The sequence below is a fragment of the Vibrio floridensis genome (assembly GCF_021852965.1).
Lineage (GTDB): Bacteria > Pseudomonadota > Gammaproteobacteria > Enterobacterales > Vibrionaceae > Vibrio > Vibrio floridensis.
The window spans coordinates 1-57,671 of record NZ_JAKGCY010000013.1 but is presented as its reverse complement, the minus strand read 5'-3'; the positions used below and the strand labels follow the sequence as shown (position 1 = coordinate 57,671).

At 46.3% G+C, this 57,671-nt stretch carries 46 protein-coding genes and 1 riboswitch (1 of these 47 running past the window's edge); of the genes, 21 read left to right on the top strand and 25 right to left on the bottom strand.

What is annotated here, in order from left to right; genetic code table 11:
* From LZU85_RS16750 to LZU85_RS16710, 9 genes are all read right to left on the bottom strand, one after another.
* On the bottom strand, positions 1 to 1,371 hold the 5' portion of the coding sequence (locus LZU85_RS16750) for an MSHA fimbrial ATPase MshE (protein ID WP_176298968.1). The gene continues 354 nt to the left of window position 1, outside the view; 1,371 of the gene's 1,725 nt are visible here — the first part of the coding sequence; the start codon lies at positions 1,369 to 1,371; its stop codon lies off the left edge, out of view.
* Positions 1,368 to 2,504: a tetratricopeptide repeat protein gene (locus LZU85_RS16745; RefSeq protein ID WP_237287849.1), complete on the bottom strand. Its 1,137-nt coding sequence runs from the start codon at positions 2,502 to 2,504 to the stop codon at positions 1,368 to 1,370. Before LZU85_RS16745 ends, LZU85_RS16750 begins: the two co-directional genes overlap by 4 nt.
* The gene (locus LZU85_RS16740) at positions 2,501 to 3,346 is read right to left on the bottom strand and encodes an ExeA family protein (RefSeq protein ID WP_176298966.1); all 846 of its coding nucleotides are present in this window, start codon (positions 3,344 to 3,346) and stop codon (positions 2,501 to 2,503) included. The genes LZU85_RS16745 and LZU85_RS16740 overlap by 4 nt, the downstream gene beginning before the upstream one ends.
* A 10-nt stretch (positions 3,347 to 3,356) precedes the next feature.
* Complete coding sequence (mshL, locus tag LZU85_RS16735) at positions 3,357 to 4,997, bottom strand: pilus (MSHA type) biogenesis protein MshL (RefSeq protein WP_176298965.1); 1,641 nt, start codon at positions 4,995 to 4,997, stop codon at positions 3,357 to 3,359.
* A gap of 15 nt (positions 4,998 to 5,012) precedes the next feature.
* Positions 5,013 to 5,333: an MSHA biogenesis protein MshK gene (locus LZU85_RS16730; protein ID WP_176298964.1), complete on the bottom strand. Its 321-nt coding sequence runs from the start codon at positions 5,331 to 5,333 to the stop codon at positions 5,013 to 5,015.
* Positions 5,326 to 5,976 carry a type II secretion system protein GspM gene (gene gspM / locus LZU85_RS16725; RefSeq protein ID WP_176298963.1) on the bottom strand — a complete coding sequence of 217 codons (651 nt, stop codon included), beginning with the start codon at positions 5,974 to 5,976 and terminating at the stop codon, positions 5,326 to 5,328. The genes LZU85_RS16730 and gspM overlap by 8 nt, the downstream gene beginning before the upstream one ends.
* Positions 5,973 to 7,415 carry an MSHA biogenesis protein MshI gene (locus tag LZU85_RS16720; protein WP_176298962.1) on the bottom strand — a complete coding sequence of 481 codons (1,443 nt, stop codon included), beginning with the start codon at positions 7,413 to 7,415 and terminating at the stop codon, positions 5,973 to 5,975. Before LZU85_RS16720 ends, gspM begins: the two co-directional genes overlap by 4 nt.
* A 12-nt stretch (positions 7,416 to 7,427) precedes the next feature.
* Positions 7,428 to 9,422, bottom strand: coding sequence for an RNase E specificity factor CsrD (csrD, locus tag LZU85_RS16715; protein ID WP_176298961.1), 1,995 nt, complete (start codon positions 9,420 to 9,422; stop codon positions 7,428 to 7,430).
* Between the two features lie 149 nt (positions 9,423 to 9,571).
* On the bottom strand, positions 9,572 to 10,111 hold the full coding sequence (locus LZU85_RS16710; protein WP_237287848.1) for a single-stranded DNA-binding protein: 540 nt from the start codon (positions 10,109 to 10,111) through the stop codon (positions 9,572 to 9,574).
* Positions 10,112 to 10,399: 288 nt separating this feature from the next.
* On the opposite strand from LZU85_RS16710, the gene LZU85_RS16705 reads away from it, so the two are divergent.
* The 4 genes from LZU85_RS16705 (at position 10,400) to LZU85_RS16690 (ending at position 16,897) form a co-directional block, all read left to right on the top strand.
* Positions 10,400 to 11,047 carry a response regulator transcription factor gene (locus LZU85_RS16705; protein ID WP_237287847.1) on the top strand — a complete coding sequence of 216 codons (648 nt, stop codon included), beginning with the start codon at positions 10,400 to 10,402 and terminating at the stop codon, positions 11,045 to 11,047.
* A 180-nt stretch (positions 11,048 to 11,227) separates the two neighbouring features.
* Entirely contained in the window at positions 11,228 to 12,100 is an 873-nt protein-coding gene (gene galU / locus LZU85_RS16700) for a UTP--glucose-1-phosphate uridylyltransferase GalU (protein ID WP_237287846.1), read from the top strand.
* A 144-nt stretch (positions 12,101 to 12,244) separates the two neighbouring features.
* Positions 12,245 to 15,067, top strand: a complete 2,823-nt coding sequence (gene uvrA / locus LZU85_RS16695) for an excinuclease ABC subunit UvrA (RefSeq protein WP_237287845.1) — start codon at positions 12,245 to 12,247, stop codon at positions 15,065 to 15,067.
* Positions 15,068 to 15,133: 66 nt separating this feature from the next.
* Positions 15,134 to 16,897: a PglL family O-oligosaccharyltransferase gene (locus LZU85_RS16690; protein WP_237287844.1), complete on the top strand. Its 1,764-nt coding sequence runs from the start codon at positions 15,134 to 15,136 to the stop codon at positions 16,895 to 16,897.
* Between the two features lie 64 nt (positions 16,898 to 16,961).
* Here LZU85_RS16690 and LZU85_RS16685 read toward each other — a convergent pair whose 3' ends face one another.
* Positions 16,962 to 18,083: a pyridoxal-phosphate-dependent aminotransferase family protein gene (locus LZU85_RS16685; RefSeq protein WP_237287843.1), complete on the bottom strand. Its 1,122-nt coding sequence runs from the start codon at positions 18,081 to 18,083 to the stop codon at positions 16,962 to 16,964.
* Positions 18,084 to 18,298: 215 nt separating this feature from the next.
* Positions 18,299 to 18,477: riboswitch (Lysine riboswitch) on the top strand.
* Between the two features lie 120 nt (positions 18,478 to 18,597).
* On the opposite strand from LZU85_RS16685, the gene lysC reads away from it, so the two are divergent.
* Positions 18,598 to 19,947: a lysine-sensitive aspartokinase 3 gene (gene lysC / locus LZU85_RS16680; protein WP_237287842.1), complete on the top strand. Its 1,350-nt coding sequence runs from the start codon at positions 18,598 to 18,600 to the stop codon at positions 19,945 to 19,947.
* A gap of 112 nt (positions 19,948 to 20,059) precedes the next feature.
* Here lysC and LZU85_RS16675 read toward each other — a convergent pair whose 3' ends face one another.
* The 7 genes from LZU85_RS16675 to dusA form a co-directional block, all read right to left on the bottom strand.
* Positions 20,060 to 20,836, bottom strand: a complete 777-nt coding sequence (locus LZU85_RS16675; protein WP_237287841.1) for a phosphoadenylyl-sulfate reductase — start codon at positions 20,834 to 20,836, stop codon at positions 20,060 to 20,062.
* Complete coding sequence (gene cysI, locus LZU85_RS16670; RefSeq protein WP_237287840.1) at positions 20,829 to 22,565, bottom strand: assimilatory sulfite reductase (NADPH) hemoprotein subunit; 1,737 nt, start codon at positions 22,563 to 22,565, stop codon at positions 20,829 to 20,831. The genes LZU85_RS16675 and cysI overlap by 8 nt, the downstream gene beginning before the upstream one ends.
* Entirely contained in the window at positions 22,565 to 24,436 is a 1,872-nt protein-coding gene (locus tag LZU85_RS16665; RefSeq protein ID WP_419795980.1) for an assimilatory sulfite reductase (NADPH) flavoprotein subunit, read from the bottom strand. Before LZU85_RS16665 ends, cysI begins: the two co-directional genes overlap by 1 nt.
* Positions 24,437 to 24,528: 92 nt before the next feature.
* Positions 24,529 to 24,759, bottom strand: coding sequence for a hypothetical protein (locus LZU85_RS16660; RefSeq protein ID WP_130197694.1), 231 nt, complete (start codon positions 24,757 to 24,759; stop codon positions 24,529 to 24,531).
* A gap of 146 nt (positions 24,760 to 24,905) precedes the next feature.
* A complete protein-coding gene (locus tag LZU85_RS16655; RefSeq protein WP_237287837.1) occupies positions 24,906 to 25,568 on the bottom strand; it encodes a TIGR04219 family outer membrane beta-barrel protein in 663 nt (220 codons plus the stop codon).
* Positions 25,569 to 25,671: 103 nt separating this feature from the next.
* Positions 25,672 to 25,884, bottom strand: a complete 213-nt coding sequence (pspG, locus tag LZU85_RS16650; protein WP_237287835.1) for an envelope stress response protein PspG — start codon at positions 25,882 to 25,884, stop codon at positions 25,672 to 25,674.
* A 160-nt stretch (positions 25,885 to 26,044) separates the two neighbouring features.
* Entirely contained in the window at positions 26,045 to 27,025 is a 981-nt protein-coding gene (gene dusA / locus LZU85_RS16645) for a tRNA dihydrouridine(20/20a) synthase DusA (RefSeq protein ID WP_237287831.1), read from the bottom strand.
* A gap of 292 nt (positions 27,026 to 27,317) precedes the next feature.
* On the opposite strand from dusA, the gene zur reads away from it, so the two are divergent.
* Together zur and LZU85_RS16635 are read left to right on the top strand one after the other, a co-directional pair.
* Positions 27,318 to 27,767, top strand: a complete 450-nt coding sequence (zur, locus tag LZU85_RS16640) for a zinc uptake transcriptional repressor Zur (RefSeq protein ID WP_176298949.1) — start codon at positions 27,318 to 27,320, stop codon at positions 27,765 to 27,767.
* Between the two features lie 25 nt (positions 27,768 to 27,792).
* Positions 27,793 to 28,254, top strand: a complete 462-nt coding sequence (locus tag LZU85_RS16635; RefSeq protein WP_176298948.1) for a chemotaxis protein CheX — start codon at positions 27,793 to 27,795, stop codon at positions 28,252 to 28,254.
* A gap of 85 nt (positions 28,255 to 28,339) precedes the next feature.
* On the opposite strand, the gene metH is transcribed toward LZU85_RS16635, so the two are convergent.
* The gene (gene metH, locus LZU85_RS16630) at positions 28,340 to 32,020 is read right to left on the bottom strand and encodes a methionine synthase (RefSeq protein WP_237287829.1); all 3,681 of its coding nucleotides are present in this window, start codon (positions 32,018 to 32,020) and stop codon (positions 28,340 to 28,342) included.
* A 193-nt stretch (positions 32,021 to 32,213) separates the two neighbouring features.
* On the opposite strand from metH, the gene LZU85_RS16625 reads away from it, so the two are divergent.
* Positions 32,214 to 33,548 carry a cation:proton antiporter gene (locus LZU85_RS16625; RefSeq protein WP_237287827.1) on the top strand — a complete coding sequence of 445 codons (1,335 nt, stop codon included), beginning with the start codon at positions 32,214 to 32,216 and terminating at the stop codon, positions 33,546 to 33,548.
* 46 nt (positions 33,549 to 33,594) lie between these two features.
* Here the strand turns inward: LZU85_RS16625 and LZU85_RS16620 are convergent, their stop codons facing one another.
* Together LZU85_RS16620 and LZU85_RS16615 are read right to left on the bottom strand one after the other, a co-directional pair.
* The gene (locus LZU85_RS16620; protein ID WP_237287826.1) at positions 33,595 to 35,022 is read right to left on the bottom strand and encodes a sensor domain-containing diguanylate cyclase; all 1,428 of its coding nucleotides are present in this window, start codon (positions 35,020 to 35,022) and stop codon (positions 33,595 to 33,597) included.
* A 1-nt stretch (position 35,023) separates the two neighbouring features.
* The gene (locus LZU85_RS16615) at positions 35,024 to 36,157 is read right to left on the bottom strand and encodes an FIST signal transduction protein (protein WP_237287824.1); all 1,134 of its coding nucleotides are present in this window, start codon (positions 36,155 to 36,157) and stop codon (positions 35,024 to 35,026) included.
* Between the two features lie 865 nt (positions 36,158 to 37,022).
* On the opposite strand from LZU85_RS16615, the gene LZU85_RS16610 reads away from it, so the two are divergent.
* The 4 genes from LZU85_RS16610 to LZU85_RS16595 all read left to right on the top strand — a co-directional run bounded on the left by LZU85_RS16610 (position 37,023) and on the right by LZU85_RS16595 (position 41,706).
* Positions 37,023 to 38,411, top strand: coding sequence for a tyrosine phenol-lyase (locus tag LZU85_RS16610; RefSeq protein WP_176298943.1), 1,389 nt, complete (start codon positions 37,023 to 37,025; stop codon positions 38,409 to 38,411).
* A gap of 61 nt (positions 38,412 to 38,472) precedes the next feature.
* Positions 38,473 to 39,684, top strand: coding sequence for an aromatic amino acid transport family protein (locus tag LZU85_RS16605; RefSeq protein ID WP_176298942.1), 1,212 nt, complete (start codon positions 38,473 to 38,475; stop codon positions 39,682 to 39,684).
* A gap of 13 nt (positions 39,685 to 39,697) precedes the next feature.
* Positions 39,698 to 40,585, top strand: coding sequence for a pyridoxal kinase PdxY (gene pdxY, locus LZU85_RS16600; protein ID WP_176298941.1), 888 nt, complete (start codon positions 39,698 to 39,700; stop codon positions 40,583 to 40,585).
* Between the two features lie 326 nt (positions 40,586 to 40,911).
* The gene (locus tag LZU85_RS16595; protein ID WP_237287821.1) at positions 40,912 to 41,706 is read left to right on the top strand and encodes a DUF547 domain-containing protein; all 795 of its coding nucleotides are present in this window, start codon (positions 40,912 to 40,914) and stop codon (positions 41,704 to 41,706) included.
* Positions 41,707 to 41,838: 132 nt separating this feature from the next.
* Here the strand turns inward: LZU85_RS16595 and metF are convergent, their stop codons facing one another.
* From metF to LZU85_RS16580, 3 genes are all read right to left on the bottom strand, one after another.
* A complete protein-coding gene (metF, locus tag LZU85_RS16590; protein WP_176298939.1) occupies positions 41,839 to 42,732 on the bottom strand; it encodes a methylenetetrahydrofolate reductase in 894 nt (297 codons plus the stop codon).
* A gap of 200 nt (positions 42,733 to 42,932) precedes the next feature.
* The gene (locus LZU85_RS16585; RefSeq protein ID WP_237287818.1) at positions 42,933 to 45,344 is read right to left on the bottom strand and encodes a bifunctional aspartate kinase/homoserine dehydrogenase II; all 2,412 of its coding nucleotides are present in this window, start codon (positions 45,342 to 45,344) and stop codon (positions 42,933 to 42,935) included.
* Positions 45,344 to 46,510 carry an O-succinylhomoserine (thiol)-lyase gene (locus LZU85_RS16580; protein ID WP_237287816.1) on the bottom strand — a complete coding sequence of 389 codons (1,167 nt, stop codon included), beginning with the start codon at positions 46,508 to 46,510 and terminating at the stop codon, positions 45,344 to 45,346. Before LZU85_RS16580 ends, LZU85_RS16585 begins: the two co-directional genes overlap by 1 nt.
* 211 nt (positions 46,511 to 46,721) lie before the next feature.
* Here LZU85_RS16580 and metJ point away from each other — a divergent pair, with 211 nt between their 5' ends.
* The gene (gene metJ / locus LZU85_RS16575; protein ID WP_176298936.1) at positions 46,722 to 47,039 is read left to right on the top strand and encodes a met regulon transcriptional regulator MetJ; all 318 of its coding nucleotides are present in this window, start codon (positions 46,722 to 46,724) and stop codon (positions 47,037 to 47,039) included.
* Positions 47,040 to 47,123: 84 nt separating this feature from the next.
* Here metJ and LZU85_RS16570 read toward each other — a convergent pair whose 3' ends face one another.
* Together LZU85_RS16570 and rpmE are read right to left on the bottom strand one after the other, a co-directional pair.
* Positions 47,124 to 48,401 (bottom strand): malic enzyme-like NAD(P)-binding protein, encoded by a 1,278-nt coding sequence (locus tag LZU85_RS16570; RefSeq protein ID WP_176298935.1) that lies wholly within the window; start codon positions 48,399 to 48,401, stop codon positions 47,124 to 47,126.
* A 278-nt stretch (positions 48,402 to 48,679) separates the two neighbouring features.
* Positions 48,680 to 48,901: a 50S ribosomal protein L31 gene (gene rpmE, locus LZU85_RS16565; protein WP_237287809.1), complete on the bottom strand. Its 222-nt coding sequence runs from the start codon at positions 48,899 to 48,901 to the stop codon at positions 48,680 to 48,682.
* 280 nt (positions 48,902 to 49,181) lie between these two features.
* On the opposite strand from rpmE, the gene priA reads away from it, so the two are divergent.
* The 8 genes from priA (at position 49,182) to zapB (ending at position 57,524) form a co-directional block, all read left to right on the top strand.
* Positions 49,182 to 51,386 (top strand): primosomal protein N', encoded by a 2,205-nt coding sequence (priA, locus tag LZU85_RS16560; RefSeq protein ID WP_237287808.1) that lies wholly within the window; start codon positions 49,182 to 49,184, stop codon positions 51,384 to 51,386.
* Between the two features lie 228 nt (positions 51,387 to 51,614).
* Complete coding sequence (gene cytR, locus LZU85_RS16555) at positions 51,615 to 52,622, top strand: DNA-binding transcriptional regulator CytR (RefSeq protein WP_176298932.1); 1,008 nt, start codon at positions 51,615 to 51,617, stop codon at positions 52,620 to 52,622.
* Between the two features lie 109 nt (positions 52,623 to 52,731).
* A complete protein-coding gene (locus LZU85_RS16550) occupies positions 52,732 to 53,289 on the top strand; it encodes an SPOR domain-containing protein (protein ID WP_237287806.1) in 558 nt (185 codons plus the stop codon).
* Between the two features lie 170 nt (positions 53,290 to 53,459).
* Positions 53,460 to 54,014, top strand: a complete 555-nt coding sequence (hslV, locus tag LZU85_RS16545) for an ATP-dependent protease subunit HslV (RefSeq protein ID WP_237287805.1) — start codon at positions 53,460 to 53,462, stop codon at positions 54,012 to 54,014.
* A gap of 27 nt (positions 54,015 to 54,041) precedes the next feature.
* A complete protein-coding gene (hslU, locus tag LZU85_RS16540; protein WP_176298929.1) occupies positions 54,042 to 55,373 on the top strand; it encodes an HslU--HslV peptidase ATPase subunit in 1,332 nt (443 codons plus the stop codon).
* 178 nt (positions 55,374 to 55,551) lie between these two features.
* A complete protein-coding gene (locus LZU85_RS16535; RefSeq protein WP_237287802.1) occupies positions 55,552 to 56,469 on the top strand; it encodes a 1,4-dihydroxy-2-naphthoate polyprenyltransferase in 918 nt (305 codons plus the stop codon).
* 75 nt (positions 56,470 to 56,544) lie between these two features.
* Positions 56,545 to 57,054, top strand: a complete 510-nt coding sequence (rraA, locus tag LZU85_RS16530; RefSeq protein WP_176298927.1) for a ribonuclease E activity regulator RraA — start codon at positions 56,545 to 56,547, stop codon at positions 57,052 to 57,054.
* Positions 57,055 to 57,281: 227 nt separating this feature from the next.
* Positions 57,282 to 57,524: a cell division protein ZapB gene (gene zapB / locus LZU85_RS16525; protein ID WP_176298926.1), complete on the top strand. Its 243-nt coding sequence runs from the start codon at positions 57,282 to 57,284 to the stop codon at positions 57,522 to 57,524.
* Positions 57,525 to 57,671: the final 147 nt, after the last annotated feature.

Sequence of the window (57,671 nt, the reverse complement as noted above, 5' to 3'; positions counted from 1 at the left end):
ATCCGGACACACTCGCCGAACTAATCGCTGTGCCACCACTGCACGCACAGCACTGGCAACCAGATATCCGGGCGCGCCCATGTCAATCATACGCAGCGCACTATCGACTGCATCGTTGGTGTGTAAGGTACTTAACACTAAGTGCCCCGTTAACGCGGCACGTAATCCAATTTCGACGGTTTCATGGTCACGCATCTCACCGATCAAAATAATATCAGGATCCTGACGAAGAAAAGTTCGTAACACGGTCGAGAAGTCGAGATTGATCTTGGGATTGATCTGCACTTGGTTGACTCGAGATAAGCGGTATTCAACCGGATCTTCGGCGGTAATGATCTTCTTGCCCGGTTGATTGAGTTCTGTTAACGCGCCATACAGTGTGGTGGTTTTTCCCGATCCTGTTGGACCCGTTACCAAGATCATGCCATGGGGACGCTTAAGCTGACGACGCAAGCGAAGTAGAAGATCCTCCGGCAAACCAGATTCTTCCAATTTTCTCACCCCTGATGACTGGTTTAACAAACGCATCACCACCGATTCACCATACTGAACTGGCATGGTCGACATACGGATATCAACCGACTGACCTTTAGAGCGGATGTTAAAACGACCATCTTGCGGCAAGCGTTTTTCAGATATATCGAGGTTCGCCATCAACTTCAAACGCAACACGAGCGCTGGCGCAATGTTGACTTCATTGAGCAAGGTTTCATGCAATACGCCATCAATACGCTGGCGTAAACGCAGTACTTTCGCATCGGGTTCAATGTGGATATCCGACGCACCAACTTGAATGGCATCTTCAAACATAGAGTTGATCAGTTTTACAACCGTCACTTCGTCGCTGTCATTGTCTTCGATGTTGAAATCAAATGCATCGTTGACTTGGTGCTCCGCTTGCAGCTGCTCTGCGAAAGTGGCGATTTCTTTGGTTCGACGATAGTAGCGGTCAAAACCTTCCACCAACTGTCGCTCTGGCGCAATAACAAATTCAATGCCGTATTGGCCCAACTGGCCAATCAGTGCTTCTTGTGCAAACAAATCGGCTGGATCACTCATCGCAATACGCAATGTGTCACCATTTCGTCCGATGACGAGGGCACGTAAGCGACGAGCATGCACTTCGGATAACAGCTGTACCGCCTCAGTATCTACAGTCGCACGATTCAAATCAATCAGCGGTAAATCCAGCTGTTGAGAAAGGAAAGCCAGCATCTGTTGCTCACTGAGGAAACCCAAATCAATCAGTGTATCGCCAAGCTTACGACCACTACTACGCTGTGCGCCGAGCGCCTGATCAAGTTGAGCTTCGTTGATAATGCCCTCTTCAACAAGCAGGTCACCAAGGCGCTTCCTTAATCTTACTTTCATTGTGCACTCTCCAAATTCTGCAACAGCGCGAGCCGATCTTTAATAAAACGTTGAGATTGGTTGGAAATACCCACTTTCGACAGGGCCGCTTGGTAGGAGTTTTGAGCCGATTTGAAGTCCAAAGCGCGCTCTTGCTGGATGGCAAGTCCAAGCCACCATCGAGCATTCTCACTGTCCATTTGACTGAGCCGCTGATAACTTTCCAGTGCAATATCGTCTTTCTTCAGTTTTTGCGCCAAAGCCGCTCGCATCGCGAGATACTCTTTTCCAGAATGATCGTAAATCGCCACTAGAGGAGAGAGTGCGGCTTCATTTTGATTGGCTTTAATCAACATTTTGCTCAAAGCAATGCGCAACGTTTCACCTTCAGGATCAAGTGCAATGCCAGCCTGAAGCAGTTCATACGCTTTACGGCTATCCCCTTTGCCAAAATAGAGCGCGGCAAGTTTTTGTCTCACCACTTCATTATTCGGTGTATGGCGTAGTGCCTCACTGTAAGCAGAAAGCGCATTTTGTAAGTTATTGGCATCTAGCGCTTTCTCTGCGCGGCCAATGGCTTTCTCTGCCAATTGTTCTTTGCTCAGTTCAACCTGTTCAATCACCATACCTTCAGATTCAGAAGAAACAGGGGCAGATACTCGGTTTCCCGAAGTCACAGCCGATGAAGAATGAGTATGGGATTCTGTCGTTTGACGCTTGGCTGGTACATCCGTTTTAGCGACCACGATCGACTCTTTAGTCGAAGTCGTTGTCACTTTAGTTGGCACTGTGCGTATGACGCTTTTATCGGCAGCCATTTTCGGCGAGTTCGTAGTGACATCGGTCAAGACTGCAGGCTGCGATACCACAACACTTTCAGAGGTCGCAGAAAGGACTTTTTGAGTTGGAGAAGCAAGGGGCACTTCGTTTGCTTGCACAGTGGTTACCGTCGTGACGGGCGCACGCACGATCTGTCCCTCAGGTTGAGATTGCGTGATCGCCCAACCGCCTACCGCCAAACTAAGAGCAAAACCCGTTGCTATCCACAAAATGGGTTTTGCCGATGAGACTTTCGGCAAGACTGCTCTTTGCAATTGAGTAGGCTGTTTTTTTTGACTTGCTAACTCCGCAAGTGCTTTGTTTATCTCACTCAAGATGCTCTCCATCCCCAAAGTACTGGTTTTTTAAACAACGGTTTACAAGCGTCATAGGTGTCATGAATCGCGGTAAACAAATGATGATTGGTCACCTGATGTTGCTTTTGCATGTAGGCCAGCAAAAATGCCTTATGACACAACTGATTAATTAAGCGAGGAATGCCACCCGCGCCGCGCCAAAGTGCTTTCTTTTGTTCCAACGTGAGGTATTCACGCTCACTTCCAGCTTTACTTAGGCGGCTATCAATAAACGCGACGCCCTCTTCCAAGGTTAACGCCCTAAGTTGACAGCTGAAGGTGATTCGCTGGCGAAACTGTCTCAATTCATGTTGCGCGATACGCTCGTCGAGCTCCGGCTGTCCAAATAAAACCATCTGTAACAGCTTTTCCTGCTCCGTTTCTAAATTGCCAAATAATCTTAGTGCTTCCATCGCTTCAAGTGGTAAGGCTTGAGCTTCATCCACCAGCAATACCGTTTTAACGCCACGCTGTCGCATGCCAATGAGTGATTCTTGAATCAGTGGTACCAAGCTAACAGAGTCATACACCTTTAAACCCATTTCTCGTGCAATTGCCATTTGCAACTCGTGACCACTCAAGACGGGATTGGGTAAATAAACCAAGTTCACTTTGTCACTCAACTGGTCGATCAACATGCGACACACCATGGTTTTCCCCGTGCCGACTTCACCCGTCACTTTGACGATACCTTCTCCCATCTCTAGCGCAGCCATCACTGTTTGAATAGCTTCAAAATGGGGCCCCAACCCCAAAAAAAGTTCCGTATTTGGGGTTTGTGAAAAAGGCTGAGTATGAAAACCAAAATGCTGTAAATACATGGTTTATCTACTATTGGTCAGGAAACCACTCCTGAAGTAAGTCACGTGAACGTTCCAATTCTTTTTGCCAAGTATTCACCCCAACGACCGTCGGCTTGAGTAAAATCACTAGCTCAGTTTTCTGAGTTAAATTCGAGGTATTACGGAATAAATGACCTAAGGCCGGAATATCACCGAAAAACGGCACTTTCGAAACACGTTCAACGGTGTTCGATTTCATCAAACCGCCAATCACAACCACATCACCATCACGTGCACGAATCACAGAATCCGATTCACGAATCGAGCTTTTCGCCAATGGCAGAGTGATATTTTGGAAATCACCACCTAAGTTCAACTGTTTGGTTTCCTCCTCCACCTCAATCACCGCAGGGTGTACATGCAGAAAGACGTTCCCTTTGTCGTCTATTTGTGGCGTCACATCTAACGAAATTCCAGAGAAGAATGGTGTTAACGTCACTTCAGGCACCGCATTGGAGTTCTCCCCGTTGCCCGCATTGCTAGACAATGACGTTACGTAGTATTGGTCACTACCCACTTTGATCACCGCTTTCTGGTTGTTCGAAGCGGTCACTCGTGGGCTGGAAAGCACATTAAGATCGCCTTGCGTCGACATAAAACTCAGCACAGCCTCAAAACTACCGTCAGAAATGGTAACGTTCGTTTGACCACCGAGCAGTGAACCAATGGCATCTAAACCAGGTAAAACGGTTGAGCCCGGTCTATTCACCACAATACTGCCTGAGTTACCAATTGAAGCCGAGATATTGGACCAGTTGATGCCCTGCTGATAGCCATCACTCAAGGTCACTTCAAGGATCTTGGCTTCGAGAATCACTTGGCGCTGCATACGCTCCTGAGAAATACCAAGGAACTGTCTTACTTCACGAATCTCATCAGGGAAAGCACGAACGGTAATCACACCTGCTTGCGGCGTGACCACCACACTTTGCCCCTTGCCAGAACCAATCAGATTTGCGACCGCCTGTTGCAAGAGCGGCCAAAAATCGCTTTCAGTGATGGTTTCAATACGAGTACCACCACTGGAAGTCGTTGTGGTATCTCCATTGTTGGAACTGTTATTACTGGAACTATTATTGGAATCAGAATCACCACCAGAACTGGTTGAACCGGTTGAGGTCACTGAACCCGTGACAATACTGGTCAACGAGCGGCCTGAACGTTGGAACTGAATGTAATCAACAGGAATGGTCACCGTGCGTAAACCTGCTGGATACACTTGAATCACTTTACCTGTTTTCATCACATCATAACCGTACATATCTTGCACAATCATCAAGATGTCATCCAAGGTTACATCACTGACATTCAAGGTGATTCGGCCGGTTACATCGGGATGAACCGCGACACTAAACTCAGTCCCCTTAATTAATGAGGTAAAGAACTGCCTTGCTTCAACACCACTGGCTTTAATTCTAAAGCGCTTTACCGTGTTGCTCGTATTGGCATTACTCGTTTCTAGCTCTGGCATCAAATCTTCTTCAACAGAGGGAGGAAGGTCATCTAGTGCACGGCTATTCGCCTCATTGATGGACTGATTTAAGGTCTGTTTGACTTCAACGGGATCCCTGTGCCCCATCGAGCACCCCATCAGCGAGGCAATGATAATTCCTACTACAATCTTGCGCATTTGATTCAAACCCTATTATTCTTTTATATCCAGATTAAAAAGCTCTAATTTCCATACCTTTGAGCCTCTCTTCAACGTCACCACTTCTGAATCAATTTGAGTGACTTTATAACCTCGAATCGTTTCTCCGACACTGACCACATCATCATTTAAAATCGCAACACACTCTTTGGGTGACTGGCAAACGATGCTTTGCAATGTTGGCAAACGATACTGAACTTGCCCCGCACTTTTGGTTTGAGAAGGCTTTGTCCAACCTAACGGCGCGGTGGGGTCCTGAGTCGCATAGGATGGACTGCAGAACAACATTAGAGATAGCACAAGATACCTAACCACCGATAAACTCCTGTCTTGTCCCTAGGGTGTAAACCTCCAGCACGACTCTCGCCTGAGGGTATTTTTCCACTTGATAGTGAAAGCTTCGCCAATAATATCTCACTGGCAAGTTTTCCAATTTGTTCAAATAGGCTTGAATGGCGAAGAAGTCACCGGTCATTTCAAGCCGAACCGGGTGCAAGTAATACCCCGAATATTCGGAATTTTCTGGATTGCCCTCAATCGGTTCTGCACGCAGCGATTCCAATGCAATAAGCTTAATGCCTTTCGTCCCATCCAAGACGCTTTCCAGTAGCTCCGCCATCTGGCTAGGTGATAACAGATTACCAATTAACTCAGACAGCTGCAGCCCAAGATCTTGACTACGAGCCAGCAAGCTTTTCATCTCAATCTCGATATCTCTATTTGGATCTTTATTGAGCTTAGCTTGAATAACGAGCAAGTCACCCTGAAGCTTTTGGTTACTTTGTTGAACACTCACTAGTTGTGCTTTTTTCGATGACAACTCTTTCCAAGCGGGCTCTACCACCAAAGTAAACAGCACCAAAATCACAACCACAAAACCACACAAGGTAATAAGCCACTTCTCACGCCCACTTAACGCGAGAAACTTGGCGTTCAAATCATTCCATTGTTGCTTCATTTGCCGTTCCCTTCAGCTCGAGTTTTGAGTTCAAATGTGATCACATCATCCTCATTACGGCTAATGCTAACCTTATCGAAGTTGCGCCCCACTAAAGGGGTCTCCAGTTTAAATTGGTTGACCCAATTGGGTACTGCATTTGCGCTGATCGCCAACCCTTTAATATCGAGGTTCGTCCCGACAACATGAATATCGGTCAGCGAGATGTCGTTGCGCCCCAACTTCGCCAACGACTGCATCATACTCGAGTAGCCCGTTTGCAAAGAGGCATCATATTGACTGATTGCAGCGAGAGAAGCTTCTTGTGCACGCACTTTGACTTTTAGCCGCTCAACAGCCGCCATTTTTTCAGAAGATGGCTTATGTTTTTCAAGCTTCGATTGCTGCTCTGCCACCTGCTGACGCAATTGTTGAGTTTGCGCATTCAGTTCAGCCAACTGGTTATCTACCCCCATTTTTTGCCATAAGGTTAGAGCAAAAATAAGCAGCAGCATTAAAGAAGTTGCCCCCAAAGAAGCAACAACAGTATTTAGAGAAAAGAGCTCTTTTTTAGGCTTGAGATATTCTGGGTAAAGATTGACTGAAAATGTGGTTTGTAGCGCAGCACACTGTACCGCGAGACTCCCTGAGGGAGCCATAGATTCATTTAACAACGAGGCGTTAGCACTCAAGCGTTCATTCAATGCCGCTACTAGTGTCTCTTGATCTTCATCGTCACAACAAATTTTCAGTTGATTAAGAGAAATGCCTTTCACCTGAGAGGAAAGGTAATCCAGTGAGCGCTGAAGCTCGAGAGCCAAACCATCAAGCTGTAACTCACTGGCGGACTCCCCAGTCAACGGCGGAAAGACTGAGCGCATTGTACGTTGAAACATAGGGGTATGTTCCACAAACGCCCCTAGCTTAAACTGGCCTTTAACACTACGCTGCAGCAATAGAAAATTGGCCAACTCCCCTGCACTCTGCGCCCAAATTTCATCCTCAGGGACGATCGAACCCAGTTCACATTGATTTTGTGCAACAACAACCAGAAGCTTGTCTAGGATTTTTTTAGACAAGACATAGACTTGAAGCTTGTTGCTATTTGGCAATAGCTGAGCATCGGCAACAATCTCTGTCGGACGCTCGGAGATAAGGTCTTTGACTAAAAAAGGCAGCGCTTCAGGCCACTCTTCACGAGGCACCGCAGGCTTGTCAATTTGAAAAACTTGGTAATGATGACTGGCAAGAACAACGGTGATTGTCTCATTTGGCGTAAATTGCGTCTGCAATACTTTATCCAGCGCTTTTTCCCAGCTCTCTTCTATTGCCTCATAAGGAGAAGAATTCTGTTCATCATGAGAGACAAAATAGACGGCATCGGGTTGAAGCATCACATACCGTTGACGCCCCACCGATTTTTGTCCTTTTAATTTTTCTAGAAATGACTTCACATTCATCAATTTTTCTTCTTATTTTCGACGCCAGCGATTACGCCTCACTGTCTTTGTCTGTTTTTCTTCCGTGGCTAACGCTGGAGGCAACCACTGACTTTCTATCGAGAAATAACGCCCTTGACCACCATGTATTCCCAACTCCACAAGAGTGGCCCACTCTTGTTTGCTCTCAACGCCCACCGCAATAACTTTCACTTTCGTTCCGTCTCCGGCACCCAGCATACTACGAACAAACAACTGGTTTTCATGGCGTTGTTCTATTTTTTTTGTCAGGCTTCGATGCAGTTTTAAGTAGTCCACATTCAGATCTTTCAGATAGTGGGTACTGACTATGGTTCTTCCCGCCTGCCCAACCACCAATTGGCATCCTAGCCCCGACAGCATTTTGGCCACAGGTCTCATATAATCCAAATGTCGAACTAAATGACTTTCTACAAACTCAAAGCTCAACTTTGTTCGGTACTCACTAGGTAACTGTAGCAGTTCATCACGGAACCATTTGAAATAATGACGATTAGCAAATGGTATGACGTGAAGATTCAATGATACAGGTTCGACTTTCTCAGCATTAGAGCGTAAATGAGCGAAGACTTTGCGAATGACCGCTCGGTCCATCTGACTCTCAAATCCTACTTGTTTCAAAGCCGACATGTAGCGAGAAGCTTTCACGATGCCATTCTCTGGGTCCACAATTCGGCAGGTTAACTCAGTATGCAACGGATTTAACTGCTGTCCGTCTAATAAATAAGACAACTGCCCGAAGACTAACACATTTTCAGCTGACAGAGCCGTCTCAAAAATGGTACGCCACTTAACACTACCTCTTGCCTCATCAATATGATTCCACTTCTTAAATCGGCTCCAGTTATTATTGTTCTGTAATTGGGCGCTCCTCAATGCCGTTTCGGCTTCATCCATGATTTGGCTATGCCGCTCTCCCTCTTGGTACATGGTGATACCAATATGACACCAGTTTTCTTTATCAAGAGGATAAGGCGGGGTGAGTTTTTCCATTTGCCTAACACATTGAGCGGCAAGATTCGCGACATCTTTAGCGCCTAAGTGAGGAATAAATAAGGCAAAGTCTGCTTGATAATATCGAGAAAAGACCACTTCTGGATAACGCTGCACTAGATTTGAAATCAGGCTCCCCACTTCAATAATAAAGTCGTCTGCAACCTGTTTATCATTTTCCTCAGAAACACTTTTCCAGTCCGCAATACGAAGCAAAAGAACCGCACCCTGAGCTGCGCTTTCGTGTAGAGCAGATTCCAACTTGTTGTCAAACAATACGCGGTTGGCGGTGCCAGTTAATTTATCAAGGAAAGTTTGCGTTCGAATAAAGGTATCGAAACGGCTGCGCTCTTGGCGAGCATCCTGCAACTCTTCGATTAGGACATCAAGCGCTTCGCTCGCTGTATACGGCCATTCTCTCTCATCACCTTTGGCATACTGTTCAACTCGCCCTGCCAAAATCATACGGCCACGCTCTTCAAGCAGCTCAGAACCATACAGCTGCTCTTTGAGCCATTTCACGCCGCGCATCAAACAAAAAACGATTAACCCAACAGCGAGCGTAATTGACCATAGCGCCTGAAACGAATATCCAAAGCCAACGTAGGGAGGCGTTGCTTTAAACTCCACTCGATAGCCAGGATTGCGTTGCAACACATAACTTTGTTCGTAAAGTCGATTTACATCAATTTGAGGGGACGTATCTTTGAAGCGATAAACGACACCAGCATCGGTGAAAAGCTTCATTTCAACAATGTTAGATGCTTGCAGCATCTTAGGCATCCACCGTTGCATCGAATACGCAGCGTCAGGATCCTCCATCTCTTTATCAAGCACTTCAACGATGCCTGCGAGATAATGGTTAAGATACTCTTGTCCAAGCTTCTTAAATGACAGGGTGCCGCCCACAAACAAAATGAACATGGCACTGATTACGATCATAGTGACAAAAGCCACCAATCGAGTACTGAGTTTTAGAGTCGGGGTATACCTCATGAACACCGAATTCCTTTTCCATTCATCATATACCGTTTGTGTCTATATACTTGATAAGTGAATGGTTAACAATCTGCTCTCAGTAGATGTGAGAAGTGTCATTGAAAAAGCCGCGGAAATCGCGGCTTTCGTCTATGTTTAGCGACGGCTTAAAATGGAATGTCGTCGTCAAAGTCCATTGGCGGCTCATTATACTGAGGCTGAGACTGCATTGGCTGTTGTTGCGCTGGAGCCTGCTTTTGGTAAGACGGCTGTGCGGCTGGCTGTTGAGGCTGACCCCAACCACCTTGTTGCTGCTGCGGAGCACCACCCATCGCTGGAGCGCCACCTTGCTGCTGACGGCCACCCAACATTTGCATAATGCCATTGTAGCCTTGTACAACCACTTCGGTTGAGTAACGGTCTTGACCACTTTGGTCTTGCCATTTACGCGTTTGCAATTGTCCTTCAACGTATACTTGAGAACCTTTGCGGAGGTATTCCCCAGCAACTTCTGCCAACTTTCCGTATAAAGTGACACGGTGCCATTCGGTTTTCTCACGCGGTTCGCCAGTCGCTTTATCGCGCCAAGTTTCTGAAGTGGCAATCGTAATGTTCGCAACTGCACCGCCACTTGGCATGTAACGAATTTCAGGGTCGTTACCTAAGTTCCCCACCAAGATTACTTTGTTAATTCCACGGCTGGCCATGATGTGCTCCGTTAAGCTTTCGGTATTAATTAAATTTAGCGCACTAGCATAGCACGCTTTTATCTACGGTAAAAATAGTCCTCATAGAGCGAGTTCAACGTCAACGAACCAGATTAAAAATTGTTTATTTTAGGAGCCAGCATACGTTTTGCTCAGACTAACAGAAATCTCATTTACTTTCTGATTTGAAATTCAACGCATTTCATATAGAGAGCTGTAGCCTTAAAGCAATAATGGTGACAACTTTTAACCCGCTTATTCGATTGTTAACTAGAAAAGGGGATTGTTATGAGAAAATCGTCTTATGCACGAAAGCCATTCTTTATCAGTCTGCAGAACGAACAAACGCCAGATTTTATCGAAAAACTCTCAAAAAAAATCGAGATGGAGATACCGACCATAACACCTGCGACTCTCATGCAAGCGGATCCTAATCATCGTAATCGCATTCTGCTTATCGACTACCAACAACACAAAGCGCTGTTGAAAGAGATAAAGAACTTGCCTCTTATCTGGAAAAGCTTCGAGATTGTTCTGCTCAATGTCCCAATCCGTTTAACCACGGAAGAACTGGTGAGCTTTGGCCAATGTAAAGCCATTTTTTATCGTGACAGCGGATTAGAAAAAATGGCCGAAGGCATTTGTTCAGTCATTAATGGAAAAAACTGGTTGCCTAGGGATGTCAGCGCACAGTTGCTTCACTATTATCGCAATATGGTCTCGTCACATACTTCACCAGTGAATGTCGATCTTACCATTCGCGAAATCCAAGTACTGAGATGTGTTCAATCCGGGAAATCTAACACTCAAATAGCCGAAGATTTGTTCATCAGCGAGTTCACGGTTAAGTCACACCTATACCAGACCTTTAGGAAATTATCGGTCAAAAATCGTGTACAAGCAGCGGCTTGGGCCGATCAAAATTTAATCTCATAAGTGAGAAGATCGCGAATTTTCCTTTTACGTGTAACGTATGACAAAATAACAGGTTAGAATCGCAACTAGTGATAACTAACTCTATACGGAACAGCACACTAAGAAAAATCTTGCGCACCCTAGGCTTTGAAATGGCGCATTGTTTAAGTGGTTTGTTCGTTTTAATAAGGACAAAATTCAATGATTAAAAAATGCCTTTTCCCTGCCGCTGGCTATGGTACACGTTTCCTTCCGGCCACCAAATCGATGCCAAAAGAAATGATGCCAGTGGTCAACAAGCCACTGATTGAATACGGCGTAGAAGAAGCCATTCAAGCAGGGATGGATGGCATGTGCATTGTGACTGGTCGTGGTAAGCATTCAATCATGGATCACTTTGACAAAAACTACGAACTCGAACACCAAATCAGTGGTACCAATAAAGAAGAGTTGCTTGTTGATGTAAGAGCTCTGATTGACTCCGCCAACTTTACCTACATTCGCCAGCGTGAGATGAAGGGCTTAGGACACGCCATCTTAACAGGTCGTGAACTCGTTGGGGATCAACCTTTTGCCGTCGTTCTGGCTGATGACCTTTGTGTGAATGAAGAACAAGGTGTCTTGGCGCAAATGGTCGCGCTGTTTAAGCAGTTCCGTTGTTCGATCGTTGCGGTTCAGGAAGTACCTGACGATGAAACCCATAAGTACGGCGTTATCTCTGGTGAGATGATCAAAGACGATCTCTTCCGCGTAGACAACATGGTGGAGAAGCCAGAACCTGGTACCGCGCCAAGTAATCTTGCGATTATTGGTCGTTACATTCTTACCCCAGATATTTTTGATCTGATTGAACAAACTGAGCCAGGTAAAGGCGGCGAAATTCAAATCACCGACGCACTACTCAAACAAGCAAAAGCAGGTTGTGTATTGGCATACAAGTTTAAAGGCCGTCGTTTTGATTGCGGCAGCGTTGAAGGCTATATCGAAGCAACCAACTATTGCTACCAAAACCTTTATCTGAAAGATGAGAAGAAGTCTGAATTGGGTAAATTCAGTACGCAAAAAGAGAAGTGATCAACTTCCTCTAAATCGAAACGTATAAGGCGCTTTGAATAAAGCGCCTTATTTTTAACTGTTTTTTTATCCAGTATTTTATTGCACATTTCTCACACTATGTAATACTTGCTCAACTTGTTGGTATTACACAGAGCATCAAAGATGGACAAGATAGAAGTTCGCGGAGCACGTACCCATAATCTCAAAAACATAAATCTCACCATTCCCCGAGATAAACTGATCGTTATTACGGGCTTATCCGGATCAGGTAAGTCTTCTTTGGCCTTTGATACCCTTTACGCTGAAGGCCAACGACGTTATGTAGAATCCCTGTCAGCCTACGCTCGCCAGTTTCTCTCTTTGATGGAAAAGCCCGATGTTGACCACATTGAAGGCCTCTCGCCAGCCATTTCTATCGAGCAAAAATCCACCTCACACAACCCGCGTTCAACCGTAGGGACCATCACGGAAGTGTATGACTACCTTCGCCTACTGTATGCCCGCGTTGGTGAGCCTCGCTGTCCTGACCACAAAGTCCCTTTAGCGGCTCAAACCATTAGCCAAATGGTCGACAAAGTGCTGGAGCTGCCTGAAGGTGCCAAAATGATGTTGCTCGCCCCCATCGTGAAAGAGCGCAAAGGCGAGCACGTTAAAACATTAGAGAATCTTGCTGCTCAAGGTTTTATCCGTGCGCGTATTGACGGAGAGACCTGTGACCTCACCGATCCACCAACGCTAGAGTTACACAAAAAGCACACCATTGAAGTGGTGGTTGACCGCTTTAAAGTGCGTGGCGATTTACAACAAAGGCTCGCAGAATCCTTTGAAACGGCACTGGAACTCTCAGGCGGCATCGCTGTGATTGCCCCTATGGAGGGGGACGGTGAAGAGATCGTTTTTTCCGCCAATTTTGCGTGTCCCCACTGTGGTTATAGTATGCAAGAGCTTGAGCCACGTTTGTTCTCGTTCAATAACCCAGCAGGGGCTTGTGGCACCTGTGATGGCCTCGGGGTTCAGCAATATTTTGATCCTGACCGAGTGATTCAAGATGCCAATTTAAGTCTTGCGCAAGGGGCGATTCGTGGTTGGGATCAGAAAAACTATTACTATTTCCAAATGCTCACCTCGCTGGCTGAGCATTACGATTTCGATTTACATGTCCCTTTTAATTCGCTTTCAAAACGCATCCAAGAGGTCATTTTAAAAGGCTCAGGGCGCACTGAAATCGAATTTAAGTACATCAACGATCGAGGCGACATTCGTCTTAAACGCCATCCATTTGAAGGTATTCTCAATACACTCGAGCGTCGTTATCGCGACACCGAATCTAACTCGGTACGAGAAGAGTTGGTGAAATATATCTCCACCAAACCTTGCACCAGTTGTGGTGGAACGCGTCTGCGCCTAGAAGCACGCAACGTGTTTATTAATGACACGACATTGCCACAAATCGTCGAGTTGAGTATCGCTGATGCATTGACCTTTTTCGCCACCTTAAAACTCGAAGGGCAGCGAGCTCAAATTGCGGAGAAGGTCATGAAAGAGATCAACGATCGACTGCAGTTTTTAGTCAACGTTGGCCTCAATTATTTGAACCTGTCTCGCAGCGCTGAAACCTTGTCTGGTGGCGAAGCACAGCGTATTCGTCTGGCTAGTCAGATCGGTGCCGGTTTGGTTGGCGTGATGTACGTGCTTGATGAACCGTCAATAGGCCTTCACCAGCGTGACAATGAGCGCTTACTCAAAACACTGACGCACTTACGCGATCTCGGCAATACCGTATTAGTCGTAGAGCATGATGAAGATGCGATTCGTTGTGCCGACCATGTGATTGACATTGGTCCTGGTGCAGGCGTACATGGTGGCCAAGTGGTTGCCGAAGGAACAATGGTCGAGATTCTCGCCAATCCTGATTCCTTGACCGGACAATACTTGAGCGGAGCCAAGCAGATTATTGTGCCGACTCAACGCACACCAAGAGATAAGAACAAAACCGTTGAGCTCATTGGAGCCAGTGGCAACAACCTTAAAGAGGTCAATCTTTCGCTGCCTGTCGGGCTATTCAGTTGTATCACAGGGGTTTCTGGTTCAGGTAAATCAACACTGATTAACGACACCTTTTTCAAAATTGCTCATACCCAACTCAATGGAGCGACCACTGCTCAACCAGCGCCTTATAAGTCTATTAAAGGCTTAGAGCATTTTGACAAGGTCATCGATATCGACCAGAGCCCTATCGGTCGAACGCCACGTTCGAATCCAGCGACCTATACGGGGATTTTCACTCCGATTCGAGAGCTGTTCTCCGGCACCCAAGAGTCTCGTTCACGCGGCTACAAGCCAGGGCGTTTCAGCTTTAACGTTCGTGGTGGTCGCTGTGAAGCTTGCCAAGGTGATGGTGTGATCAAAGTTGAAATGCACTTTTTACCTGATGTTTATGTCCCTTGTGATGTGTGTAAAGGCAAGCGCTACAACCGAGAAACGTTAGAAGTACACTACAAAGGGAAGAGCATCGATGAAGTGCTAGAGATGACCGTAGAAGACGCTCATGAGTTTTTCGCTCCTGTCCCTGTCATCGCGCGTAAACTGCAAACCTTAATGGATGTTGGTCTTTCTTATATCCGTTTAGGTCAAGCGGCCACCACCCTCTCTGGCGGTGAAGCACAACGGGTGAAACTGGCCCGTGAGTTGTCCAAACGCGATACGGGCAAAACCCTTTATATTTTGGATGAACCAACGACGGGCCTACACTTCCACGATATCCAGCAACTGTTGACCGTATTGCATCGTTTACGTGATCATGGCAACACCGTTGTCGTGATCGAACATAATTTAGATGTGATCAAAACGGCCGACTGGATCATCGATTTAGGTCCAGAAGGCGGCCAAGGTGGAGGGGAAATCATTGCGCAGGGCACTCCTGAAGATGTGGCGCAGATCGAAGGTTCGCACACCGCTCGTTTCCTTAAGCCTATGTTGAAATAGAAAAAACAGGTAAAGTGATGAAACCAGCGGAATGCTGGTTTCTTTTTTCAGATGAAGAACAACGTCATGGCAACAATACACGTAAGCGGAACTCAACTAGAACAGCCTAAAGCCAAAGTGCCACTGAATAAACTATTTCTCATTGCACTGGCGAGTCTATTTCTTGTGGCAATGCACTTTTTTATGGCGAATCCCGGCGGTGCTGGTTTAGCACTCTCTTTCAATCCGACCACTTGGATTGCCTTTTCCGTCTCGTGCGCCATTGGCTGTTACCAACTCGCCACCCAGCACCACTTACGCTACTCCAAACTGACGATTGGCCTGTTTATTTGTTGTCTCATCCTAACGCTGCCGTTGTTTTACGCCAATAGCGATTATAGCCAGTCCATCACTCGCCTCATCGGCTTATGGGCGGGTTTCGCCTTTTTCGTTTTACTGCAGCAGTTTCGTTTCAGTAACAAACATAAGCAGAGACTTTTGTGGCTGATTGTTCTCTCGGTCGTGCTCGAAGCGCTCTTGGGCTACTACCAAATGTTATGGCTCAAACCGGACAATTGGATGGGTTACAACACCATTTCGAATCGTCCGTATGGTATTTTCCAGCAGCCTAATGTCATGGCCAGCTTTCTTGCCACCGGATTCGTCCTGTCTGGTTATTTACTCGCAAGACAACCACATAAATACAACAAGCGTCTGAGCGAAATCTCTTTGCTCTATTGTGTGCCACTACTGACCGTGCCCCTTCTCGTCGTGCTCGCCTCGCGCACTGGTTGGCTTGCCTCAATTATCGCCCTGCTGCTTGTGCTTCCCTATCTCTATCGCTTCGGTACCAAGATTCGCTTTTGGGGATGGTTAGGTTCGGCCATTCTCGGTTTGTCTCTCTCCGTAGCATTGCTGCAAGTTGAAGAAACGAACCTTGTTAGCCAGAAGACTCACCTTAACGATGTTCGCTCCTATACCTTCCCACAAGCACTCGACATGCTGATAGAGAAGCCTTTTACTGGCTACGGTTACGGCAATTTTGAATCGGCTTACACCTTGTACACGGCAAGGCAGCACTTACTCAACAAGCAATATCCACCAGCACTTCCGGCGATGGATCATCCACATAACGAGCTACTCTATTGGGGTGTAGAAGGTGGGCTTGTTCCACTATTAGGGATTTTTCTCGCAGCCATCTTGGTATTGAACCGAATCTACAGTGCCAAGAAAGGCACGCGTTTAGCCATGTTTGCCTTGTTTGTGCCGATCGTACTGCACAGTCAACTGGAGTACCCCTTTTATCACTCTGCGGCACACTGGCTGATTTTCATCATACTCATCTATTGGGTTGATCAACGCGTTGCCAAAGTGAAAACGGTTGAATTTTCTGTCGTCAGTAAAACATTGCTACGAGTGGCCAGTTTGGTAACGCCAATTTTGACCACTTTTTATATGTTGAGTGCATTACACACTAACTACATTCTGACCAAGTTCGAAACCACACGACCAATCAATCCGGAGCTATTGCAACAAGTGACCAATCCCGTGGTGTGGAAAGATCGTTTCGACTGGGATGTCTACAGCACCTACCTCAACATTGGCTTAGCAACACAAGATGCTAAGCTGATTCAACCTTATATTGATTGGTCCCTTGACATTATTAAGACCAAGCCAAGACCAGCGTTTTATTCCAATTTGATCTTAGCCTACCAAGGGCTTGGCGATTTGAGTAAGGCAGAACAAGTAAAGGCGGAAGCTGAATTCCTCTTCCCTAAAAACGACTTCAGCAACATTCACTATCAACCACCGTCGGCGGCATTGTCTCACTCCGTGTCGTCCAGTCAGTAGTTTGTAATGAAATACAAAAGCGAAGCTCACCAGCTTCGCTTTTTTATCGTTAACTGACCAAAGATTATTGAGTGAGCGACTCTTCAAGCGCTCTTAAACATAACGCGACATTTTCCTCTCTCGCACCGTAACCCATCAAGCCTATACGCCACGCTTTACCCGCTAACGCTCCCAGACCAGCGCCAATTTCCAAGTTATAGGTTTCAAGCAAATGGCTACGCACTTTCGCTTCATCGATACCTTCAGGCACATAGATCGCGTTGAGTTGAGGCAAACGGTACTCTTCATCGACCACAAATTGGAACCCCAATTTTTCGAGACCCACTTTCAGCTTGTTGTGCATCTTTTCGTGCCGCGCCCAAGCGTTCTCCAGGCCTTCATTTTTCAGCATCAACAATGCTTCGTGCAGTGAATACAAACTGTTGACGGGTGCGGTATGATGATAACTGCGCTTGCCTGCTCCACTCCAATAACCTAATACTAAGCTTTGGTCTAAGAACCAGCTTTGCACGGGTGTTTTACGTGACTGAATTTTCTCAATGGCGGCAGAAGAAAACGTCACAGGAGCAAGACCCGGGACACAAGACAGACATTTTTGGCTACCGGAATAAACCGCATCCAGTAGCCATTCATCGACTTTAAGCGGAATACCTCCCAGCGAAGTGACCGTATCAACAATCGTCAGCACTCCATATTGTTTTGCTAATTTCCCCAGTGTCTCCGCATCACTTCTTGCGCCTGTCGATGTTTCTGCATGAACAAAAGCCAGAATTTTGGTATCCGGATGTTGCATTAAGGCCTGCTCGACCTTCTCAATCGAGACTGGTGTTCCCCACTCATCATCCACTAATATCGCCTCACCACCAGCGCGAATGACATTTTCACGCATGCGCTCACCAAACACGCCATTGCGGCAGACGATGACTTTATCTCCCGGTTCAATCAGGTTCACAAAGCACGCTTCCATTCCCGCACTGCCTGGCGCTGAGACCGCAATGGTAAAGTCATTCTTAGTTTGAAAGGCGTATTTAAGCAGTTGTTTGAGCTCATCCATCATCTGAATAAACAGCGGGTCCAAGTGCCCCACGGTTGGGCGGCTAAGTGCTTGTAATACTTGCGGGGAAATATCAGACGGTCCTGGCCCCATTAATATACGGCGTGGTGGAATAAAGCTTTGAATTGACATACCGGCTCCTTGCTAAGCGTGAAAAAGGTTAACGGACAGCGAAATCGTTTTAATGCAAATTATGTTTCTCCACACTAAAGCAAACGAGCAACGACAGCAATTAGCCGACAGTCTTAGAGGTCAAACCAGTGTCACAAATTTGTTAATAAAAACTTTCAATCACGATCGAATTAAGCGTTGACATTGGGGTGCGAAAAACGTTCAATGTTTAAGCTTTTTGCAGAAGAGGAGCACTGCCCAGGCAGATGTTTTGTGGAGCCGCAACTCCAACACAGAACATTCAGGGGGAGTAGTGCCGAGGTAGATCAAAATTGCAGGATTTGATCTGTCGGTTGACTTGGGTTGAGTCCCATCAACTGTCATCAGCTCAGCCTGATGAAGAGCTTCTGAGATGGATTTTCTGATTATTCAAACTGACCTCTCTAAACTGCTCTGCCCCTTTCCTCACCAAAACAAACATCGGATGTTGGATTACCAACGGTTAATATTTTTCGGAAGTTGTGGGAGAAATGCCGTGAGCGCATTAAATGTAGCAAAATTTGGTGGAACTAGTGTTGCAAACTTTGAGGCAATGAGCCGTTGCTCTGCCATTATTGAAAATAATCCAGACACGCGTTTGGTTGTGAGCAGCGCCTGTTCAGGTGTAACGAACTTGTTGGTTGAGTTGGCCAATGGGGTTCAATCACAGGATCGCCGAGCTGAGCTTTTGGCTCAGCTCGCGGGGATTCATGAAGCGATCCTGAATGAACTCAACGATGCTACCGCTGCCGCGACAGAGGTCTATGCCATTCTCGATACCATCGCAAGCCTTGCCGAGGCCGCCTCAATCCAAGCCAGCAATAAACTGACCGATCACTTAGTCGCGTGTGGTGAGCTGATGTCAACTCACATTCTTGCGCAACTGATGCGTGAACGTGGCGTCAATGCAATCCGTTTTGATATCCGTGACGTATTGCGCACAGATGATAATTTTGGCCGTGCAGAGCCCGATGTAGCGAAGATTGCACAACTCGCGCAAGAGAAACTGCTGCCACTTTGTAGTGACTACGTCGTCGTTACACAAGGATTTATCGGCTCTGATGAAGAAGGCAATACCACAACGTTAGGCCGCGGTGGCAGTGACTATAGTGCCGCTCTGATTGCCGAAGGCGTCAAAGCCACTGGCTTAGAAATATGGACGGACGTCCCGGGGATCTACACCACCGATCCACGTATTGCAGCGAAAGCGGCACCAATTCCAGAAATCAGCTTTGCAGAAGCATCTGAAATGGCCAATTTTGGCGCTAAAATTCTCCACCCATCGACCCTAGTGCCAGCGCTTCGTCACGATATACCTGTTTTTGTTGGCTCTTCTAAAGAACCAGAGAAAGGTGGAACTTGGATTCGCCACGAAGCGCAAAGCTCACCACTTTTCCGTGCATTGGCACTGCGCTGCAACCAAACCATGGTGACGTTACGCAGTGCGAAAATGTTCCACGCGTACGGATTTCTTGCCAAAGTGTTTGAAATTCTAGCGAAACACAAAATTTCGGTCGACTTGATCACCACATCGGAAATCAGTGTGTCACTCACGCTAGACAAAACGGACACATCTGGTGGTGCACCAGAGCTACCACAAGCCGCTCGTAAAGAACTGGAAGAGCTATGCACGGTCGAAGTTGAACACAATCTGTGTTTAGTGGCATTGATTGGTAACCATATGGAAACCAAGGGCTACGCAAAAGAAGTGTTCAGCACCTTAGGTGACTTTAACCTGCGAATGATCTGCTACGGGGCAAGTGATCACAACCTTTGCTTCTTAGTCGATGCACACGACTCGAAGAGCGTAATCCAGAAACTTCATCAAGATCTTTTTGAGCGATAAGCGCAACGACATACGACTCACGAAGAACAAAAATCCCTCGACATTGCGAGGGATTTTTCTCATGTTGATGTAGTCAATGAGTCACACTGACACTAGCAAACACAAGCACTCATTAAATACCTGAGCCATCTTGTTCCTTGTCTTCTTCATGTAGACCACACTCCCTTTTTAAACCAAAGAAGCGAGTTTCTTCCTCTGTCATTCCTGGTTCCCATTTTTTGGTCGTGTGTGTATCTCCTACCGATAGATACCCCTGCTCCCACAGAGGATGGTAAGAAAGACCATACTCCTGTAGGTAGTAGTGAACATCTTTGTTCGTCCAATCCACCACTGGCAAGAACTTAAACACACCGTTTTGAAGCGATAGTATAGGTAAGCCCGCACGTGATTGTGACTGTTCACGTCTTAGTCCTGAAAACCAAGTGCCGACTTGTAGCTCATTCAATGCTCGGCGCATGGGCTCAACTTTGTTGAGTTTGTTATAACGCTCTATGCCTTCAACCCCTTGCTCCCAAAGTTTGCCGTAGCGAGCTTCTTGCCAATTGGCACTTTCTAGAGCTCGATATACTTTGAGATTGAGGTTCAACGATGTCGTTAGCTCATCAATGAACTGGTACGTTTCCGGAAACAAATAGCCCGTGTCCGTTAAGATGATCGGAATGTCGGCTTTTTGTTGCGAAACCAAGTGCAGCATCACCGCCGCTTGAATGCCAAAGCTGGAAGAGACAGCAAATGTACCTTCTAAGTGAGTAAGCGCCCAAGCCACCCGCTCTTGCGCTGACAACTGTTCAAGCTCAACGTTAATTTCCGCCAAGCGGAGACTTTGCTCCGCTTTCGTTAACGTTTTTAGCTCTGATAGCTGCAGCTTTGAAGCAACAGAATCAAGCATAAAAATCCCTCTTAGAAATGATGACTTCTTCGACAATACCTGCACGTATCGTGAAATCACCAAAACACTCGCCATCCAAACGCTCGTTCGCCCAGCGGCCAACAAGCGCATCAATTTCTTCTAATATTTGCGTGTCGGTGATGTTCTCTTTATACATCTTCGGCACTCGTGTGCCACCACGGTTGCCACCAAGATGGAGATTGTAGCGACCAGGCGCTTTACCGACTAAGCCAATTTCCGCCAACATTGCACGGCCACAACCATTCGGACATCCCGTGACACGCAAAATAATGTTGTCTTCTTTCTCAAGGCCATGTTTTTCAAGAATGCCTTCCACATCAGTAACGAACTGAGGAAGAAAGCGCTCTGCTTCCGCCATGGCTAGCGGACAGGTAGGGAATGCCACACACGCCATCGAGTTCTTGCGCTGCTCGCTGACACCCTCATCCATCAAACCATGCTCTCGTGCCAACTTCTCAATCTTGGCTTTGTTGCTCTTAGAGACACCTGCCACAATTAAGTTTTGGTTGGCCGTCATACGGAAATCACCTTTATGAATTTTTGCGATTTCTGCCACACCAGTTTTTAGCGGCTTGCCGGGATAATCGAGTAAGCGACCATTTTCAATAAACAGGGTGAGATGGTGCTTACCATCAATTCCTTCAACCCAGCCAATGCGATCGCCACGTTCAGTGAACTCATAAGGGCGGCTAACCTCAAACTTAATGCCTGCACGCTTTTCCACTTCCGCTTTGAATACATCGGTACCCACACGATCCAAAGTGTACTTGGTTTTGGCATTTTTACGATTCGAGCGATTACCCCAATCGCGTTGAGTCGTCACAACAGCCGCGGCCACATCCAGCGTTTTCTCTAGTGGAATGTAACCGAAATCATCGGCACGACGTGGGTAAGTCGATGTATCACCATGTGTCATCGCCAAACCGCCGCCCACTAGCACGTTAAAGCCAATCAATTTGCCCTTTTCAGCAATCGCCACAAAATTGAGGTCGTTTGCATGAACGTCCACATCATTTTGCGGAGGGATCACAACGGTCGTTTTAAACTTACGCGGTAAGTAAGTTTTACCTAGGATCGGCTCATCGTCTTCCGTGGTTTCTACTTTTTCACCGTCTAACCAAATTTCGGCATACGCTTTGGTCTTAGGCAGTAAATGCTCACTGATTTTTTTCGCCCACTCGTACGCTTCTTGATGCAGCTCAGATTCAACCGGATTGGTGGTGCACAAGACATTACGGTTAACGTCACCAGCGGTAGCGATTGAATCAATACCAATACTGTTTAACGTTTGGTGCATTAGCTTAATGTTCGGCTTTAGCACACCGTGAAACTGGAACGTTTGACGCGTGGTCAGGCGAATGCTTCCATACAGAGAGTGCTCTGTCGCAAACTTATCAATCGCTAACCACTGTTTGGGCGTAATGATGCCGCCTGGCATACGAGCGCGCAGCATAACATTATGTAATGGCTCTAGTTTTTGTTTGGCACGCTCGTTACGAATGTCACGGTCATCCTGCTGGTACATGCCATGAAAACGAATCAACTGAAAGTTATCTGCGGTAAACCCACCGGTAATTCTGTCTTGCAGATCTTGCTCAATTGTTCCGCGTAGGAAATTGCTCTGGATTTTTAAACGCTCGTTATCAGACAGTTTTCCTAACTCTTCGCCTAATACAACCTGCTTATTATTTTCAGTAGAAAAAGTCATTAGTACACATCCCTTTGATAACGTTTTGCTTTACGTAAGTCGTTGATAAACTCTTCTGCATCATCTCGCGACATCTTACCTTCTTGTTCTGCCACAGCGACGAATGCCTGGTGGACATCTTTCGCCATTCGATTGGCATCACCACACACGTAGAGGTAAGCGCCCTCTTGAATCCACTGCCATACTTGCGCTGCGTTTTCCAAAATACGTTGTTGCACGTAGACTTTTTCTGCTTGGTCACGACTAAACGCCACATCAAGTTTCGTCAGCAAACCGGATTTCAAGTACTTCTGCCATTCAACTTGGTAGAGGAAATCTTGGGTAAACGTTCTGTCACCAAAGAACAGCCAGTTTTTACCTTCTGCACCACGGTTGTCGCGCTCTTGAATAAAGCTGCGGAATGGAGCAATACCGGTTCCAGGACCAACCATGATGACAGGAACATGGTCATCCGCAGGCAGCTTGAAGTTATTATTGTTTTCAACAAATACTTTGACGGATTCGCCTTCTTCGAGACGTTGAGCCAAATAACCAGAAGCGCCGCCAAAACGTTTCTCGCCTTTAACATCGTATTCGACTAAACAGACGGTGAGATGCACTTCTTCATCCACTTCCGTTTGGCTCGATGCGATAGAATACAAGCGTGGAGTCAGGCGACGCAGTAAGCCGAGCAGTTCATCCGCACTCAACTTGGTTTGTTTTTCTGCGAGCAAATCCACCAACTGAGTATTGCTCGCGTACTCGCGAAGCTTATCTTTCTCTTCCACCAGCTTTAGCAGTTTTTTACTACCTGAAAGCGTGGCAAACTTTTCCACTTGTTGCGGGTTAGAAGAGGTAATTTCAAACTTACTCACCAAGGCACTGTGAATCGACAGACTCTCACCATCCACATCCACGCTTTCAACGCCAGATAGGCCTACTTTGGCAAGAATTTGATTGGCTAACTCACCACTGTTTTCAAACCAAACGCCAAGCGCATCTCCTGGTTGATAAGTGATGCCTGAACCAGCAAGATCAATTTCTACATGGCGAACATCTTTGCCCGAATCACGACCTGTAATTTTTTGGCTCGAAAGCAATGTTGCTGCATAAGGATTTTGCTTGTTGTACAACGAAGGCGTATGGGATGCTTGTGCTACCGGTAATTGCACAACCTCAGCTTCAACACCAGAAGAAAGCGCCTCTTTGACTTTCTCTAACGCTTGCTTGCGCCACTGCGCTGCCGGGAGATCATAATCAACGTCACAATCGACACGTTCGATGAATGATTTTGCCCCCAATTTCGACAAGTAAGCATCAAAGTCTTTACCCGTCTGGCAGAAGAACTCGTAACTTGAGTCACCTAGGCCAATTACACCGTATTGTAGGTTTGGCAACTTCGGTGCTTTCTTAGATTGCAAGAACTCATGCAACTCGATGGCATTGTCTGGCGCTTCGCCTTCACCATTGGTTGAAGCCACGATGATAACGTGTGTTTCGTTCGCTAAGTTTTTGCCTTTGTAATCACTCGCATCAAACAATTGAACAGCGATACCTTCTGCTTTGGCCTCATGTTCGAGCGCTTCAGCGACCCCTTTCGCATTCCCTGTTTGAGATGCAAAAATAATCGTTAGCTTACCCGCAGGCTTAGCTGCCACGGCCGTCACTGCTTGAGCGATAGGTGAGACCGAAGACGGAACTGCGCTTTGTGATAATCCCCAAAAATAGCCGCTAACCCAAGCTAGCTGTTGAGGAGACAAATCTGAAATCTGTTGTAGTAGGTTAATCTGCTGATCATTAAGTGGGCTAGTTAAACCAGCCAATCCTGATGGAGTAGTGTTTCCTGATGACACTTTCTTTTGAGAAGACATAGTCACGACATCCCTATTCATTGCGTGACGATAGATTAACCACTCTTTTTAATAACAAGAAAGAATAGAAGTGAATGTTTTATAACTTTTTGGAAGTAAGCAATCATGCGTACTTAACGTGTTTCCACTCGGACTTGCTGAAAACCCACTGCCATCGCCGATTTGGACGCTTCATCCAAGTCCTGATATTGGCACTCCTCACCGTGACTGTCGGTCAGTAACACAAATCCTCCTCTTGCATGACGAAATTCGACAACCCAAGCCCCCTCTTGAATGGATGGTTCGATGATGGCTTCAATCAGCTGTTTTTCACGGTACAGATTTCGTAGTTCAGTAATAGTCATACCCTGCCCTTTCTGACTTTTGATGATGACATCAATAAGCATGGACGAAATTGCCATTAATGCGAAAAATTACCGATTTTTATAGACAACAAATATAAAAAAAGGCCGCTTATAACGAAGCGACCTTTTAGGATTCTCATTTATGCTTAGAAGCGATATTGCGCTCCCAAGAACCATCCGTGAGCAAAGATGAACGATTTACCCAAAGGGGACGCAAAGGTATCCGCCTCTAAATCAATCACTCGGTAGCCCGCACGAACAGCCACTTCAGAGTCTTCAAACGGCAATCGATACTGCATGCCTGCCATCAAATCTGTACTCTTGATGCCTTTGTTGTTACCAAAATTCATCTCACCAATCACATCAAAATTGGTCTTGGGTACGTTAATTTCACCATAGCCATACCATGCCCAAATCATTTCATCAAACGAGCGCGCACCCGCAGCTTCATTTGCACCGTTGAGGTATTTGGTATTGCCCAAATCACTAAAGGTAATCCCTGCGTCAAAATGCATCAGTTCATGCTCTAATAAGTTGAAGTAGAGGGTAAAATCAAGCTTATCAAATGCCATGTAATCGGCATCCACGGAAGAGTGACGAACTCGGAGATCTGGCAGATATTTTACGTCATGCTCAATAGAGGCGTAATAAACACCAGTGGCAGCGCGGTCACGCTCGACCTCATTGACTTTGGTTTTCGCATTCCAAAATTCGGCGCCTACCGTCGTCTTTACACCCGCTTGGCAAGTAGCAGAAAAAAAACCAGTTGATGCCAATAGCGCACAAACGGTAGCAATTTTATTACGCATAAGAGTAATACTCCGATTTTACTGAATTAACCTAGTATGAGCTGAGCGGTGATCCTATCACAATCTCAGCTCACACATTCAACAAAATCTCTATTCTCTAGGTTTAATACCTAGGCTGCGCAACGATGTGTTTAAAAAACCAAATCGCTAATGCGATAACAATTAACCAAGGCAATAATTTTAAAACGAAACCAAGCATACCCAGCAAGACCATCACAACCAACGCGATACCCGTTGCCACCAACACCGTCATCATAGTGATCCCTGTAACTAGAAGAGTTGCAGCAAACACCAAAATAAAAATCAGCTCTAACATCATCTATCTCCTTAATATTTTTCTTATACAGAGCAGATTTTGTACCAACTTTTCACACAGATATAACTATCTAATAAATAAAGAAAAAGCCCTAAACTAAAAAAGCAAAGGGCTTCACTATAAATGTATATAGGTAATTTTTACCACCTAGTGGTGAAAATTACACATCAAGATCTTGGGGAATTTTCGCTAACGCTTGCTGTAGCACTTCAATACCAGAGCCTGGTTTATGGGCATTTTCACTAATATGACGACGCCATTGACGCGCCCCAGGCATGTTTTGGAATAGCCCTAGCATGTGACGAGTCATATGACCAAGGTAAGCACCATTGGCAAGCTGCTGTTCGATGTAAGGATACATTTCTTCCACGATCTGACGTCGCTTCTTAATTGGTGCTTGGCTGCCAAATAACTCTTGATCAACCGATGCCAGCAAGTATGGGCTTTGATACGCTTCACGGCCGATCATCACGCCATCTAGATGCTGTAAGTGTTGTTTCGCTTCCTCTAAGGATTTGACACCACCATTAATCGCAATCGTTAAATGCGAAAAGTCTTTCTTTAGCTGGTAGGCTCGCGGGTAATCCAATGGAGGGATCTCACGATTCTCTTTCGGACTTAAACCACTTAGCCAAGCTTTGCGCGCATGGATCGTAAACTGCTCACAGCCACCTTTCTCTGACACAATCGAAATAAAGTCGGTGAGAAATTCGTAAGAGTCTTGATCATCGATACCAATACGGGTTTTTACCGTCACCGGAATATCCACAACCGCTTTCATTGCAGCGACACAATCGGCGACCAACTGAGGCTCAGCCATTAGACATGCGCCAAAACGTCCATTCTGAACTCGATCCGACGGGCAACCCACATTCAGGTTAACTTCATCATAGCCTCGCTCTGCAGCCAACTTGGCACAGGTCGCGAGATCTTGGGGATTCGAGCCGCCTAATTGCAACGCGACAGGATGCTCTTCTTGGTTATAAGCGAGGAAGTCCCCTTTTCCATGAATAATCGCCCCAGTCGTAATCATTTCGGTATAGAGCAAGGTTTCTTTCGTCATCAACCGATGAAAATAGCGACAATGGCGATCGGTCCAATCGAGCATTGGAGCCACCGAAAGGCGACAAGAGTGAGTCATAAGCATTTACCTTAACAACAAAGGAGCAAAACCAGTTCGCATAAGTAACGACGCAAAAACCCAGTTTTTGCACGGTTAATTATTCGAGTTAGCTTTATATCAAAAATTTGGTCCGATATTGTAATGGTTCATGTAAGGATGCGCTACACTCGCTTTACCTGAGCTAGGTTTCGTTTTATTGTGGAGCGAACACTGACCGTTTGTGACAAAGATAAAAGCTTATTTGGATTTTTATCGGTTTCTCAACGATCTTCGTATAGAAATAGTTTATTATTAAGAAAGTCCAATAAGTATGGTGAAAGATTTGGACCAGACACTAGTTGAGCAAATAGAAGGCATATGTTCGGCACGAGGAGTCCGACTGACTCCGCAACGTAAACGCGTTTTTGAACTAATTTGTTCAAACTCCAGAGCTTCCAGTGCATATGAGTTATTGGAGCAGCTCAAGGAGAGCGAACCTCAAGCCAAACCTCCTACCGTCTATCGCGCTTTAGAATTTTTAATGGAGCAGGGCTTTATTCATCGAGTTGAATCGAACAACAGTTTTATCTCCTGCTGCTCTTGCAACACTAACCAACATTTTTTCCAATTGCTGATTTGTGATAAATGTGGGGATGTCGTTGAACTTCAGGATGATACACTGATATCCTTGTTGGCCAATAATGCTGAGAAATACGGCTTTAAGTTGACCAATCAAGTGATCGAAACTCACGGTACCTGTAAAACTTGTCTCTCAGAGTGAAAGAATCAAGATATAGAAGAACGTTATGCGCGCTGAATTTGTAAACCCGTTTTTAGCTTCTTTAATGAATGTTCTAAAAACGATGGCTTCACTGGAATTGAAGCCTCAGAAACCACGAATCAAAAAAGATGAGATCGCCCGTGGTGATGTTTCTGGCCTTATTGGTATGATCGGCCCGCAGACGCGTGGCTCGATGTCGATTACCTTTGATGAAGCGCTTGCGCTTGAAATCATGCAAAACATGCTGGGTGAACGACCAAATGGACTGAACGAAGAAGTGACTGATATGGTGGGTGAAATCACCAATATGGTAACGGGTGGAGCAAAACGTATTCTAGCGGAAAGCGGATTTGATTTTGATATGGCCACGCCTGTAGTCGTTTCTGGTAAAGGGCATACCATTCGTCATAAATGTGAAGGTTCGATCATCATCATGCCTTTCTCTTCTCAATGGGGTAACGCCTTTATCGAGATCTGTTTCGAATAGTTTAAAGGCGCTGACTGACGTCAGCGCCTTTTCTTTTCACTGAAGAATTATCCGATATTGAATGCTTCAATATCGGATTTTTTCTTTAGCCGTTGATATTCGGTCCCAACCATTTTTCGGCTTCCAAGAGATCCCAACCTTTACGCTCAGCATAGCTTTCCACTTGGTCTTGCTGAATTTGTGCGATGGCAAAATAACGAGAATCGGGATGAGAGAAATACCATCCTGATACCGAAGCTCCCGGCCACATCGCGTAACTGCTGGTGAGTGACATGCCAATGGTCTCTTCTACGTTAAGCAGTTCCCATAACGGCCCTTTCTCGGTGTGCTCTGGACAGGCAGGGTAACCTGGCGCAGGACGAATCCCCTGGTATTTCTCACGGATCAGTTCTTCGTTTGAAAGGTTTTCATCGGCAGCATAGCCCCAAATTTCTTTACGGACACGTTCATGCAGATACTCTGCAAAAGCTTCCGCTAGACGATCGGCAACCGCTTGAATCATGATGGCGTTGTAGTCATCACCCTGTGCTTTGAACTGATCTGCGAGCTCACGCTCGTTCACCCCACCAGTCACAGCAAAAGCGCCGATCCAATCTTTTTTACCACTCTCTTTTGGCGCAACGTAATCTGACAAACAGTAGTTCGCCCCTTTGGGTTTCTCCGTCTGTTGACGAAGATTGTGCAACACTTTCGCCACTTGAGTGCGAGACTCATCGGTATAGACTTCAATGTCATCACCAACACTTGCCGCAGGAAACAGGCCACACATACCACGTGCCTTGAGTAACCCTTCTTGTTCGATACGATCTAGCCACTCATTGGCATCTTCAAATAGACGCTTCGCCTCTTCACCCACCTCTTCATGCTCAAAAATCGTTGGGTATTTGCCCACCAATGACCAGGTGAGGAAGAATGGTGTCCAGTCTATGTATTGGCGTAACGTCGCCACGTCAAAGTCATCAAACACGTGTACACCAGGCTGACTAGGTGCAGGAGGCGTGTAGCTTTGCCAATCAATTGCCACCTTGTTCGCACGTGCCGCTTCTAACGTCACCGGCTTAGTACGCGGCTTCTTGCGATTATGCTGATCGCGAACCAACTCATAATCGGCCTGCAGGCGTTCAACAAACGCAGGACGCAGCTCATCAGAGAGTAACGAGGTACAAACCCCGACTGCGCGAGAGGCGTTATTTACGTATACAACAGGATGTGAGTAATTTTGTTCAATCTTCACCGCGGTGTGCGCTTTTGATGTGGTCGCGCCGCCAATCAACAATGGCAAATCAAAGCCAAGGCGCTCCATCTCTTTGGCTACGTGCACCATTTCATCGAGTGATGGGGTAATCAAACCAGACAGGCCGATAATATCGACTTGCTGCTCTTTCGCGACTTTCAAAATCTGTTCACACGGCACCATCACACCGAGATCGATGATCTCGTAGTTGTTACATTGCAGTACCACTCCAACAATGTTTTTGCCGATGTCGTGTACATCCCCTTTCACCGTCGCCAATAGGATCTTGCCGTTCGAAGAACCTGCTTGTTTGGACGCATTGATGAAGGGTTCCAAGTGAGCCACCGCCTGCTTCATGACGCGTGCGGATTTCACCACTTGTGGTAAGAACATTTTGCCCTCACCAAACAGATCGCCCACCACGTTCATGCCGTCCATCAGAGGACCTTCAATCACTTCCAGTGGTTTGCTGGCATTTAAGCGCGCTTCTTCGGTGTCCTCGACGATGAATTCGGTAATTCCCTTAACCAAAGCATGCTCAAGACGTTTCTCGACAGACCAAGTACGCCACTCCAATGCCGACGCGTCTTCTTGCTTGCCCACGGCATTTTCACGGTACTCTTCGGCAATCTCCAGCAAACGCTCAGTGGCATCGTCGCGGCGGTTCAGTACAACATCTTCGACCGCTTCACGTAACTTTTCAGGCACGTTGTCATAAATTTCGAGCTGGCCAGCATTCACGATGCCCATGTCCATCCCGTTCTTAAAACAGTGGTAAAGGAACACAGCGTGTATCGCTTCACGGACGTAATTGTTACCACGGAATGAGAAGGAAACGTTCGATACCCCGCCAGAAATCATTGCATGCGGAAGATCGCGTTTGATGTCAGCCACCGCTTCAATAAAGTCGACCGCGTAGTTGTTGTGTTCATCAATGCCCGTTGCAACAGCGAAAATGTTGGGGTCGAAGATGACATCTTCCGGTGGGAAACCGACTTCATCGACCAAAATACGATAGGCTTTGGTACAAATCTCCAGTTTGCGTTCACGCGTATCCGCTTGGCCGACTTCATCAAATGCCATCACGATCACCGCAGCGCCATAACGACGAATCAGCTTCGCCTGTTCGACAAACTTCTCTTTCCCCTCTTTGAGAGAAATAGAGTTCACGATGCCCTTGCCTTGAATGCACTTTAGGCCAGCCTCGATCACTTCCCATTTAGAGGAGTCGACCATGATCGGCACTTTGGAGATTTCTGGTTCAGATGCACATAGGTTAAGGAAACGCACCATGCACGCTTCTGCATCGAGCATCCCTTCATCCATGTTGATGTCGATGATTTGCGCACCGTTTTCAACTTGCTCACGCGCAACGTCCAACGCTTCATCATACAGCTCTTCTTTGATCAAGCGTTTAAAGCGTGCAGAACCAGTAACGTTAGTACGCTCACCCACGTTAACAAAAAGGGTATCTTTGGCAATAGTCAGCGGTTCTAAGCCCGATAAGCGACAGGCAACTGGAATCTCAGGCAACACGCGAGGACTCACCCCTTCCACCGCCATTGCCATATGGCGAATATGTTCTGGCGTGGTGCCACAACAACCACCAATCAGGTTGAGAAAACCACTTTGCGCCCACTCTTTGACGTGTTCCGCCATCTCTTCTGGAGAGAGATCGTACTCACCAAAGGCATTCGGCAAACCCGCGTTCGGGTGAGTAGAAACAAACGTTTCAGAAATTCGAGAAAGCTCTTCAACATAAGGGCGCAGTTCATCGGGCCCAAGTGCACAGTTTAAGCCGAAAGAGATCGGACGTACGTGACGAAGAGAGTTGTAAAAAGCTTCCGTCGTCTGACCGGAAAGCGTTCGACCTGAGGCGTCGGTGATGGTGCCCGAAATCATGACAGGGAGTGCGAAGCCTAATTCTTCAAACACCGAATCCACTGCAAAAGCACACGCTTTCGCGTTCAAGGTATCAAAAATAGTTTCAATGAGAATGAGATCAGAACCACCGCGGATAAGCGCACGAGTCGATTCAGAATACGCCTCGACTAGCTCATCAAAGCTGACGTTGCGATAACCCGGGTCGTTTACATCTGGCGAAATGGAACAAGTACGGTTGGTTGGACCAAGTACCCCCGCAACATAGCGCGGTTTCGCGGGATTTTTGGCCGTCCACTCATCCGCAGCTTCGCGTGCTAACTTCGCGGCAGCAAAGTTAATCTCTTCGCTCAGGCTTTCCATATCGTAGTCGGCCATTGCGATGGTGGTGGCGTTAAAGGTGTTGGTTTCAAGAATATCGGCACCCGCTTCTAGATAGGCATGATGAATTTCTTTAATCAACTGTGGCTGAGTTAGCACCAGTAAGTCGTTATTGCCTTTTAAATCGCTATGCCAATCAGCAAAACGCTCACCACGATAATCTTGTTCCTGCAACTTATAGCCCTGGATCATGGTGCCCATACCACCATCAATCAACAAGATTCTCTGTTTTAGTTGCGCTTCAATCTGCGCTCTGATTTGACTTCCCACAGTACCGCCTCATTCCTTTTTCTAATGTTGACATCCTATCACACAACACTCAGGAGTCTAGACGTCTAAAAATACTAATTTTGACTATTTTGCCTGCAATCCTCTTGGACTATTTTACTAGGAAAAAGAGATTGCTATTTACTCATCAAACGAGGAGAATTTCGTTCACAAATTGTTACAAATAGAGAACTGTATGTCGGTCTACTATACTCTCTGCTTTCTATCCGCTGCAGCAATGTTGATTGCTTTTGTAAACAGCAAGATAGGCAAAATGCAGACTACCATCGCGATTACCGCGGGTTCAATGGTGCTCTCATTACTTATTTTAATTGCTGGTCAGAACAACTGGTTCCACTTAACTGAAATCGCCACACAAACCATGTCGAGCATCGACTTTGAAGATTTCCTCCTCAAAGGTATTTTGGGCTTCTTATTGTTTGCCGGTGGTTTAGGTATCAAACTACCCAACCTTAAAGACCAAAAATGGGAAATTACCGTGTTGGCGCTAGGTGCGACACTTTTCTCTACTTTCTTTATTGGTTTTGCTCTGTATGGCATTTGCCAGCTCATTGGTATTCAGTTTGATCTGATTTACTGCCTGCTTTTCGGTGCACTCATTTCACCGACCGACCCGATAGCCGTTTTGGCTATCGTGAAAAAACTCAAGGCACCTCGTAGAATCTCAACGCAAATTGAAGGGGAATCACTATTCAATGATGGTTTTGGCCTTGTGATTTTTGTGACCTTGTTTACCATCGCATTTGGCCACGAAACACCCACGGTAGGCAGCGTTACCATGTTGTTTATCCAGGAAGCCATCGGCGGTATTTTGTATGGTTTCGCATTGGGGTTACTCTTCCATTATCTTATCTGTGCCACTGATGACCACTCAATGGAGCTACTACTCACCATTGGCATCCCAACGGCAGGTTATGCTTTTGCAGAAGTGCTCCATGTTTCTGGTCCATTAGCAATGGTGGTCTCTGGCATTATGATTGGTAACTGGACACGCTTTATCGGCTTCTCTAAAGAGAGTGAAGATCATCTCGATCATTTCTGGGAGCTCGTCGATGAGTTTCTCAACGGTGTACTTTTCCTTCTGATTGGTATGTCGATGTTGCTATTTAAATTCCATCAAGAGGACTGGATTTTGATGGCCATCGCTATTCCACTGGTCTTAATCGCTCGTTACCTCAGCGTATTTTTGTCCTATATCGGCTTTAAACGCTTCCGCCAATACAATCCATGGTCAATTAAAATCCTCACTTGGGGCGGATTGCGCGGTGGTTTAGCCTTAGCGATGGCACTCTCAATTCCATCGGGTATCTGGGTTATTCCAGATAAGCTCATCGACGTGAAAGAGATTATTCTGGTGATGACCTACGCGGTGGTGGTTTTTTCAATATTGGTTCAGGGTTCAACCATCACTCCAATGATTGAGAAAGCGAAAAAAGCACAAGTCGATTTTGAAGAACAACACAAAACAGAACCGGAAAGCAAAGTAAACCAACAATCGCTCTCCTCATAACAATAAAGGGCTGGTAACAGCCCTTTCCTTTATTACACGACCATCTTCACTGTGGCGCTATCACACAGTTTCGGCCATGGTTTTTAGCACTATATAGCCCCTCATCGGCCATTTTCATTAAAATTTCAAATGGCGTATCCAGCTCACTTGAAGAGAGGCTTGCTAAACCAATGCTGATCGTCATGTTTAAGGCCTGTTGGTCATAGAAGATCTGCATACCTTCCACAACCTGCCGCAAACGATCGGCCACTTGGTAGGCTTCTTTACCGCCTAACCCTGGTAGTACAACAGCAAACTCTTCCCCGCCTAAACGTCCGACAAAATCAATTTCACGTATCGATTTCTGAATGAGTTTGACCAGCTCCACCAAAACAATATCGCCAGCCGCGTGGCCATAAGTATCGTTAAAACGTTTAAAGTAGTCGATATCCAGAATGAGGAGTGATAGAGCACACTCCCTACGCTTGCACGTTTTGATCGACTTCTCTGCTTGTTCCATAAAGCTGCGACGGTTTAATGCCCCTGTTAGCGGGTCCGTTGCTGCGAGGCTACGTAGCATCTCTTCCAACTGCTTCCGTTCACTAATGTCCGTAATCGAGATAATGACCATGGCTTTCCCTTCAAACACTATCTTGCTAAAGGCCATTTCTACCGGAATATCTCGACCATCAGGCAGCATCAGCATTAAATCTAAACGTTGGATGTCTGTCATGGTTTGGTCATAAAGTGCCTTATCAACAAACTGTTTAAACACTGCCCTATATTGAATAGAAATATACTCCATTGGATGCTGATTCATCAGCTCTTGCTTACTCATACCAAACAAATGACAAAGAAAGTCATTGCTCATCAACACATTGAGTCTGGGATTGCATATTAAGATACCAATCGGCGCAGAGTTGACGAGTTGTTGCAGCTGCTTCTCAGAGCGTTTTGATTGTTGCAGACGTTGATTCTGCATCTCTTCTAATTTCTTACGTAAGTAGATGTCTTGTAAGACCAGCAGCCAGCGCTGTTGACTAATGGCCGTCAGATTGGCCTTGACCAAGTATTGGTGACCATTGAAATGCAGAGCGACATCCCTGCTTCGTTTGGTTGTGTGTTGGTGGTCTTGTAAAAAAGCGTACAGTTCAGGAGATTGCTGGACAAACGGAAGTTCAAAAAGCTGATCGGTTTTACATTCTGCGCTAATCAGTGGGGGGTCGAAAGAGCCAACTCGGATATCCCGTACAACACCCTCTTTGTCAATCCACAAGCTCATGTCGGGCAGAGAGTCCAAAATGGTGTTTAAGGTACGGTTACGATGGTTTAATTCTTCACTGCTGATGTCTAGTGAACGCTCTAAAATGGTTAATTGCTCGGAAAATGCATCATAACCAGACTCCACCAAACCAATCAGTTGCTGCAACTTAGGGTCATCGGGAAGCCCGTTGGGAAACACTTTCCTAAGTTGTCTTTGCAGCAAACGATGCATACTAAAACTCCCTAAAAGTCGTGATCGTCATCGTTTGGTTATGCAATTCAGACTTTCCGTTTTTATCAACGGGGGCAATTTCACCATACGAATAGAAGCCACAGATGACCGCATTCTCGCCCAACTCATCATGGACCGCTTCCACCTCATCTTCGGCTAGCTGCCTGAGAAGTAATTTTCGCCCGACACAACTAATCAAAATCGCGACAATTGGCGCTTGGCTCTCTTCGTCATGGCATAAGCTCGCCGCTAAACGTGCCCCATCGATCAAAGAATCCGAACTGGCTCTCATCAGTTTCGCCGATACACCTTTAGGGATATTACCCGCAAATGTGATGGTTCCATCATGCTCATTGGTGGCAAGTAATGTTCTGACCAGTTTCAAGTTTTTCTCAGGCAAGGTGATTTCTAGAGGAAAACGTAACCCACTCGCGGGCAACTCATCAGCAAGGTCACCAAGATAGGCCTTATAAATGTCTAATGCATTTTGGTCATCGAGTTCATAAAGCACATTATCTTTCGCCCTTGTGACCTTCCTTTCCATACCAAATGGGCACCAGCCACCTCTCGAGCCGAAACGAATGTCTAGAGATTCACCATATAAGCCTAGTGCGGCCACAACCCCAGATTCCGTCTTGACTCCTGAAGTGACAAAAGTCTGCGAAAAATGCTCACCATCGCCCGCTAGCCCCCCTGTCACCTGCACATATGATGGCAAAACACTACGGAATCCTTCGACTAAATAACCGCCATTAACTAACAGGCCATCGCTCAAAACAAAAACATGCTTAAGATCATCCCCTCGAGAAACCAATTGCTCACTGAGACTTTTACCAAGCACAAAACTATCCCCAGAAAATGTTGCGATAGACTCACAGACCTGCTCTATTCTTGATTTTTCAAAAGCGACAATGGTCGCGACCAAAGAGCCATCCAAGATTGTGTTGTCTAACATTTCCCCAGCGGTTGAACAGCCAAGGATTTTGGAGCGAGGCATGGCTTGATGAAGTAGATTGATCGCTTGAGAATGCTGAGTACCAAAGGCCAGAACGAGCGTTGAATCGGAATCTAATCGTGTGACAGTAGAAAGGTTTTGCCAAGAGTCCTCCCGCCAAATGATCTGTGCACTTTTCATAATCCCGCGCTCCTTAGCCTACTTACTTAAAGTTAGTTGCTTTTAAGGAGCATTCAAGACCAGTTGATGTGGTGAACATTTTTTAATCAAGATTATGCTCAGTGTGACGAACACATCTTGTGGTGCCACATACTCTCTTTTCGTGATAACTCACTGTACATCGGCCTTCGTATAGAACAAGTTCAAATAATTATTGACCAATACCAAGCGGCTAAGGGGGCTCATTGTTTCTTTGAAGCAGGGTTGATTCGCTATGCGTGATGATGACTGAACAAAAGGTCGGTTTTCATTGGATGATAGAAAAACAGCGACTGATGCGATTACTCCGAAATAATATCAAAGAAAACCCATCCGATATGAAACAACACACCCAAGTGAAAATTTCTTCTTATAGTGAACGTAAATTTATTTTCCACCTTAAAATAAATTCATGAATAATAAATCAGAGAAAAATATTCGCTTTGATGAAAATATTGTTAACTTGCCATTTTCAATTTAAACACCAAATAAAAACAATTAACCAAAAAAACAGCAACGATAAATAATACAAGTCATCATTTAATCCCATAATTTAAACCAAAAAATAGAGGTGTAAATATAAATTTACACCAATTTTAAATTTTAAATGCGAGAGCTAAATCACAAGGCGAGCTTAATTAACAGATCCTAAGTGGAAATTCAACTAACAAATTTTGAAATTTAAGTTGCTCAATTCTCAAAATAATAATTTTCACCGCTGTTCCTTTTTTTATACGCAACTCCAAATTAAATCCAATCGCAAAACATTTTATTTTTTAAACAAACAATATTTAATACTCCCAACATTAAACACCCAATAACGAAGAAACTTTGGAGTATTATTCTTATGAAAAAATATCCTGCCGAACCATTTAAAATTAAAGCTGTAGAACCAATGGCGATGATCACTCGTGAAGAACGCGAAGTGAAAATGCGTGAAGCTGGCTACAATACTTTCCTACTCCGCTCAGAAGATGTTTATATCGATTTCTTAACTGACTCCGGAACTTCTGCCCTATCTGACAAACAGTGGGCCGCTCTAATGACAGGTGATGAAGCCTATGCTGGCTCAAAAGACTTTTATCGATTAGAGTCCGCGATTCAGCGCTTATATGGTTTCCCATACGTAGTCCCTACCCATCAGGGTCGCGGCGCTGAAAACATCCTGTCGACCATCGCCATTCCAAAAAATAAAGGACAGCAGTACGTCCTAGGAAACATGTATTTCACAACGACGCGTTTCCACCAAGAGTTCAATGGCGCCAAGTTCATCGACATCATCCGTGATGAAGCGCATAACGCTGAGTTAGATATCCCATTCAAAGGTGATATTGACTTAAACAAACTGCAAGCAGCGATCCATGAAAAAGGTGCGGAAAATATTGCTTACGTTTGTTTGGCGATCACGGTCAACTTAGCGGGTGGGCAACCTGTTTCTATGGCGAACATGCGTGCAGTGGCCGAAGTTTGTCGCGCTCATGGTATTAAAGTCATGGGGGATGCGACACGTTGTGCAGAAAACGCATACTACATCAAAGAGCAAGAAGAAGGTTACGCCAATAAATCCATTCACGAAATCATGTTGGAGCAGTTCTCATACATGGATGGCGCGACATGTTCTGCGAAAAAAGATGGCCTGCAAAACTGTGGTGGCTTCCTAGCTCTCCGTGATGAAGAGTTGTTTAACGAAGCGAAAGAGTGGGTTGTTGTGTACGAAGGCATGCCATCTTACGGCGGCATGACAGGCCGTGATATGTCTGCCTTGGCCCTTGGTATCGAAGAAGCGATGGATTTCCATTACTTGGATCACCGCATCAAACAAATTCGTTACCTCGCTGACCGTTTGCGTGAAGCAGGCGTCCCAATGATTGAACCAACTGGTGGACACGCGGTATTCGTCGATGCACGTCGTTTCTTACCACATTTAACGCAAGAACAATTGCCAGCTCAAACACTTGCAGCCGCGGTGTATGTCGAAACCGGCTGTCGCACCATGGAGCGTGGTATTGTGTCTGCAGGTCGAAATGTTGAAACCGGCGAACACCACCGCCCTGCTCTAGAGACGATTCGTTTAACAATTCCTCGTCGAGTGTACACCTACGCTCACATGGATGAAGTCGCGGATGGCATCATTGAGCTGTATAAAAACCGAGATCAAATCAAAGGTCTGAAGTTTGTGTACGAGCCGAAGCAACTGCGCTTCTTTACATCGCGATTTGAATACATAACTGAGTAAACTTCTGAGCCCCTAACTGACTTGGTCAGCTAGGGGCTTTTTTAATGGAGAAGAAAAAACTATGGAAGTAACAACCACAAGCAAAACTCCCTCACCCAGTAGTTCAAAAACGATCGGTGGTGGACTCATTATTGCGGGCACATCGATCGGCGCTGGGATGCTATCAATACCCTTAGTGACTGCGGGCATTGGATTTGGTCTCTCGACAGTGATTTTGTTCGCCTACTGGGCTTTGATGACTTATACCGCTTTATTAATGTTAGAAGCCCATCAACATGCAGATAGCAAAGCCACGCTCCATACCCTTGCAAAACAGTTTCTTGGCGATAAAGGCAAATACATTGCGGCTATCGCCATGTTTTTCTTGTTTTATTCACTATGTGCGGCGTATACGGCTGGAGGGGGCGCTAACTTAACCATTCGGTTAGATGAACTCTTCGGTATTCAAATACCTTCCGCGCTAGGGTCTATTATATTTGTCATCTTGGTCGCCATGATGGTGACTGCGGGGACACAACTGGTAGACAAAGTAAATCGAGTCCTTTTCGGCCTGATGATGCTGTCTATGATATTAGTTCTTATGTTCCTCTCACCGAACATTACTGGAACTTATCTGGCAAGCGCACCAGTGGGATACGGTTTAATCTTTGCGGCTCTACCAGTTGTGTTTACTTCGTTTGGCTTCCACGGCTCAATTCCGGCTATTGTGTCATATCTTGATGGAAATACCAATCATCTGAAAAAAGCGATGTATATCGGTTCGTGTATTCCTCTTGCCGTCTACATTATTTGGTTAATGTGTACGCTTGGTGTCGTCTCACAAGATGAATTAATTCATAGTTCCGATTTAGGAAAGATGATAGCGGTGTTATCGCAAGCATTAACCAATTCAAAGCTCGCGTTATTAATTGGTCTTTTTGCTGATATTGCATTAATTACCTCATTCTTAGGCGTTGCTTTGGGCCTGTTTGAATTTCTACGTGATACTACGAAAAAATCGGTTAAAGGTAATCGTATTTACGTTGCACTCATTACGTTTTTACCCCCTCTAGCCTTCGCGCTCTTTTATCCTCAAGGCTTCATTATGGCTTTAGGATATGCATCGATTGCTCTGGTCGTCCTTGCTATTTTCCTTCCTGCAGCGATGGTCTACAAAGCGCGTAAAATATATAACGCACCAAATCTTTACCGAGTTAAAGGCGGCAATTTATCGATCGCCATCAGCGTGTTATTTGGTGTGGTCATTATTATTTCCCAGCTATTTCTAAGTTAATAAAGGAGCTTGTATGAGGGGTGTGATTTCTATTCAGAGCCATGTGGTTTATGGGCATGCTGGTAACAGTTCCGCTGTTTTTCCATTACAACGGATGGGACTAGAAGTGTTCCCCATTCACACTGTGCAATTTTCAAATCACACCCAGTACTCAGAGGGCTGGACAGGTCGAGCTTTTCCAGCCAATGATGTTTATCAATTGCTCGATGGCATGAAGTCGATTGGCGTTCTTGATAAGTGTGATGCGATATTATCGGGCTATCAAGGAAGCGCTGAACAATGCTGCGCGATTGCTGAGTTTGTGAAACAAGTTAAGTTAGCGAATCCTAAAGCACTCTATATTTGCGATCCCGTCATGGGCGATCCAGCCAAAGGCTGTATTGTGGGTGAAGGCATTGCGGAAAAGTTAATCCACACTCTCATTCCGATGGCGGATATCATTGTTCCTAATCAATTTGAACTGTCGCAGTTTACCAACACGCCCATCCGTGATCTCGATGATGCGGTTTCTGCGTGTAAGAAAGCCATGGCGATGGGTATCAAAATCGTTTTAGTTAAACATTTGCACGCCATCTCTGATGATAAGTTCACGATGATGCTCGGTTATGAGGGAGAATGCTATATCGCCCAACGTCCGAATCTGGCGTTTGCCAAACCGCTAGTTGGTGTCGGGGATTTAATCTCTTCCCTATTTACTGCTGGCTTGCTAAACGGGTTGTCGCCACTTGATGCCTTTAGCTATTGTAATGCAGCATCTTATGCGGTGGTCAAAAAAACCTTTGATTTAAACGAATGGGAACTGCAAATCATCGCAGCTCAAGAAGAGATGGCCACGCCTAACGAGGTCTTTCCTGTCGGTCGATGCGTTTTAGACAACGCAATCAACTACTATTCTTTGTAATCCTCTCGCCCATTCCCCATTTTATTCTCTGACTTCGCCGAGTCACACACGCTCGGCGAAAACTCAACCCCACATTAATAAAAACGCATGTATCATGCCGACTTGGGATTGAGACAATGGCAATTAACCTCTACGTCGCATCATCTGTACCAAAATGACTTGGCGTTGCAGTTAGGACGGCGATAATAGATATACTCCGTTATTTCAACGACCAGAATATGGGATCACCTAGATAGCCATTTTCTTTTAAACGACGGAAATTGATTTCTACTTTATACGGTCTACTGGACAAATGACCCGTTAAGCCTCTAAAGGAAGCCCTGTTCATGCAACGATTTTTACTGTTTCTTGTGACACTCATTGCCACGCTCATTTCCACTTCCAGTTACGCTGCACCTAAGGCCAATCTTTGGCCTTACTGGCAAACCTTCGATGAGAGCAGCACGATCCAGATTTCTCATCAACCTTGGCAATCGCTGTTGGACAGTTATCTGATTCGTCGTGATGAACACACACTTTTTCGCTATGCTGCGGTATCTAACGAGGACAAACAAAGGTTAAAGCAATATCTCGCCAAGCTGGCAGAATACGATCCGCGAACCTTAAATCGGTCTGAGCAGTATGCCTATTGGGTAAACTTATACAATGCGGTTACGGTAGACCTTATCCTTGATAACTACCCAATCAAGTCGATCACCAAGTTAGGCGGCTTGTTTTCTTTTGGTCCGTGGGATGAAAAGGTGGTGACCATCAATGGGTATGACATCACGCTCAATGATATTGAACATCGAGTTTTGCGCCCGATTTGGAATGATCCGAGAACCCACTATGCTGTGAATTGTGCCAGCTTAGGTTGCCCAAATCTTCAACCGCAAGCGTTCACCGCCAGCAATAGTGAGGCCTTACTTGAGCAAGCGGCAAGAGAGTTTATCGCTAGTCGTAAAGGAGTCACATTGCAAGGGAACAAAGCACAACTCTCATCCATTTACGATTGGTTTGCGGAAGATTTTGGTGGTAAAGCGCGATTGTTTGAGCACATTGGCCGGTACTCATCGCAGTATCGTGATTTTTCGGGAAAAGTAAACTTTGAGTATGATTGGCGCTTGAACAGCGCTGACTGAACTTGATATCAAACACCAAGGCAAGGCACAAAGTTCTGTTGCACTGGTAGTTCGATGAACGAAAAATGCGCTTATTGCGCGTAAAAATGGCGCTTTAAGCGCCATTTTCATTTGAGGGAGAGTCGAGAACTGTTATGCCTTTTGAGGGCGCACGCCAAGTGTGTGGCACAGGGCGTAAGTCATTTCTGCACGGTTTAAGGTATAGAAGTGGAAATCTTTCACACCTTCACGGCTTAAGATCCTCACCATATCAATAGCTTGGCTAGCACCAACAAGCTGACGCGTCACTGGATCATCGTCTAATCCTTCAAACTGCTTTGCCATCCAGCCAGGGACTTTGACGTTATTCTGCGCAGCAAAGCGAGAAGCCTGTTTGAAGTTAGAAACCGGAAGGATCCCAGGAACAATCTCAACATCAATGCCCGCAGCTACACAGCGATCACGGAAACGTAAGTAGCTTTCGACATCAAAGAAAAACTGAGTGATCGCGCGATTGGCTCCCGCGTCTACTTTACGTTTTAGATTGAGCAGATCCGCTTGAGCACTTTTTGCTTCTGGATGCACTTCTGGAAACGCAGCGACGGAAATATCAAAATCGTGTAGCGATTTCAGTAGTGTCACCAAGTCCGATGCATACATATCTGGCGCACCGCCACCAGGAGGAATATCACCACGCAACGCGACGATATTTTTGATGCCATTCGCCCAATAATCGTTGGCTATATTGACCAACTCATCACGGCTCGCATCGATACAGGTTAAATGTGGTGCGGCCACTAAGCCTGTTTGCGCTTTGATCTCTTTAATGATGGAATGAGTACGGTCACGCTCGCCGGAGTTGGCTCCGTAAGTCACGGAAACAAACTTCGGTTGTAACGTTTTCAAACGATGAACAGAGCCCCAAAGTGTCTCTTCCATTTGTGGTGTACTTGGTGGAAAAAACTCAAACGAAACATTGATGTTGTCTGACAACTCCGCAATGTTCTGGTTTAAAGCGTCAATATGACTTGCGTGTGTGTATCCCATCTTACTCTCCCTGTGACTGTCTGCCACGAAACCATCTCAATCCTCAAACTGACGTTTAGACGTCTATATGGCTACAGAATGTATTGAATACGATTTAATGTCAACCTTGTGATTATGAATTTTTTTTCAAGTTCATAATGAGCATAGTTCAAGTAGAAAAAAGGGACCGCTTGGGTCCCTATCAAATCATCTATCTTCTGTTAGAACAAGCCAGCTAAGCGATTGAGATCAGACTGAATTGCGCCAGCAGTCACTTCACGCCCAGCGCCGGGACCACGGATGACCAGTGGGTTGTCCCTATACCATTTACTTTCGATGGCGAAGATGTTGTCACAAGGCAGCAAATTGGCCAACGCATGCTCACGCGACAACGCTTCAACACTGACTCGCGCCTTGCCAGTTTTTTCTAAACGGGCGACATAACGCAAAACTTGCCCCTGACGTTGTGCTTTCGCTAAACGTTCCTGCAGACGCTCGCTGAGCAAGTGCGCTTTGTCAAAGAACTCATCTAACGATAAATCTTTGAGCTCGTCAGGCACCAAAGACTCAACTTTGACATTTTCAGGTTCAATTTCCAGACCCGACTCACGCGCCAAAATAACCAGCTTACGCATCACGTCAGAGCCATCCAAATCGCTGCGTGGATCCGGTTCGGTGAGACCTTGTTGCCACGCTAAGTCGACCAACTCAGCAAACGGCACTGAGCCATCAAACTGCTGGAACAGCCAAGAGAGCGTACCGGAGAAAATGCCCGACAGCGCAACAATATCGTCACCACTTTCACGCAGATCACGCACGGTATGATTGATCGGCAAACCAGCACCAACGGTGGCGTTGTATAGCCAGTGACGTCCAATCTTGCTGAAGGCATCTTGCACTTGGTAGTAGTAGTCGCTACTCGCCGAGCCCGCTATCTTATTAGCCGAGATCAAATGCATCCCTTGATGAGCGATATCGAGATACTGAGCGGACAAATCGCGGCTAGCGGTCACGTCTAGCACCACCACCTCATCGTAATCTTGGACGGAACTAAGTTTTTGCAACCAGTTCTTACCATCATTGGGCACAGAATCATCATCAAAATGCGCATGTACCGCCGCCGCATCAAGCCCTTGCTCATTAAACAAGTAAGTTTGACTATCGACCACTGCGACAAGCTCAAAGTTCATACCATGGCGTTTTTCGAGCTCTCCTTTCTGCTGTGCAAACAACGACAACCAGCTCGACCCGATGTTACCTTTACCACAAAGCGCAATCGCCACGCGCTTTTGCGCCTGAAAGAGTTGAGTGTGAATGGACTTCACCAACACTGGAATATCGACACGGCGCATAACCGCGACCAGACTCAACCCTGATTCGGTTTCAGAAATAAATTCAACCGGAGAGTGTTTTAACTGCTGATAGAAACCAAAACAGTGACTGGCATTGTTTGTCACCCCAGCACCAACAGCAGCAATCAAAGAAAAACCTTCTTTTAACTTGATTTCTGCGGCAAGCGCGAGTTCTTGCAAGTAAGCCAACGCGCCACCAGCAATCTCATTGGTATACGCTAAACGTAACTTGTGCTGATCCGGTTGCGCTTCAAAGGCCAGTGGCTCAAGCTGTGCTCTCTTGAGTGCTCGTAACACATCTTGTTGCACTCGCTCAAAATCATGACCAGCGGAGAAGTTAAGTTGCACCAGCATGACATCCTCAAGTGAGGTGATGATTTTGGCACCCCGCCCTGAGGCCAACACCCGTTCAATGCGCGTAGAACCAGACTCAGGTGTGTAACTGCAACGCAGATTAAGTTCCGTGGCACTTTGCGCCACGGGTTGTAGCGTCCGACTATGAAGCACTGGAGCCGCGAGGCGTGCAAGTTCACTGGCTTCATCCAGGCGCAACAAAGGCAGTAAACAGGCGTCATTGACTAATCGTGGATCGGCACTGTACACGCCAGCTACGTCACTCCAGATTGTGACTTTGTTTACTTCTGCTAAAGCGCCAATCACCGTAGCGGAATAATCAGAACCATTGCGACCTAACAGTACCGTTTCACCAGCATTATTTTGTGCCATAAAGCCAGTGATCACCACTCGGCGGTGGGAATGCTGAGCCAACACTTCTTTGAGTAAGGGGTAAGAGCGAGCGCGATCCACTTCTGGTTGTGTGCCCGTTTCCGCACGCAGAAACGCACGCGCATCCTGGGCAACCGCGGGTAGTGAAGATTGGTTGAGCAACGCCGCCAACAGACGCGATGACCATACTTCACCATGACCCCAAATCGCAGCTTTTTGCGCTGCGTTCAACGGGGCCGTCTGCTCTGCCAACGTACTGAACTCGTCGACCAACTGGTCTAACAACGTCTTTCTCAGATCGGATTGAATCAGAGCTTCCACCAAACCAGTTTGATAGTGGCGCAAAGCCTGCAACGTTTCGTGTGCCAATCGACCATCTTTCTCAAGTGCATCGGTAAACTCAATTAAACGATTGGTGGTCTTTCCTGCTGCAGACACAACCACGAGATCATTCTCACCAGAATACTCTTTAAGTATGCCTGCCACTCGGCGATAGCAATCCGGATCAGCAAGGCTACTTCCACCAAATTTGTGCAGTTGTCGAACCTGACTCATTAACGGCCCTCCTTCGCTTGTTGAAAGGCTTGCTTAAGGTCGGCAATCAAATCTTGCGCATCTTCAAGACCCACCGATAGACGGATGAGTTGCTGTGTTACCCCAGCTTCAGCCAATGCTTCTTCACCCATAGCGCGATGGGTCATGGATGCGGGATGGCAGACCAAGCTTTCAACGCCACCAAGCGACTCCGCCAATGAGAACAGTTCAAGTACTTTAACAAACACTTTTAGCTGCTCGAAACTGCCCGCGAACTCAAAACTGAGCATAGAGCCAAATCCAGATTGCTGTTTTTTCGCTATCTCATGCCCTGGATGATTTGGCAAGCTTGGATGATAAATCGTACCAACCAAATCTTGGGTTTGTAGATAAGCAAGGATTTGCTGTGAACTCTCTTCATGCACACGCATGCGAGCGCCTAAAGTACGAATGCCGCGCAGCGTCATATAGCTGTCAAATGGCGTGCCGGTTGCACCAAGGCAATTCCCCCACCACGCTAGCTCTGTTGCGTGCTCTTCGGTTTTGGTGATCACCACACCGCCAATCACATCAGAATGCCCATTGATGTACTTGGTTGTCGAGTGAATCACAAAGTCAGCCCCGAGCTCCAAAGGCTTTTGGTACACCGGTGTCAAAAAGGTGTTATCGACCGCCACCAACGCGCCCACTTTATGCGCTTTCTCACACACTTCCGCGATGTCCACCACACGCACCAGCGGGTTGGAAGGCGTTTCAAGCAACACCAGTTTAGGCTTAAGCGCCAACGCCGCATCCAGTGCAGCACTGTCGGATTGATCAACAAAACGGACCTTAAAATCGCCTTTTTTCGCTCGAGTATTGAACAGACGATAAGTACCGCCATAGCAGTCGTGAGGAGCCACAATAAGATCATCTGGGCTTAAGAAAGCAGAGACCCACAAGTTGAGTGCAGAGGTGCCACAGTTGGTGACCACTGCTCCTTTGCCCGATTCCAATTTGAACAGTGCTTGTTCTAACAAACCTCGATTGGGGTTGCCAGAACGAGTGTAATCATATTTAGGAACTTCACCGAAGGAAGAGAAACCATAGTTTGTTGAGAGATAAATGGGTGGTACAACGGCACGGTATTGAGTATCGGATTCGATGCCGGTTCTCACGGCTATCGTGGCTGGCTTGTGAGTGCTCATCATGTTTCCTTTCAGCGAAGATGAATTCTTAATAAGAATGCGCTAATGTTGTTGCAGCGCCTTCCTCTCCTTTAATAGCTGTCACTTTAACCATCAAACATTAAGACGTCAACACTTCTAGACGTCTATATGTCTTTGCTTATGGCAGTAAATCCAGCTAAAATCTCCGCTTACAATTTTAATTCACCAATTATTACTCTGAAGGTGCGCAATGGCTGACTGGAATGGCGAATACATAAGTCCATACGCAGAGCATGGAAAGAAAAACGAGCAAGTCAAAAAAATTACCGTTTCTATCCCGCTTAAAGTACTAAAAGTTCTGACGGATGAACGTACTCGTCGTCAAATTAACAACCTGCGCCACGCGACAAACAGCGAGTTGTTGTGTGAAGCATTTTTGCATGCCTATACAGGTCAGCCCCTGCCGACGGATGAAGATCTTAGAAAAGATCGCCCTGACGACATTCCTACTGAAGCCAAAGAGTTGATGACGGCGATGGGTATCGAGTTTGAAGCCTACGATGATTAAATCATCGGGCAGGGTCACATCGGGGATAAGTGACACACGATCAAAACGGGACGCTTAAAGCGTCCCGTTTGTTTAGGCTGTGATTTACTCGGCCATGTAGTTTTCAGGCATTGGAATACGAGCAACGCCGGTATCAACGGCCGCTTGGGCCACCGCTTTCGCTACGCGAGGCAACAAACGCGAGTCCATTGGTTTTGGAATAATGTATTGTGGGCCAAAGCTCAGCGATTCCACACCCGCCGCTTTAAGCACGGCCTCTGGAACTGGTTCTTTCGCCAATTGACGAATCGCGTCAACCGCAGCCAGCTTCATTTCATCGTTAATCACACTCGCGCGCACATCCAGCGCACCACGGAAAATGAATGGGAAACAAAGCACGTTGTTGACTTGGTTTGGATAGTCACTGCGGCCAGTGCCCATGATAAGATCGCTGCGCACTTCATGCGCCAATTCCGGCTTGATCTCTGGATCAGGGTTTGAACACGCAAACACAACTGGTTTGTCCGCCATCAGCTTCAGCGCTTCTGCAGGCATTAGGTTTGGACCAGAGACGCCAAGGAAGAGATCCGCACCGCTGATCACATCTTCTAGTGTGCGCTTGTCTGTATTGTTGGCGAACAGTTGCTTGTACTCGTTGAGGTCATCACGACGAGTGTGAATCACACCTTTACGATCCAGCATGTAGATCTTTTCGCGCATCGCGCCACATTTGATCAACAGCTCCATACACGCCACGGCAGCCGCACCCGCACCAAGACAAACGATAATACATTCGTTTAGCTTCTTACCCTGCAGTTCGATCGCATTCAGCATGCCAGCAGCGGTGACAATGGCCGTACCGTGTTGGTCATCATGGAACACCGGCACATCACAGCGTTCAATCAGACGTTTTTCAATTTCAAAACAATCTGGAGCTTTGATGTCTTCTAGATTGATGCCGCCAAAGGTATCTGCAATGTTCGCGACCGTATCCACGAATTCGTCAATGGTACGATGCTTCACTTCAATATCGATAGAATCAAGACCAGCAAAACGCTTAAACAGCAGCGCCTTACCTTCCATTACTGGCTTTGATGCCAAAGGACCTAAGTTACCTAGGCCCAAAATTGCCGTACCGTTAGAGATAACGGCCACCATATTTCCCTTTGAGGTGTACTTGTAAACGTTGTCTGGGTTCTGTGCGATTTCGCGCACCGGCTCTGCGACACCTGGGCTGTAAGCTAAAGCAAGATCTTTAGCGGTTTCCGCAGGTTTAGTTAGAGCGACGGCAATTTTACCCGCCGTTGGCAAAGCATGATAATCAAGAGCTTGTTGGCGAAGTACTTCTTCAGGGGTCATTTGCTGGCTATTGTCATCGGACATAAATGGTTATTCTCTTTTTGCGTGTACGGTAAAGGGGGGAACACTTTAGGTTGAACAAAAACTCTGCTTTTTTGTTCAATTTAGAGAGAAATTCTAATTGATATAAGTCAATCTTCCTAGCCAAGAATGCGAGGCAAATCTATATAAATAGTGAATAAGATAGAAGTAAGACCAGATAACCAAAGGCGCGATTGCGGGGCAAGCTGAGATCGGTGCCAAACAAAAACAAAAAAGGCCGCAAATGCGACCTTTTTCTCAAGCAACAATAGCAAACGCTATTATTTTTTACCGCTTGATAGAGCACCGAAACGCTTGTTGAAGCGATCAACACGGCCGCCTGTATCAACGATACGTTGCTTACCAGTGTAGAATGGGTGACACTTGTCACATACGTCTAGGTGGATAGACTCTTTACCTAGAGTAGAGCTAAAAACGAAAGAGTTGCCGCAAGAACAAGTTGCGTTTACTTCTTTGTATTCTGGGTGGATACCAGCTTTCATGGGATAACCTCAAATAGTAGGCCGTGTCGCTATACGAGTCTTTGCCGCACACCACACGTAGTTAAAAATAAACTCAGATACCGCTTTTACTCGCGTTAAAGCCATATCTTAAGGCGCGATATAGTAATGAATCGTCCCTTTAGGATCAACTTATTTCCTCATTTTCCCGCTAGTTTTTTATACAACTTTTGTTCGCTCGCCAAGCGCAGCCGTTTTCTCGTATTTCTAGTTCGCTTCCATTAGACTGTAAACCATTATTTTTGCCAAGAATCACCACGTTATGCGTCCATCCATTGCTCGAGTTGCTTTGCCCGTACCACTGGACAAACAGTTTGATTACCTCGTTCCTAACCATCTGTTCCCTATTATTGGTGGCCGAGTCAGCGTACCTTTTGGACGACAAACACTGATTGGCATTGTCACCGCATTGGTGCAGGAGTCTGATTTTCCTCGAGAACAACTGAAACCAATCAAAGCGGTGTTGGATCATCGTCCTATTTGGCCCGATTCCGTCTACAGTTTATTACTTTGGTGTAGCCACTTTTACCAATATCCCCTAGGTGAAACACTGCATAACGCCCTCCCCGCAGCACTAAGAAAAGGCAAAGCGGCGGACTTTGCTACTCTACAAGAATGGCAACTGACCGAGTTAGGCAAAAACCAATTGATGCAAGGGTTAAACAGCCGTGCGATAAAGCAGGCTAAAGTATTGAATATGCTTGCTAATGGTCCTCTGCCTCACCAAGCCTTTTTGGATGAGGAAGTGGCATCCACAACCTTACGCACCTTGGAAGAAAAAGGCTGGATCAGCTGTGAAGAAAAAACGCCACAGTTGGCTCGTTGGGGTAACCCGATTGAACATCCCGTCGATAAGCCGAAACTCAACCAAGAGCAAGCCATTGCCATTGCAACTGTGAATAGCCAAACTGGCTTTGCTTGCTACTTACTTGAAGGGGTAACGGGATCTGGGAAAACCGAGGTTTACCTCAACCTCATCAAACCAGTCTTGGAACAAGGGAAACAAGCACTGGTGCTGGTACCAGAAATAGGCCTAACACCTCAAACCATTAATCGTTTTCGCCAGCGCTTTGATGTGCCCGTGTCGGTGATACATTCCGGACTCAACGATACTGAGCGCCTCAACGCATGGCTTTCTGCTCGAGATAAGGCAGCAGGTATTGTGATAGGAACTCGCTCTGCACTACTGATCCCATTTGCCCAGCTAGGGATCATCATTGTCGATGAAGAACATGATGCCTCGTATAAGCAGCAAGATAGCTTGCGTTACCATGCTCGCGATGTGGCGGTGATGCGAGCGGCAAAAGAAGGCATTCCAATTGTGCTCGGATCAGCCACGCCCGCGTTAGAAACCTTACACAACGCACTTACGGGCAAATATCATCATCTCTCGCTGACCCAACGAGCTGGAGTGGCCGTACCAACCACCAACAAAGTACTCGATGTCAAAGGGCTCTATCTGGAAAGCGGCCTCTCAGCGCCACTCATTGCTGAAATGCGTCGTCATTTAAAAGCGGGCAATCAGGTGATGCTGTTTCTCAACCGTCGAGGCTTCTCCCCTGCGTTGATGTGTCATGAATGTGGTTGGATTGCCGAATGCAAACGCTGCGATGCCTATTACACCTATCACCAGTACAGCAATGAAATCCGCTGTCACCACTGCGGTTCTCAACAACCGATTATCCACCAGTGCCAAGGTTGTGGCTCTACACAACTGGTGACGGTTGGTGTCGGTACTGAGCAACTGGAAAACCAGTTGACGACCCTGTTTCCCGATTACAAAGCGATTCGCATCGACCGCGATAGTACACGACGCAAAGGCAGTCTCGAAAGCGCTTTAGAAGCCATTCGCAAAGGGGAATACCAAATTTTAATTGGCACGCAAATGCTGGCTAAAGGCCATCACTTCCCAGACGTGACATTAGTGGCACTATTAGATGTCGATGGTTCTCTTTACAGCAGCGATTTTCGCGCCTCTGAACGATTAGCCCAGCTGTTTATTCAAGTGGCAGGACGGGCCGGACGCGCCAGCAAACCAGGTGAGGTGATCCTTCAGACCCACCATCCAGAGCACACTCTTCTAAAAGCACTCTTGACGAAAGATTACCGTCATTTTGCAGACTCGGCACTCACCGAACGCAGAATCGCCCAACTTCCTCCCTTTAGCTTCTTGACCCTATTTCGTGCTGAAGCAAACCAAAGTGAGGTCGTCGAAACCTTCTTACGCCAAGTTCGCCTAACACTCGAGTCTCATCCTCTATTCGATAACAGCTGTTTAGTGCTGGGTCCTACCCCTGCCCCATTAGCCAAGCGAGCAGGAAAATATCGCTGGCAACTGTTGCTACAAACCCAACAGCGTTCACTGATGCAAAAAATACTCTCGAGCACCAAACCAGCGATAGACCTGTTACCAAATGCTAAAAAAGTTCGCTGGAACTTAGACATCGAACCGCAAGATTTGAGCTAGCAAACGTTTACTAAAGGAAAGTTTAGGTTTAAATTGCAAGACTTTGCTTACTTCCGTGATGAGAATCACAAGTAAAATGCGGATTTTGTTAATTCAGCCGTAACTTTAAACAAAGAATTGAATAGACTATCCAAATCAGCTTTAGGTTATCGATAACTCAGCTTTATTTTATAAAACAATACAATAACTATACGTCATAATTGGCGCAATTTTTGAGAGGGTTAGTATATGGCGACAATGAAGGATGTTGCCCAGCTTGCAGGGGTATCAACAGCAACAGTTTCAAGAGCGCTGATGAACCCAGATAAGGTGTCTGCCACGACAAGAAAACGTGTGGAAGAGGCCGTATTGGAAGCTGGTTATTCCCCCAATTCGCTCGCACGCAATTTACGCCGAAACGAATCGCGTACCATCGTGGCCATTGTGCCTGATATCTGTGATCCTTATTTCACAGAAATCATTCGTGGCATTGAAGATGCGGCTCTCGAACAAGGTTACTTAGTCCTATTAGGAGACAGTAGCCACAAGAAACGTCGCGAAAATTCATTGGTCAACCTTGTGTTTACCAAACAAGCCGATGGAATGCTGCTACTCGGTACCGATTTACCTTTCGATGTCAGCAAACCCGAACAGAAAAATCTACCGCCGATGGTAATGGCCTGTGAATTTGCACCCGATCTTGAACTCCCAACCGTGCATATCGACAATCTTACCTCCGCCTTTGAAGCGGTTAACTATCTGACTCAGCTTGGTCACAAACGCATAGCCCAAATATCCGGTCCTAGCTCCGCTGCTCTTTGTCAATTTAGACAGCAGGGGTACCAACAGGCTTTACGTCGCGCTGGCATTACTATGAATCCACAGTATTGTGTAGAGTCAGAGTTTTCTTTCGAAGGTGGAGCGAAAGCCATCCGCTATCTGTTAGAAATGAACGATGCTCCCACTGCGGTTTTTTGTCATTGTGACACCATGGCAATTGGTGCAATTCAAGAAGCGAAAAAATTGGGTTTTAGAGTGCCACAAGATCTGTCCATTGTCGGCTTTGATGACATCCAGTTTGCCCAGTATTGCGATCCTCCACTGACGACCATTTCACAGCCACGCTATGAAATTGGACGCCAAGCGATGCTGATGATGCTCGAACTACTTAAAGGGCATGACATCCATAGTGGCTCTCGTCTACTCGAAACAAAGTTGGTTGTCCGCGGTAGTGCTGCTCCTCCTGGATTACGCTAGAGACACCAAAACAACAAAGCGAGGTGATTTGTCGCCTCGCTTCCTTTTCTAGGACGTTTCCCTGTTAACGCTGCTCAATCTGCATTACCATAGCGGACTGACGTAACAATTGTTTATATTTTCCGTGGCTAAAGATTATGTAAGACGTGGTCGTAGTCCTAAAAAGCCGACCCAAAAAAACGCTCCTCGTAAAAACAAACCTTGGCTAACTGGCTTTTTCGCCATCGTGCTACTAGGTGGCTTTGGTTTTGGCTTGTATACGCTCAGCAACGATCCTGAGCCCCCTCCGCCAGCGGTAGAAAATAAGCCCGCGAGCAAACCAAAGCCACAACCTAAAAAAGAACTGCCTCCTCCACCAGAAGAAAAATGGCAATACGTCGAAACATTGCCAAACCGTGAAATCGAAGTGGTGGCCAAAGAGCAGGAAGTGCCTAAGATCCCTTACATTATGCAATGTGGCGCTTACAAGAGTCGCGAACAAGCAGACAGTCGCAAACTCGATATTGCTTTTCAAGGCATCACCAGTACCGTAAAGAAAAAAGAAGGCAGTGATTGGTATCGCGTGGTACTTGGGCCTTACAAACTGAAGCGCGATGCTGAACGTGATCGCCACAAACTGCAACGCGCCAAAATTGAGCCCTGTGCTATTTGGCAAGAATCACCATAGCACTCTCATCCGTGAACAAAAAAAGGGGCATCATCGTATTGCCCCTTTTGCTTGCGCCACTAAAAATTCCGAGGCCCACGCTAATCACGCCATCATCCGCCTTGATTTCTTTTTTACCCTCCCCCATATAGGGATCAACTCCATAAAGAAAAGAATCAAGAGGCCTACTCGTGACTACCATCGTTTCTGTACGTCGTAACAACAAAGTCGTCATCGCCGGAGATGGACAAGTGTCTCTGGGCAACACGGTAATGAAAGGCAATGCGCGTAAAGTTCGCCGTTTGTACAACAACAAAGTACTCGCGGGTTTTGCAGGCGGTACGGCCGACGCCTTCACCTTATTTGAGCGCTTTGAGAGCAAGTTGCAAATGCATCAAGGTCACCTCACCAAAGCAGCCGTTGAGCTGGCCAAAGATTGGCGCAGCGATCGTGCGTTACGTAAACTCGAAGCCTTACTGGCTGTCGCCGATGAAACCGCTTCACTGATCATCACTGGTAATGGCGATGTGGTTCAGCCAGAAAATGACTTAATTGCCATCGGCTCTGGCGGTGCTTACGCTCAAGCCGCCGCAACAGCGCTGCTTGAAAACACGGATCTGGACGCGCGTGACATTGCAGTCAAGGCCCTCAACATAGCAGGCGATATCTGTGTATTTACCAACCACAACCACACCATCGAAGAACTTGAGACGACGGTAGAATTACCTAATCTCAACAAAGCCTAACTCGTCCACAGATTGTAAGGAATAACTATGTCTGAAATGACTCCTCGCGAAATTGTCCATGAACTGAATCGACACATTATCGGTCAAGACAACGCTAAGCGCTCTGTGGCGATCGCATTGCGTAACCGTTGGCGCCGCATGCAGCTTGAAGAAAGTTTGCGCGCTGAGGTCACTCCAAAAAATATTCTGATGATTGGTCCTACGGGCGTGGGTAAGACAGAAATCGCTCGTCGCTTGGCAAAACTGGCAAATGCGCCATTCATCAAAGTGGAAGCGACTAAGTTCACCGAAGTGGGCTATGTTGGCAAAGAAGTAGAAAGCATTATTCGCGATCTCACTGATGTTGCGGTGAAACTGACACATCAGCAAGCGATGGAAAAAGTAAAATTTCGCGCAGAAGAGTTAGCCGAAGAGCGCATTCTGGACGCACTGCTGCCACCCCCTCGTGACGCATGGGGTCAAAACGAGCAAACAGAAGACAGTTCCAACACACGCCAGATTTTCCGTAAGAAACTGCGTGAAGGAAAGCTCGACGACAAAGAAATCGAAATTAACGTCGCTGCGCCGCAGATGGGCGTTGAAATCATGGCACCTCCTGGCATGGAAGAGATGACCAATCAGCTACAAGGCATGTTCCAAAGCCTTGCCGGCAACACCAGTAAGAAACGCAAACTGAAAATCAAGGATGCGTTCAAATCGCTGATTGAAGAAGAAGCTGCGAAACTGGTCAATCAGGATGAACTTAAAGAGCAAGCGATCTACAGTGTTGAAAACAACGGCATCGTGTTTATCGATGAAATAGATAAAATTTGTAAGCGTGGAGAAAGCTCTGGTCCCGACGTGTCTCGCGAAGGAGTACAACGAGATCTGCTACCTTTGATCGAAGGCAGTACCGTATCAACCAAACATGGCATGGTGAAAACTGACCATATTCTGTTTATTGCTTCTGGTGCTTTCCAAGTCGCGAAGCCATCTGATTTAATTCCTGAGTTACAAGGTCGACTTCCGATCCGTGTAGAGCTTGAAGCACTTTCAAGCCACGACTTCAAACGCATTCTGACCGAGCCTAGAGCGTCCTTGACAGAACAATACGTGGCATTGATGAAGACAGAAGAAGTCGACATTGAGTTCACAGAAGATGGCATTACACAAATTGCTGAAGCGGCGTGGACGGTTAACGAAACCACCGAAAACATCGGCGCACGCCGTCTACATACCGTGATGGAGCGCCTGATGGATGAAATTTCATTTGATGCAACAGAGCAGTCAGGCAGCAAGTTTGTGATTGACGCTGCGTATGTTCAGAAAAGACTTGGTGAGTTTATTGAAGATGAAGATTTGAGTCGCTTCATTCTTTAATCCATCGGCACGCGAGAAGGGAGCACCTGCTCCCTTCCTGTCTGCTTTTTTGTGCCGACCTTCTTGCATTATGCAGCGCTGCGCTTAATTTTCCGTATTTCGCCCCAATCAACCCAACCTTCCTTCACCCACGTTTTATTCGTATACTGACAACTCTGTTTACTAGCACGAAATTTTCATGAATCAGTCACTGCGTATCTGGCTGGATGCCGCTCGTCCCAAAACGCTTCCTCTAGCCCTTGTTTCTATTTTAACGGGGAGTGTACTCGCCTATTCATTCGGCCAGTTTTCACCTATGGTTGCACTGCTTTCCTTTGTGACCGCAACCCTACTACAAATACTGTCCAACTTAGCCAATGATTATGGAGATGCCATCAAAGGCACAGACAATGAACAGCGTTTAGGGCCAACGCGCGCAATGCAATCCGGCGCGGTCAGTGCAAAAGAGATGAAACGTGCCATCATCTTCAACATAGCGCTGACCATGATCGCAGGGTTAAGTTTGGTCTTATACGCTCTGAACAGTCCTCAGAGCATTCTTGCCTTTATTGGCCTGGGTGTATTGGCCATCTTTGCCGCCATTGCCTATACCATGGGCAGCAAACCTTATGGCTATGTTGGTCTTGGGGATTTATCCGTCTTCATTTTTTTTGGCTTGCTCGGTGTTTCTGGCACTTACTTCTTACATACTGGACAGCTCGACAGCGCATTATTTCTGCCCTCACTCGGTTGCGGAATGCTTGCTGTAGCCGTTCTCAATATCAACAATATGCGCGATATTGAAAATGATGCGGCTTGCGGTAAGCGTACCGTTGCGGTCAGATTGGGCCAGAAAAAAGCCAAACAATATCACTTTGTTTTATTAGCGGGAGCGCTGTTCGCTTTTGCCAGTTATTTGCTACTACAACCCAGCTCCGCTTGGCTCTGTTTACCATTTTTGCTCAGCCTTATCGCGCTCTTCAGGCATGGTAAAGCCGTTTGGCTGACCGAACAACCCGCGCAAATCGCCCCAATGATGCCCGTGGTAGTCAAATGCTCCTTGGTCACCAATATTTTGTTTGCAACTGTTGTGATAGCTCAAACTCTTGTTAGTTAATCATTAATTGTCATTGCAATGACTTAATGGGCAGATATACTCAAGAGAAATCTCGTTGACCAAAGAAGGTATGCCATGGAATACAACACTTCTGCCCTTTGTGATATCTATCTGGACCAAGTGGATGTAGTCGAGCCTATGTTCAGCAACTTTGGTGGCCGTGCCTCGTTTGCTGGGCAAATCACCACCGTTAAGTGCTTTGAAGATAATACACTGATTCGAGAAACCTTGGAGCAAGACGGCGTGGGACGTGTTCTCTTGGTGGATGGTGGAGGTTCTCTCCGTCGGGCTCTGGTGGATGGAGAGTTGGCTGCGATTGCCGAAGAAAACGAATGGGAAGGCATTGTTATTTACGGTTGCGTGCGTGAGGTCGATGAGCTTGAAGAGATGAACATTGGCATTCAAGCACTTGCATCCATTCCTGTTGGTGCGTCTTCACAAGGAGTGGGTGAAGTCGATGTACCAGTCAATTTCGGTGGCGTCACTTTTTTGCCTGAAGATTACCTTTACGCAGACACGACCGGCATCCTTCTATCTCAAGAGCCACTCAGTGCCGATTTATCAGATGAAGAGCCCGTGCTCTAAGCTAACTTGGTAAAAAGCGTCATATTGACGCTTTTTTGCTGATTAGCGCTCACGATTTCTGGAGAAAAGTCAGCAACAAGTAAAGATGCGCTGTTTTTTTGACCGAATGATGCAAAATATGCAATATAGGGCGTGTTTCTCTGCGGCGTGCTGAGTAGAATGAGGCTAACAGACTTGAGTAGTAGCAAGGGCTGCACTCTTAACCGAATATAAATAGGTAGGCCAAGATGTCTTTTGAAGTATTAGAAAAACTAGAAGCTAAAATTCAGACCGCTGTCGATACTATCGCTTTGCTACAAATGGAAGTAGACGAGCTGAAAGAAGAAAAAGTAAAACTGGAAGCACAAGCCAATGACTTACGTGTACAACGCGAAGAACTAGAGCAGAAAGCACAGCAAACTCAGCAAGAGCATGCTCAATGGCAAGAACGTATTCGTGCCCTGCTTGGCAAGATGGAAGACGTAGAATAACCATTCTCTACAAGGAAGAGCAAAAGTCAGGACGAAAGTCACAAAGACGCATTTGCTCTTCCTTTGATCTGCACCTCGCACCTCGCACCTCGCACCTCGCACCTCGCACCTCGCACCTCGCACCTCGCACCTCGCACCTCGCACCTC

Bases quoted from the DNA above. Each gene is read 5' to 3' on its own strand.
- pspG (WP_237287835.1), bottom strand. From the start codon at position 25,884: ATGTTAGAGCTGATTTTTATTTTGGTGTTTGCTGCAACTCTTCTAGTT.
- cytR (WP_176298932.1), top strand. From the start codon at position 51,615: ATGGCGACAATGAAGGATGTTGCCCAGCTTGCAGGGGTATCAACAGCA.
- metF (WP_176298939.1), bottom strand. From the start codon at position 42,732: ATGGGATACACACACGCAAGTCATATTGACGCTTTAAACCAGAACATT.
- LZU85_RS16685 (WP_237287843.1), bottom strand. From the start codon at position 18,083: ATGTCAATTCAAAGCTTTATTCCACCACGCCGTATATTAATGGGGCCA.
- LZU85_RS16595 (WP_237287821.1), top strand. From the start codon at position 40,912: ATGCAACGATTTTTACTGTTTCTTGTGACACTCATTGCCACGCTCATT.
- LZU85_RS16605 (WP_176298942.1), top strand. From the start codon at position 38,473: ATGGAAGTAACAACCACAAGCAAAACTCCCTCACCCAGTAGTTCAAAA.
- LZU85_RS16675 (WP_237287841.1), bottom strand. From the start codon at position 20,836: ATGCTTGATTCTGTTGCTTCAAAGCTGCAGCTATCAGAGCTAAAAACG.
- mshL (WP_176298965.1), bottom strand. From the start codon at position 4,997: ATGCGCAAGATTGTAGTAGGAATTATCATTGCCTCGCTGATGGGGTGC.
- pdxY (WP_176298941.1), top strand. From the start codon at position 39,698: ATGAGGGGTGTGATTTCTATTCAGAGCCATGTGGTTTATGGGCATGCT.
- metJ (WP_176298936.1), top strand. From the start codon at position 46,722: ATGGCTGACTGGAATGGCGAATACATAAGTCCATACGCAGAGCATGGA.
- LZU85_RS16720 (WP_176298962.1), bottom strand. From the start codon at position 7,415: ATGAATGTGAAGTCATTTCTAGAAAAATTAAAAGGACAAAAATCGGTG.
- LZU85_RS16710 (WP_237287848.1), bottom strand. From the start codon at position 10,111: ATGGCCAGCCGTGGAATTAACAAAGTAATCTTGGTGGGGAACTTAGGT.
- cysI (WP_237287840.1), bottom strand. From the start codon at position 22,565: ATGACTTTTTCTACTGAAAATAATAAGCAGGTTGTATTAGGCGAAGAG.
- priA (WP_237287808.1), top strand. From the start codon at position 49,182: ATGCGTCCATCCATTGCTCGAGTTGCTTTGCCCGTACCACTGGACAAA.
- LZU85_RS16615 (WP_237287824.1), bottom strand. From the start codon at position 36,157: ATGAAAAGTGCACAGATCATTTGGCGGGAGGACTCTTGGCAAAACCTT.
- galU (WP_237287846.1), top strand. From the start codon at position 11,228: ATGATTAAAAAATGCCTTTTCCCTGCCGCTGGCTATGGTACACGTTTC.
- dusA (WP_237287831.1), bottom strand. From the start codon at position 27,025: ATGACTCACTCTTGTCGCCTTTCGGTGGCTCCAATGCTCGATTGGACC.
- LZU85_RS16580 (WP_237287816.1), bottom strand. From the start codon at position 46,510: ATGAGCACTCACAAGCCAGCCACGATAGCCGTGAGAACCGGCATCGAA.
- gspM (WP_176298963.1), bottom strand. From the start codon at position 5,976: ATGAAGCAACAATGGAATGATTTGAACGCCAAGTTTCTCGCGTTAAGT.
- rraA (WP_176298927.1), top strand. From the start codon at position 56,545: ATGGAATACAACACTTCTGCCCTTTGTGATATCTATCTGGACCAAGTG.
- hslU (WP_176298929.1), top strand. From the start codon at position 54,042: ATGTCTGAAATGACTCCTCGCGAAATTGTCCATGAACTGAATCGACAC.
- LZU85_RS16535 (WP_237287802.1), top strand. From the start codon at position 55,552: ATGAATCAGTCACTGCGTATCTGGCTGGATGCCGCTCGTCCCAAAACG.
- LZU85_RS16655 (WP_237287837.1), bottom strand. From the start codon at position 25,568: ATGCGTAATAAAATTGCTACCGTTTGTGCGCTATTGGCATCAACTGGT.
- LZU85_RS16635 (WP_176298948.1), top strand. From the start codon at position 27,793: ATGCGCGCTGAATTTGTAAACCCGTTTTTAGCTTCTTTAATGAATGTT.
- uvrA (WP_237287845.1), top strand. From the start codon at position 12,245: ATGGACAAGATAGAAGTTCGCGGAGCACGTACCCATAATCTCAAAAAC.
- LZU85_RS16570 (WP_176298935.1), bottom strand. From the start codon at position 48,401: ATGTCCGATGACAATAGCCAGCAAATGACCCCTGAAGAAGTACTTCGC.
- LZU85_RS16665 (WP_419795980.1), bottom strand. From the start codon at position 24,436: ATGAATAGGGATGTCGTGACTATGTCTTCTCAAAAGAAAGTGTCATCA.
- LZU85_RS16705 (WP_237287847.1), top strand. From the start codon at position 10,400: ATGAGAAAATCGTCTTATGCACGAAAGCCATTCTTTATCAGTCTGCAG.
- zur (WP_176298949.1), top strand. From the start codon at position 27,318: ATGGTGAAAGATTTGGACCAGACACTAGTTGAGCAAATAGAAGGCATA.
- rpmE (WP_237287809.1), bottom strand. From the start codon at position 48,901: ATGAAAGCTGGTATCCACCCAGAATACAAAGAAGTAAACGCAACTTGT.
- LZU85_RS16740 (WP_176298966.1), bottom strand. From the start codon at position 3,346: ATGTATTTACAGCATTTTGGTTTTCATACTCAGCCTTTTTCACAAACC.
- LZU85_RS16585 (WP_237287818.1), bottom strand. From the start codon at position 45,344: ATGAGTCAGGTTCGACAACTGCACAAATTTGGTGGAAGTAGCCTTGCT.
- LZU85_RS16625 (WP_237287827.1), top strand. From the start codon at position 32,214: ATGTCGGTCTACTATACTCTCTGCTTTCTATCCGCTGCAGCAATGTTG.
- zapB (WP_176298926.1), top strand. From the start codon at position 57,282: ATGTCTTTTGAAGTATTAGAAAAACTAGAAGCTAAAATTCAGACCGCT.
- LZU85_RS16660 (WP_130197694.1), bottom strand. From the start codon at position 24,759: ATGACTATTACTGAACTACGAAATCTGTACCGTGAAAAACAGCTGATT.
- LZU85_RS16620 (WP_237287826.1), bottom strand. From the start codon at position 35,022: ATGCATCGTTTGCTGCAAAGACAACTTAGGAAAGTGTTTCCCAACGGG.
- csrD (WP_176298961.1), bottom strand. From the start codon at position 9,422: ATGAGGTATACCCCGACTCTAAAACTCAGTACTCGATTGGTGGCTTTT.
- LZU85_RS16610 (WP_176298943.1), top strand. From the start codon at position 37,023: ATGAAAAAATATCCTGCCGAACCATTTAAAATTAAAGCTGTAGAACCA.
- LZU85_RS16690 (WP_237287844.1), top strand. From the start codon at position 15,134: ATGGCAACAATACACGTAAGCGGAACTCAACTAGAACAGCCTAAAGCC.